General features: G+C 37.0%; 43 protein-coding genes and 1 tRNA gene (1 of these 44 running past the window's edge). 11 read left to right on the top strand and 33 right to left on the bottom strand.

Annotated features, from left to right (window positions below; translation table 11 throughout):
• The 6 genes from ACY9Z2_RS16210 to ACY9Z2_RS16185 form a co-directional block, all read right to left on the bottom strand.
• Window positions 1-707 carry the 5' portion of an anti-sigma factor domain-containing protein gene (locus ACY9Z2_RS16210; RefSeq protein WP_463610708.1) on the bottom strand. Its footprint begins 427 nt before the window's first position, so the window shows 707 of its 1,134 coding nt (coding positions 1-707); the start codon lies at window positions 705-707; the stop codon falls past the left edge of the window.
• Window positions 704-1,432 (bottom strand): RNA polymerase sigma factor SigI, encoded by a 729-nt coding sequence (gene sigI / locus ACY9Z2_RS16205; RefSeq protein ID WP_463610707.1) that lies wholly within the window; start codon window positions 1,430-1,432, stop codon window positions 704-706. Before sigI ends, ACY9Z2_RS16210 begins: the two co-directional genes overlap by 4 nt.
• A 297-nt stretch (window positions 1,433-1,729) precedes the next feature.
• A complete protein-coding gene (locus ACY9Z2_RS16200; protein ID WP_463610706.1) occupies window positions 1,730-2,449 on the bottom strand; it encodes a PRC-barrel domain-containing protein in 720 nt (239 codons plus the stop codon).
• A gap of 67 nt (window positions 2,450-2,516) precedes the next feature.
• Window positions 2,517-3,341, bottom strand: coding sequence for a S1 family peptidase (locus ACY9Z2_RS16195; protein ID WP_463610705.1), 825 nt, complete (start codon window positions 3,339-3,341; stop codon window positions 2,517-2,519).
• Window positions 3,342-4,044: 703 nt separating this feature from the next.
• Entirely contained in the window at window positions 4,045-6,075 is a 2,031-nt protein-coding gene (locus tag ACY9Z2_RS16190) for an ABC transporter ATP-binding protein (protein WP_463610704.1), read from the bottom strand.
• Window positions 6,075-7,823, bottom strand: a complete 1,749-nt coding sequence (locus ACY9Z2_RS16185) for an ABC transporter ATP-binding protein (protein WP_463610703.1) — start codon at window positions 7,821-7,823, stop codon at window positions 6,075-6,077. The genes ACY9Z2_RS16190 and ACY9Z2_RS16185 overlap by 1 nt, the downstream gene beginning before the upstream one ends.
• Before the next feature lie 1,137 nt (window positions 7,824-8,960).
• Here ACY9Z2_RS16185 and ACY9Z2_RS16180 point away from each other — a divergent pair.
• Window positions 8,961-9,932, top strand: a complete 972-nt coding sequence (locus ACY9Z2_RS16180) for a methyl-accepting chemotaxis protein (protein ID WP_463610702.1) — start codon at window positions 8,961-8,963, stop codon at window positions 9,930-9,932.
• Between the two features lie 140 nt (window positions 9,933-10,072).
• On the opposite strand, the gene ACY9Z2_RS16175 is transcribed toward ACY9Z2_RS16180, so the two are convergent.
• Window positions 10,073-10,309 (bottom strand): hypothetical protein, encoded by a 237-nt coding sequence (locus ACY9Z2_RS16175; protein WP_463610701.1) that lies wholly within the window; start codon window positions 10,307-10,309, stop codon window positions 10,073-10,075.
• A gap of 164 nt (window positions 10,310-10,473) precedes the next feature.
• Here ACY9Z2_RS16175 and ACY9Z2_RS16170 point away from each other — a divergent pair, with 164 nt between their 5' ends.
• The 4 genes from ACY9Z2_RS16170 to ACY9Z2_RS16155 all read left to right on the top strand — a co-directional run bounded on the left by ACY9Z2_RS16170 (window position 10,474) and on the right by ACY9Z2_RS16155 (window position 15,873).
• Window positions 10,474-11,571, top strand: coding sequence for a TDT family transporter (locus tag ACY9Z2_RS16170; protein WP_463610700.1), 1,098 nt, complete (start codon window positions 10,474-10,476; stop codon window positions 11,569-11,571).
• Between the two features lie 530 nt (window positions 11,572-12,101).
• A complete protein-coding gene (locus tag ACY9Z2_RS16165; protein WP_463610699.1) occupies window positions 12,102-13,607 on the top strand; it encodes a spore germination protein in 1,506 nt (501 codons plus the stop codon).
• 8 nt (window positions 13,608-13,615) lie between these two features.
• Window positions 13,616-14,731: a GerAB/ArcD/ProY family transporter gene (locus ACY9Z2_RS16160; RefSeq protein ID WP_463610698.1), complete on the top strand. Its 1,116-nt coding sequence runs from the start codon at window positions 13,616-13,618 to the stop codon at window positions 14,729-14,731.
• The gene (locus tag ACY9Z2_RS16155; protein ID WP_463610697.1) at window positions 14,728-15,873 is read left to right on the top strand and encodes a Ger(x)C family spore germination protein; all 1,146 of its coding nucleotides are present in this window, start codon (window positions 14,728-14,730) and stop codon (window positions 15,871-15,873) included. Before ACY9Z2_RS16160 ends, ACY9Z2_RS16155 begins: the two co-directional genes overlap by 4 nt.
• Before the next feature lie 177 nt (window positions 15,874-16,050).
• Here the strand turns inward: ACY9Z2_RS16155 and ACY9Z2_RS16150 are convergent, their stop codons facing one another.
• The 4 genes from ACY9Z2_RS16150 to ACY9Z2_RS16135 all read right to left on the bottom strand — a co-directional run bounded on the left by ACY9Z2_RS16150 (window position 16,051) and on the right by ACY9Z2_RS16135 (window position 20,134).
• Window positions 16,051-16,875, bottom strand: a complete 825-nt coding sequence (locus ACY9Z2_RS16150; protein WP_463610696.1) for an aldo/keto reductase — start codon at window positions 16,873-16,875, stop codon at window positions 16,051-16,053.
• 94 nt (window positions 16,876-16,969) lie between these two features.
• Entirely contained in the window at window positions 16,970-18,178 is a 1,209-nt protein-coding gene (locus ACY9Z2_RS16145) for a quaternary amine ABC transporter ATP-binding protein (RefSeq protein WP_463610695.1), read from the bottom strand.
• Complete coding sequence (locus ACY9Z2_RS16140) at window positions 18,175-19,035, bottom strand: ABC transporter permease (protein ID WP_463610694.1); 861 nt, start codon at window positions 19,033-19,035, stop codon at window positions 18,175-18,177. Before ACY9Z2_RS16140 ends, ACY9Z2_RS16145 begins: the two co-directional genes overlap by 4 nt.
• Window positions 19,036-19,138: 103 nt before the next feature.
• A complete protein-coding gene (locus ACY9Z2_RS16135; protein WP_463610693.1) occupies window positions 19,139-20,134 on the bottom strand; it encodes an ABC transporter substrate-binding protein in 996 nt (331 codons plus the stop codon).
• 541 nt (window positions 20,135-20,675) lie between these two features.
• Here ACY9Z2_RS16135 and ACY9Z2_RS16130 point away from each other — a divergent pair.
• Together ACY9Z2_RS16130 and ACY9Z2_RS16125 are read left to right on the top strand one after the other, a co-directional pair.
• On the top strand, window positions 20,676-21,107 hold the full coding sequence (locus ACY9Z2_RS16130) for a MarR family winged helix-turn-helix transcriptional regulator (protein ID WP_463610692.1): 432 nt from the start codon (window positions 20,676-20,678) through the stop codon (window positions 21,105-21,107).
• 14 nt (window positions 21,108-21,121) lie between these two features.
• Window positions 21,122-24,271, top strand: coding sequence for an MMPL family transporter (locus tag ACY9Z2_RS16125; RefSeq protein WP_463610691.1), 3,150 nt, complete (start codon window positions 21,122-21,124; stop codon window positions 24,269-24,271).
• Between the two features lie 391 nt (window positions 24,272-24,662).
• Here ACY9Z2_RS16125 and murG read toward each other — a convergent pair whose 3' ends face one another.
• A complete protein-coding gene (gene murG, locus ACY9Z2_RS16120) occupies window positions 24,663-25,733 on the bottom strand; it encodes an undecaprenyldiphospho-muramoylpentapeptide beta-N-acetylglucosaminyltransferase (protein WP_463610690.1) in 1,071 nt (356 codons plus the stop codon).
• 100 nt (window positions 25,734-25,833) lie between these two features.
• Here murG and ACY9Z2_RS16115 point away from each other — a divergent pair, with 100 nt between their 5' ends.
• Window positions 25,834-27,192 (top strand): MATE family efflux transporter, encoded by a 1,359-nt coding sequence (locus ACY9Z2_RS16115; protein ID WP_463610689.1) that lies wholly within the window; start codon window positions 25,834-25,836, stop codon window positions 27,190-27,192.
• A 27-nt stretch (window positions 27,193-27,219) separates the two neighbouring features.
• Here ACY9Z2_RS16115 and ACY9Z2_RS16110 read toward each other — a convergent pair whose 3' ends face one another.
• The 14 genes from ACY9Z2_RS16110 to ACY9Z2_RS16045 all read right to left on the bottom strand — a co-directional run bounded on the left by ACY9Z2_RS16110 (window position 27,220) and on the right by ACY9Z2_RS16045 (window position 44,107).
• Window positions 27,220-28,638 (bottom strand): aldehyde dehydrogenase family protein, encoded by a 1,419-nt coding sequence (locus ACY9Z2_RS16110; RefSeq protein WP_463610688.1) that lies wholly within the window; start codon window positions 28,636-28,638, stop codon window positions 27,220-27,222.
• Window positions 28,639-28,746: 108 nt separating this feature from the next.
• On the bottom strand, window positions 28,747-29,220 hold the full coding sequence (locus ACY9Z2_RS16105) for a hypothetical protein (protein ID WP_463610687.1): 474 nt from the start codon (window positions 29,218-29,220) through the stop codon (window positions 28,747-28,749).
• A 274-nt stretch (window positions 29,221-29,494) separates the two neighbouring features.
• Window positions 29,495-30,922 carry an aldehyde dehydrogenase family protein gene (locus ACY9Z2_RS16100; RefSeq protein ID WP_463610686.1) on the bottom strand — a complete coding sequence of 476 codons (1,428 nt, stop codon included), beginning with the start codon at window positions 30,920-30,922 and terminating at the stop codon, window positions 29,495-29,497.
• A 112-nt stretch (window positions 30,923-31,034) separates the two neighbouring features.
• On the bottom strand, window positions 31,035-32,234 hold the full coding sequence (locus tag ACY9Z2_RS16095) for a NupC/NupG family nucleoside CNT transporter (protein ID WP_463610685.1): 1,200 nt from the start codon (window positions 32,232-32,234) through the stop codon (window positions 31,035-31,037).
• Between the two features lie 347 nt (window positions 32,235-32,581).
• Entirely contained in the window at window positions 32,582-33,877 is a 1,296-nt protein-coding gene (locus ACY9Z2_RS16090) for an NCS2 family permease (RefSeq protein WP_463610684.1), read from the bottom strand.
• A gap of 223 nt (window positions 33,878-34,100) precedes the next feature.
• Window positions 34,101-35,381, bottom strand: coding sequence for a 2-oxoglutarate dehydrogenase complex dihydrolipoyllysine-residue succinyltransferase (odhB, locus tag ACY9Z2_RS16085; protein WP_463610683.1), 1,281 nt, complete (start codon window positions 35,379-35,381; stop codon window positions 34,101-34,103).
• Complete coding sequence (locus ACY9Z2_RS16080; RefSeq protein WP_463610682.1) at window positions 35,368-38,229, bottom strand: 2-oxoglutarate dehydrogenase E1 component; 2,862 nt, start codon at window positions 38,227-38,229, stop codon at window positions 35,368-35,370. Before ACY9Z2_RS16080 ends, odhB begins: the two co-directional genes overlap by 14 nt.
• Window positions 38,230-38,676: 447 nt before the next feature.
• Window positions 38,677-39,150 carry a tRNA (uridine(34)/cytosine(34)/5-carboxymethylaminomethyluridine(34)-2'-O)-methyltransferase TrmL gene (gene trmL, locus ACY9Z2_RS16075; protein ID WP_463610681.1) on the bottom strand — a complete coding sequence of 158 codons (474 nt, stop codon included), beginning with the start codon at window positions 39,148-39,150 and terminating at the stop codon, window positions 38,677-38,679.
• Window positions 39,151-39,192: 42 nt separating this feature from the next.
• Window positions 39,193-40,038 carry an amidase domain-containing protein gene (locus ACY9Z2_RS16070; protein ID WP_463610680.1) on the bottom strand — a complete coding sequence of 282 codons (846 nt, stop codon included), beginning with the start codon at window positions 40,036-40,038 and terminating at the stop codon, window positions 39,193-39,195.
• Window positions 40,039-40,082: 44 nt separating this feature from the next.
• The gene (locus ACY9Z2_RS16065) at window positions 40,083-40,370 is read right to left on the bottom strand and encodes a DUF5316 family protein (protein ID WP_463610679.1); all 288 of its coding nucleotides are present in this window, start codon (window positions 40,368-40,370) and stop codon (window positions 40,083-40,085) included.
• 50 nt (window positions 40,371-40,420) lie between these two features.
• Entirely contained in the window at window positions 40,421-40,951 is a 531-nt protein-coding gene (locus ACY9Z2_RS16060; RefSeq protein WP_463610678.1) for a methylated-DNA--[protein]-cysteine S-methyltransferase, read from the bottom strand.
• A gap of 23 nt (window positions 40,952-40,974) precedes the next feature.
• Window positions 40,975-42,114: a tRNA epoxyqueuosine(34) reductase QueG gene (queG, locus tag ACY9Z2_RS16055; protein ID WP_463610677.1), complete on the bottom strand. Its 1,140-nt coding sequence runs from the start codon at window positions 42,112-42,114 to the stop codon at window positions 40,975-40,977.
• A 25-nt stretch (window positions 42,115-42,139) separates the two neighbouring features.
• Window positions 42,140-43,846: an ABC-ATPase domain-containing protein gene (locus tag ACY9Z2_RS16050; protein WP_463610676.1), complete on the bottom strand. Its 1,707-nt coding sequence runs from the start codon at window positions 43,844-43,846 to the stop codon at window positions 42,140-42,142.
• 187 nt (window positions 43,847-44,033) lie between these two features.
• Window positions 44,034-44,107 (bottom strand) — tRNA-Gly (locus ACY9Z2_RS16045).
• Between the two features lie 207 nt (window positions 44,108-44,314).
• Here ACY9Z2_RS16045 and dat point away from each other — a divergent pair.
• A complete protein-coding gene (gene dat, locus ACY9Z2_RS16040; RefSeq protein ID WP_463610675.1) occupies window positions 44,315-45,187 on the top strand; it encodes a D-amino-acid transaminase in 873 nt (290 codons plus the stop codon).
• A gap of 127 nt (window positions 45,188-45,314) precedes the next feature.
• Window positions 45,315-47,315 (top strand): S9 family peptidase, encoded by a 2,001-nt coding sequence (locus tag ACY9Z2_RS16035; protein WP_463610674.1) that lies wholly within the window; start codon window positions 45,315-45,317, stop codon window positions 47,313-47,315.
• Between the two features lie 368 nt (window positions 47,316-47,683).
• On the opposite strand, the gene ACY9Z2_RS16030 is transcribed toward ACY9Z2_RS16035, so the two are convergent.
• From ACY9Z2_RS16030 to ACY9Z2_RS16000, 7 genes are all read right to left on the bottom strand, one after another.
• On the bottom strand, window positions 47,684-48,640 hold the full coding sequence (locus ACY9Z2_RS16030; protein WP_463610673.1) for an alpha/beta hydrolase: 957 nt from the start codon (window positions 48,638-48,640) through the stop codon (window positions 47,684-47,686).
• Window positions 48,641-49,043: 403 nt separating this feature from the next.
• On the bottom strand, window positions 49,044-49,532 hold the full coding sequence (locus ACY9Z2_RS16025) for a DinB family protein (protein ID WP_463610672.1): 489 nt from the start codon (window positions 49,530-49,532) through the stop codon (window positions 49,044-49,046).
• A 379-nt stretch (window positions 49,533-49,911) separates the two neighbouring features.
• Window positions 49,912-51,024, bottom strand: coding sequence for an ABC transporter permease (locus tag ACY9Z2_RS16020; protein WP_463610671.1), 1,113 nt, complete (start codon window positions 51,022-51,024; stop codon window positions 49,912-49,914).
• The gene (locus tag ACY9Z2_RS16015) at window positions 51,021-52,289 is read right to left on the bottom strand and encodes an ABC transporter permease (protein ID WP_463610670.1); all 1,269 of its coding nucleotides are present in this window, start codon (window positions 52,287-52,289) and stop codon (window positions 51,021-51,023) included. Before ACY9Z2_RS16015 ends, ACY9Z2_RS16020 begins: the two co-directional genes overlap by 4 nt.
• Window positions 52,290-52,299: 10 nt before the next feature.
• Window positions 52,300-53,232, bottom strand: a complete 933-nt coding sequence (locus ACY9Z2_RS16010; protein ID WP_463610669.1) for an ABC transporter ATP-binding protein — start codon at window positions 53,230-53,232, stop codon at window positions 52,300-52,302.
• A 164-nt stretch (window positions 53,233-53,396) separates the two neighbouring features.
• On the bottom strand, window positions 53,397-54,035 hold the full coding sequence (locus ACY9Z2_RS16005) for a response regulator transcription factor (protein ID WP_463610668.1): 639 nt from the start codon (window positions 54,033-54,035) through the stop codon (window positions 53,397-53,399).
• Between the two features lie 3 nt (window positions 54,036-54,038).
• A complete protein-coding gene (locus ACY9Z2_RS16000; protein WP_463610667.1) occupies window positions 54,039-55,067 on the bottom strand; it encodes a sensor histidine kinase in 1,029 nt (342 codons plus the stop codon).
• 154 nt (window positions 55,068-55,221) lie between these two features.
• Here ACY9Z2_RS16000 and ACY9Z2_RS15995 point away from each other — a divergent pair, with 154 nt between their 5' ends.
• Window positions 55,222-56,322: an SDR family oxidoreductase gene (locus tag ACY9Z2_RS15995; protein WP_463610666.1), complete on the top strand. Its 1,101-nt coding sequence runs from the start codon at window positions 55,222-55,224 to the stop codon at window positions 56,320-56,322.
• Window positions 56,323-57,671 lie beyond the last annotated feature (1,349 nt).

Here is a 57,671-nt window from a genome sequence, read left to right as displayed (position 1 = left end):
TCATCATTAACCCGAGTTTGCGTAATAGATAGCTTATTATTAGAAGTTGCACTATTCATGGAGCTAGCCATTACCTTATTCATGGAAATGTCATTCTTCATTGCACGTTCTCGTACTTCTTCTGGAACTTGAAAAGTAGCAATTTCCCACGATGAATTATTTGTTAAAAAATAGTTATCAACAGTATCAAGAACGGAAATATCCTGATTCGACACATAGCTTACCCCGACAAGAATATTTTTGCCATTTTTTATCAAGCCAAGCTCATCACTTTTCATCATGATTAATTCAATTACCTGTTCTATTTTTTTATCATGGTAATTAGATAATTGCTTAATTAATCGTTCAGCATCGGCATTTAATGGAGAAATAGAAACTACTCGAAGTTCTTCATCAATTTCCATTTCAAGACTAGGATTAATATCAACATTAACGTATGCATATGTTTTGTCTTGTCCACCTAAAAAGAAAAATGGAAGTGCAAACAACATAATCATACAAGCAATAGCTATGTAACGATTCGTCATGCTACTGCCTTTTTTGTTCTGAAAAAATATCAATCCACCTTTATTTGTTGCTAAAACCTCATATGAAACTTCGGCACCAACATCTGCGTTTTTCACAGGCTTTACTTTTTGAAATTTGCCATCCTGTGTCATAACGATCGAATATTTTCGATGCTTTTCCATTATGATCCCTTTACTCACTGAGCCACCCCTTTAAGATAATCCTTCAAATACAGATAATCTTCACTTAACACAATAAATATCGCTAATATATATTTCCGGTTTCGTTCTAACGTTTTTTTGCTAACATCCACTCTTTTTACTAAATCCTTAATGGGAAGCTTCTTCTTCAGATGCACATATTCTCTCAATGCTTGATCCTCGTATAAGATTTTAGCAGTACGAATGGCTGACTCACGTGCATCTCTATGTTTTGGAGACACCTCCGTAAGTTCAGATAAGGTCAATTTATAATCCTTTAGCTTCACTTTGAAATCAGCAATTTCCTCTCTACGATACCATGCTTCTTGCTCTTCTTGGTAAATCTCATTCACTGCAACAATTTCAGCTGGGTTTTCCATTTTTTCCTCATCAAAGCTCTCATCTAATGAGGTAGTTGTCGGAGATTTTTGTACAAATCGAATATAATCAATAACCTTCCGCTTCACGACCAATTTTGCAAATGATAGAAAAGAACTGCCTTTTTCCGATGAATAGGTTTGAATGGCTTCATTAAACGCAAATAGCCCCACACTAAATTCATCATCTCGCTTTGGATCAATATAACGTTTACAAACCTCTGAAACACACTTAGCAATATATGGTTGATACATCTTTAAAAGATAATTTTGTACTTCTTGGTTCCCTTCTTTGGCTGAGGCAATCATTTCTTCAAGGGAATTTTCTTTTAAGGACTGGTTAATCAACCTATAACACCTCCAGCCATTATAAAATTCGTCATTTTCTTATTTTTTTTGGGTGTAGCTTTTTTATATTTCACATTCCATTTTATCGTCAGATTCATTAATTTATTAGTCATGATGAAACCACCATCTTTATTTATTTAAGAATTTTTTTCTATTTCAATATGACTAATCTTAACCTATACAAGCCCTAGATACTATCACAGCCTATTTACAGTTATATTAAAAATCGATTACTATGGACAAAAAAGCGCCTATGTCGATAAAATTCGACATAGGCGCTTGACTTCTCACAATTCATTATAAACTAGCTAATGCATCCTCTTTTGTTTCATAATCTGTTTGGGTTTCCAAATAGTCAGCTTTCAGATCCACATATAAATCTTTATCTGGCCATTCAACAGAGGTGATGTGGCTTGTATCAATGAGATAATATTTTTCAGCTGGTATTTTCACAACCTTGACTACAAGGTAATTAATCTTCCAGTTCTCATCATCAAAAACTAGATCTGTTATTTCTCCCATTTTACCATCGTGACCATGTACTTTGATACCAATAGTATCTTCCTCATTCAGCAACACATAATTTTTGTTTTCATTCATTTCTGCTTCATTACGTTTAGCTTTATTTTCTTGATCCTGTGTTGGAATTTTCGGAACAAAAGGACGATCAACAGCGCCCCAAAGGTTTTCTCCGCGCCAGTAACGGTTCCAACCATAGTATTCAGTTAGACTTTCTTCATTCGCTTTAGAAATCTCAGCGTCCGCAGGAATGGTTGGACTACGTTTGATTGTGTCCTTATCATGGTCAACTTCAACTCGCTCATCACGTTCATTTACCCCTGTGAATGAAGCCGGAGATAAATACACATTTCTTGAAGGTAACCATTTATGTGTATCTACTTGTGCATATCGAATTGCCCAACTATGATCGTCAAAATAAAGATCTTTTACCTTACCCATTTCTCCATCTGTAGCATGAATATTATATGATTTCAATGTTGATGTTAAATATCGCATTAAAATCCTCCTTTAACTGTTATAAAGATAAATACCCAACATTTAGCTTTATCAAACAATTAGGAGACTATTTTTGTTTGTGTAAGGAAAAATAATATTCTATCGGAATGTACAAGCCAACTTTTCCATGTTTGTCAGTATCAAGTGTTGCAAACACAACACCAATTACCTTTCCAGAAGAATTGATTACTGGACTACCACTGTTCCCATGATAAATTGGTGCATCTATCATCATGACTGGCTTATCCCAATCAGGAAGCATTGTCTTTTTAATTATTGTTCCTTTATTTGCAATACCATGAAATTGTAATGGGTTACCAATAAAATAAATTTTTTCACCTTGGTTTACAGTAGTGTTTTGAGCTAATTCGAGTGAGGGGTAATCCTCGCCTTCTGTTTCTAATACAGCTAAATCAACCGCTGGATAAGTCGCAACTACTTTAGCGTTATGCAATCCTTCTTCGGGAAATGCTACTGTAACATTTTTTTCACCACTAATGACATGCTCATTCGTGATAATCGTTCCACCATTATTAATGGAAAAACCCGTTCCGTTTGAATTACCAGCTTCAATGACGACAACTGCTTTTTTGTAGGTACTAATATCGTCCTGCATGGACAATTTGGACGACGTGATTAAAAACTCAATTGCAGGAATCGATATTATTTTAGGAAAAAAAGCAAAAACATTAAACACCATCATAATTGCAATTAGCCAAAATGCCCACTTTGGAAATGGGCGTTTTGGCTTCTTATTTTCTCTATTTTCTTGAGCACGTTGAAGTGCATTCTTGCGTTCTTCTTCAACTAATTCATACAATTCCTCATCATCGATTTCCTCGTATAAATCGTCGTCGATAACATCATGGTTGTTATTACTATCTCTATCCATAGCACACCTCATTAGAAAAGCGCAAACGCCCGTTTAGAAGCGGACGCATAAGCAAGGGACCGTAGAACGCATGGGTTTAAGGAAGTTCGACTAAAACCGCCACATCCTCGAAAAAGAAAATCACTTTTTCTTCGTGCGATGTATTTCAAGGAGCTTTCCTTGTCCTGTGGCAACATCGAACTACCCCACGTCCTGTGGAGCAGAAGTGTCCATTGCTTATGACGGCAGCTTCTGGGCGATGTAGCTAGACATAAATTTTTTTATACATTTATCTCATTTGGCTTATCGCCAAGCTTTAATGGGACAGCCTTAGTTGCCCTTATACTGATATCCATAAAACGTATACTTTCCTATCAGTATAAGAAAAAACGGAATTGTCATTCGATGTAAACAACTGGAATAACATGGCTTGAACTACTCAGTAGCGGACACAGAATCTCTTATTTTTACTTTTCAGACGTGTTTTAATGGTTAAAAGGACACACGATGCGTTATTTAGTAAAAAAATAGTTATTTCATCCCGTTTCCATTTAAATAAGAGATCCTCTGTCCGCGAATAGACGCGTATGGACCAATTTTGCACAAATAACGCATCGTGTGTCCGGTTATTTCAACCCCTAGAAACCCTGCGTATGCTCTTTTTCGGTAAAGCTCACGTGCTCTTTAGTTATCAACAACAAACACACCTATTATAGCAGCTAATCTATACTGCTTTTTTGGTATTACCTTGTTGCATTTGATACATTTGATAATACATACCCTTAACATGTATCAACTGATCATGATTTCCTTGTTCTTTTATCATACCATGATCAAGGACAAAAATTGTATCTGCTTGCTGAATGGTTGATAAACGATGGGCAATGACTAGTGTTGTACGACCTTTCTTCAGCACTTCAAGTGCGCGTTGAATCACCGCCTCTGTTTCCGTATCTACATTGGCAGTTGCCTCGTCTAGAATTAAAATTGCTGGATCAAACGCTAACGCACGTGCAAATGACAGTAATTGTCTTTCACCAAGTGAAAAAGTACTTCCACCCTCTGTTACTGGATCATCATACTTCTTCGGTAGTTTTTCGATAAATCGATCTGCCCCAACAGCTTTTAATGCTTGAATTGCCTGTTCACGAGTAATAGTCGGATCATCCATTGTAATATTTGATAGGATTGTTCCTGAAAAAAGAAATGGATCCTGAAGAACAATACCCATATGACTACGTACTTGTTGACGAGACCATTCACTTGTATTATTACCGTCTATCGTAATTGTACCTTTTTGTGGATCATAAAAGCGAAATAGTAGATTCATAATCGAACTTTTACCAGATCCAGTATGACCGACAAATGCTGCTGTTTGACCCGGCTCGATTGTAAAAGAGATATTGTTTAATACATAATCCTTGTCGTTATAAGCAAAAGATACATCATTAAATTTTACTCTTCCACGGTATCTATCTACGGGATCCGTCACAACATGTTCTCCATCCTGATCCATCAGTTCAAATACCCGATTACCTGCTACTCTCGCTTGCTCAATAAGTGGTAGCTGGTGAACAATATCGGTAACAGGCTCAAATAACCGGTTTAAGTAATCCACAAATGCATACAACATACCAATAGAAATTACTGCTGTTACATCGAAAGATTGAATCCCGAAGTACCAGATAAATCCAACGAATGCAATATTACGAATGACTGTTACTAAATTATACGAAGTAAGTGCACTAAGCTTCACTAATTTACGTTGATAAACGTAATTTCGGTCATTTAATTTTTCAAAATCCTTTTTCGTTTTCTTTTCATGTCGAAATGCTTGAATAATTGGCATTCCTTGAATAGCCTCACTTATATTTCCGTTTATTTCACTAATGGTATTACGAATAACCGTGTTATATTTGGTACCAAAATGTTTGTATACTTTCATCCATCCAACAATTAATGGAACAATGAGTAAACATATGAGCGCCAATGTTGGATCAAGTATGAATAATGCAACAAAAATACCAGCCATATATATGACACTTGTTACAACGATGGAAAGTACACGTTCATACAAATCACGAATCGCCTCTGTATCATTTGTAATTCGTGCGACTATCTTTCCAGCAGGTTGATCAACGTAATAATTAATAGGTATTCGCTGTGTATGCTGAAAGATATCATTTCGCATTCTCTTTACAATCTGATTAGATGCTTTTTGTAATAAAAATGTTTTAAAGAACTGAAAGAATGCCGCGATTAGTAATAAAAACATATATAAGCCTAGTAAAAAAATTATTGGACCTTTTTCAGGCTGAAAGAACGGATATATTTCTGAAAAAGATAGCTTCTCACCAGTGAATGATTGTTTACCTTCACTCGTCTCCACTACAATTTTATTTTCCGCTATCATTCGTTTACCGTTTAGAGGTACGTCCTCGTTTACTAAATAGTAACTTCTTTCTATTTGTAGAATCGTAACTAGTTCAATCGGTTCATCCTTATTGGTAAGGCGATCAGACCGCTTGTAATATTCTTCATTGTGTTCAATTGTATAGTCGTCATTATTCTGTTCAACTTGATGCCAATTTCCTTCAACACCAAGAATATGTTCATCAATAATCCTTTTTGCTATTAATGGACCTGCTAACTCTAGTGCAACAGCAATAATTAAGCATATTAAACCTATGATAATTCCTTTTTTATACAATAACGCATAGCGCATTAATCGTTTTTCGGTTGACATTTTTTCCATTAGGAACGCACCTCCTCTTCTTCTAGCTGCTGTTGCGTATACTGGTCTTTGTACCAACCGTCCCGCGCAACTAATTCATTATGTGTTCCCTGTTCAATAATTTTTCCCTCTTCCAAAACAATAATATGATCTGCATGCGTCACTGCCGAAAGCCGATGGGCAGCGATAAACGTTGTTTTGTTTTTTCTTTCTTCGCGTAAGTGCTCGATAATTTTTGACTCTGTTTTTCCATCCACTGCAGATAATGAATCGTCTAAAATTAAAATTTCTGGATTTTTGATAAATGCACGAGCTAATGCAACACGTTGTTTTTGTCCTCCAGATAACGTTACTCCACTTTCTCCAACTTGGGTGTCAAGACCCTCTGGTAACTGCTTCATATCGTTCAAAAAGTAAGCTAATTCCATCACTCGATAAATTTCCTCGTCCGTTGCATCTCCTTTTCCAAATTGGATGTTTTCTCGAATTGTCTTAGAAAACATCATCTGATCCTGTGGAACATACCCAATCCACGATCGAATTTCATCCAACTTGATATCATTCAAATCCGTTCCAGAGATACTTATTTTCCCTTGAACTCCAGGATACTGGCGCAACAATAGCTTAAATAACGTTGTTTTACCTGCGCCTGTTTTTCCAACTATCCCAATTGTTTGCCCACGCTTTAGATGAAGATAGACATCATCCAATCGTTTCACATCGGTATCAGGATAAGTGAAGGAAATATGGTCGAATTCAACCGTATCAAGTCTAGAAATCGATTTTGGTTGTTCCACATTTTTCACATCAGCTTCGTAGTCTAATGTTTCGTTAACTCTGTCCAGTGATGCATTACCACGTTGCATAATATTAATTAATTCACCTACCGCAAACATCGGCCAGATCAGCATTCCTAAATAAACGTTGAACGTAACAAGGTCACCTAACGTAATATTGTTTTCAAATACTAATAGAGCTCCATATCCAAGTCCTATCGTATACGACAATCCAACTAGGATTTTCATCGTTGGTTCAAATAAGGCATCAATTTTAGCTACTTCAATATTTTTTTGGTATACATCCTCCGTCATTTGTGCAAAACGTTTTTCGTCTTGCCTTTCCTGAACAAATGCTCGGATAACACGGACACCGCGAATCGATTCTAATACTTCATTGTTCATATCGCCAAAAGCCGTTTGTGCTTCCATGAACCGTTTATGAATCGTACCACCGTATTTATTCATAACTACCGCCATAATTGGTAATGGAATAAGTGCTGCCAACGTAAGCGGCCAACTAATCGTAAATCCCATTACTGCTATGATCATAATCATAAAAATGCTTGAGTCCACTAATGTTAATACTCCAAATCCTGCAGTTTGCTGAATAGAACGTAAATCATTGGTGCTTCGGGCCATTAAATCACCCGTTCTATACTTTCCAAAAAACGTTGGAGTCATATTCAGAAAATGATCCATTAATCTACTTCTGGTCAAACGCTCAAGCTTTGCAGCACCACTAAAAAGCGTATAATCCCATAAAAATGATATTAAATAATGCACAACAATTAATACAAGATAACCTACAATAACCGATAGTAAGAGTTTCATTGTTAACGTTTCGAATTGTATGTGGTCGATAGCATAGCCGACTAATTTTGGTGGAATTAGTCCAATGGCGCTCGCTATGATCAGTGCTATAATTGCAAATACATAACTTTTCCAATACCGTTTAAAAAACCAATCTAATTTCTTAAAAACTTGAAACATAGTACTCACCTTCTTTTTCTCTATGGTTATTTTCTAAAAGATTATTGTTATGTAACAAAATCCGTAAACTGTGAACTGAACGTGGTTACCAAGCACTACCCGGTAACGGACACTGAAGCCCTTATTTTTACTTTTCGAGCATGTTTTATGGGTTAAGCGGACTCAGGATGCCTTATTTAGGTGAAAACAGGTTGAAATCAAGCTATTTTCACTAAATAAGGTCTCCTGTGTCCGCGAACAAGCCCATTTACTTCAATTTTGCTCGAATAAGGTATCTGTAGTCCACTTATTTCCATTCCGCTTTCATTAATAAGTTTTTCTCAGTATCAGTAAACTGCGAACTAATTAGGGGGTAGCGACTATCGGACTGAGGATTCCTTATTTATTTTTTTACCTTTATATTGAGAGTTAACGGACACACGATGCCTTATTCAGCTAAAAAACATGATTTTCAACTGTTTTTTCCCAAATAAGGAATACTGAGTCCGATAACCACCGCATTTACCCTTATTTTTCACAAATAAGGGATCGTGTGTCCGCTAGCTGACATCTTGCACGCAATCATTCCAGTACGCTCGAAAATGTTCTTCACTATCCTTGCGCAGCGGAAATCAACGTTGCACTTACCAAAAGGCAAAACGTAAATTTTCACTAGTTCACAATTTCCTTCAACTATTCATTAATAAAATAACAAAACTTATGAAAACAACCTTCTCTTTATTCCATATGCCTATTAATCAAATCGCCCCTAACTGATGACCTATTATAAAATAAAAAAAACATACGCCGATGACGTATGTTTTCATAAGTTAATGAAAGACCTGCAATTCTCCCATCAAATATAAAAAAGGCCACAGCTAGGTGTGACCTTCTACGAGAGTAAAGTATAAGAAACATTATGTATACCTATGCTTTCCCGCTTAGAAGGTCACTAATTATTATGAAATTTGCTTTGTTTAATTGAATTACTTTTTTCATCTTAATGACCTCCTTCCGATTCGATTCCCAATAATTATAGTATTTTGAAAAATATTAGTCAATACATTTTTATTTTATTTTTAAATTTTCTTTAAAAAATGGGCGATTGAGCCGAAAGTAATAATATATGTTGTGTTGAAAGTTAGAGGGGGAAATAATGTGTTAGTCAAAAAGAAAGATAATCGTAAAAGTTTACAGCAACAATTAGATCAAGCAAATGCAGAAATTGTAAAGCTTAACCAGGAGAAAGATAAAATTTATAAAGAAAATAAAGCATTCTTATCACAGTTTGAAAAGGATTTGTTACATACAATTGATCAACACGAGCATGTTAACTCACAGCACCATGATTTAGAAGATTTAGTAGTATTAATAAAGCAACGTTTTGAAGAAATTCAATCATTAGGACAAGCTTCAAGTGAACACTCTAAACGACTGTTGGAAAAGGGAAACGGGCTTGTGCAATCATCTGATTCATTAGCGAAACAATCGGAAGAATATCAAGAAATTATGACAAAAAACAAGCATCTTATGGATAATCTAGAATCACAGATGACAAAAACTTCCGGAAGTATGAAGGAGCTTGGTGAACACTCGAATACAATTAAAGAGATTGTTCAAGTTATCAGCGAAATTGCTAACCAAACCAATCTATTAGCATTGAATGCATCGATTGAAGCAGCGCGTGCTGGCGAGCACGGAAAAGGATTTGCAGTGGTTGCTGCTGAAGTACGAAAACTTGCTGAAAATACTGCTGAAAGTACACATCATATCGATGAGGTAACGACAACCATACAACATAAAATACAAGAAGCTGAACAAGACACATATGAAAATCAAAAAACGGTACAAGCTTCAGCCGATATAAACAATAAAACGGTAAACATGCTAAAAGAAATGGCTTCAATTGTTCAAACTGTTAAGTCAAATACACAAGATGTATTAGATAATATGAACAATCAAAATGAGTTAACCGTTGAGATGGTGAGCTATATAGATGAAACCAATGAATCATTTGAAACAATCAAACAAGCTCTATTTCAACATATAGAAGATGCAACAATAGTAGATAAGCAACTAGCATCTGGTATAGAGGGAATACAAGGGCTAGCACCCGTTAACAAAGCGTAATAAGAAAACCTATCGCCACGCGTTAAAGGCGAATGCATTCGCTGCACCTAAACTCATAAATTCCTATAAGTGAAATTAAGAAGAGAATCGCCGAAACTGGCGATTCTCTTTTTAATCTATGGTTGTTTTTTCTTCTGATGTTAGTTTACTTGACTGCCAATTTTATTTTTGTCACTCAAACCGAGTTCCACCATTTTTTCAACCTTATCATGAGGCACTTCGGTTTCTTGGGAAATTTTCTCGATTGAGACATGTGGATGTTTAATGACAAAACTCTGTACTCGGTTACTTTCTAATAAACACGTCGTGCACATTGTGAAAGGACTGGATTCCATCGGTTGTTGACACAAACGGCAATGCCGCACAAATTCTCCCATTTCCTCACCCCTTATGCCTTTATTAATATTCATCATACAACTTTTGCCAAATTTCAACAATATAATTTATACAATATTTCGAAAAATGGTTCTTTGGACATAGCTTCCACTATTACTTTATATCTACTGTGCAAAGGTTCAACTTTTATCTCAACAGTGATATAATGCAATATGTTGATTTCTTAGATACGAACGGAAGTGTAATAATGAAAAAGCGTACCTACAAAAAAATTGAACCCGCGTCCGGTGCGATTATTATGGCAAGTGGAATATTTTTAATTGGCACAGTAAATGCTTTTCCTATGCTTGATATACAATTCGGTAAGTACTTAGCTTTTATGGTACTTATTACATGGTTTTTTATATATAAATCGTTATCCATTCAATTTTTTCACAAAGAATTTTTAATTCCTTTTATTAAGCACCCTGTCAATTCATTTACAATAGGTACTTGGATTGCTGGTGTATCCGTATTATGTAATGTCTTTATTAAATATTTTCCAGAGATTATTTTAATTACCCAAGCAATGGCAGTTCTTAACACATTTTTGTGGTTATTCTTCTTAATAACATGCTTTTATAATTTTCGTCAGTTATTCACTAACTATCAAAAATATCCAGTTCACGGGGTTGTTTTATTATCAACTGTCGGAACTCAATCTATCATTCTTTTGTTGAATAATGTGTTTTTTCAATTTCCAACATTTTTTTCCGAAGCAATCATCATTTTAGGCTTTATGTTCTATTTAGCTGGAATTGTATTAATCGGAAACCGTTATTTGAGACAAAAGAATTGGTCCTTGGCTACAGATTGGTCGAATACAAACTGTATTATTCACGGTGCACTATCGATTACAGGTTTAGCCATTGTTACCACAAACACATTCACCCCATCGTTTATAGCTGTCTTTTGGATTGTTGTCTTCCTATTATTAATTGCCATAGAAATAATCGAAATTATTCGTGCTATTAAACGAATTCGGAATTTCGGTTGGAACAAAGGGTTATTTGACTACCACGTTAGCCAATGGTCTCGTAATTTTACGTTTGGCATGTTTTACACGTTTTCTTTAGTCATGCACTTTAATCCGTTTTATTCCATTCCAGGATTACTTTATTCATTTCAGGAAAGCTTTATGGTCTTTTGGGCTTGGGTTGTCTTAAGTGCGCTAGTTATTCAAATTGGAATCTTTATTAAATCTCGTATTGAAACATATAATTATGCAAAAAAGAAAGATCTATCCCACTATAACGCAAGCTAGGGTAAATACTTGATGGTACCTGCAAAGCACTACAGAAAAATCTGTAGTGCTTTTTTTAATAGCAATTTTTTAACACTATATCCGTAGACTAAAAATTCAGAACGAATGGTACACTGCTTGGGATCGGACTGAGGATGCCTTATTCACCTTTTTTGCCATTATTTTGAGGGTTAACGGACACACGATGCCTTATTCAGCTAAAAAACATGATTTTCAACTGTTTTTATCCAAATAAGGAATCCTGAGTCCTATAACAACCGCATTTACCCTTATTTTTCACAAATAAGGGATCGTGTGTCCGCAAGCTGACATCCTGCAGTGCAATCTTTCCAGTACCCTCGAAACTGTTACTTCGCTAGCCTTGCCAGCAGCGGTTATCAACGTTGCTGTTACATAAGCATGAATTATCACTAGTTCGCATTTTCCTCAATTACGATAAAGTAAAGTGAAATCAATTTAATGAACTACTTTTTAATAAATTTTTCCGTTTTTCGCATACTACACTTATATGTTTTTCATGGGAGGTTCATATGCGAAAAAATCGGTATACAAAGAAAGATTCCTCCATTTTCCCGATAAAAGTCGATAAACTTCAGGAAATACTAGAGGGTAAATTTGAGAATAATCCAGATTTGATATTCTCTACCTACACTCATCAAGGTAAAAAAATAGCTTTATTCTTTATTGCTTATCAGATTCAATCTGATAAATTAGAAAAGTTCATTATACAACCCTTACTAAGTAGTGAAAAAGCGTGGACAAAAGATGCAATGCTGAATGATATTCCATTAAGCACTGGATCGTCAAAAAATAAATTAGAAGAAATTTTGGAGAAACTTTTAATTGGAGAAGTATTTATCTACGTCGAAGATGAGGACGGAGTAGTTTCTTTTTTACTTTCGAAAAAAGAAAAGCGACAAATAGCTCAGGCGGAAACGGAATCAGTTGTACTTGGGCCAAAGGCAGCTTTTACGGAATCCATGGTAACAAATCTAAATCTAGTTAGGTGGCTCATTCGTTCACCAGATTTGGTGTTGGAGAGAATTCATATCGGTAGCGTTGCACCAAAAGAAGTCAGATTGATATATATGAAGTCAATAGCGAATGAGTCAGATGTAAATACGATGCGTCAACGAATAAAGGAATTAGATGTTGACACAATCATTGACAGTACTGTTTTAATGCAACATGTAGAAGATTCGCAACTAACGATTTTTCCACAATATTATTCAACAGAATTACCTGATCGATTTAGCTATACGGTTACAAGTGGAAAAATTGGTGTTTTAGTCGAAGGGAGTCCAACTGGTTTCATTGCACCATCTTCCATTTTTAGTTTTTTCGAATCAACTGAGGACATTTATAGTCGTTGGAACAGCGGTACTTTCTTACGGATGTTACGTTTCGTAGCAATGATTATTTCCGTACTATTAACTCCGTTATATGTTGCCGCCGTTACGTATCATTACGAGTTAATTCCAACCCCCGAGTTAATTACGCTCGGACAGTCTAGAGCCGCAGTCCCCTTTCCACCTTTACTGGAAGCATTAATATTAGAGTTTATGATTGAGTTACTACGAGAGGCTGGTGCTCGGTTGCCGACTAAAGTTGGTCAAACCATGGGTATTGTTGGTGGTATTGTAATTGGTCAGGCAGCAGTTCAAGCAGGTTTGACGAGTAGTATACTAATCATCGTTATTGGGATTAGTGCACTTGCATCCTTTACTTCCCCTAGTTATGCAATGGGTACAACCATTCGTGTCATCCGTTTTCCAATGATTATTTTAGCTGGCCTTTACGGGATTGTCGGCATTATGTTTGGCGTATGCTTTTTAATTATCCATTTATTAAAGCTTACTTCACTCGGGCGCCCTTACTTAACTCCTTTATATCCATTTAAGTGGAGAGACTTTAATAAAGTGATTTTTCGTTTACCTTTCAACTTACAAGCAAAACGCGCAGTATTATTGAATCCAAAAAGTAAATCGAGATATAAAAAGAAGGAGTCAAGGAAAAAGAAAGACATCGATGAGTAGGTGAAACTATGAATATTAATGTAAAAGTAAAGAGCAACATGAAAATACGTGCGTTTTACCTCTTCTTCATCATTACGTCTATCCAAACAGGAACTGGAATAATGGGTGCGCCACGGTATATCTACTTAGAGGCAGGTCGTGATGCATGGCTTTCGATAATAATAGCTTTAGCCTACATGTTATTCGTCGTGATGAGCATGTATTTTATTCTGAAACAATATGAAAGTGCAGATATATTAGGTATTCAAGTCGACGTGTTTGGGATTTGGATTGGCAAGATTTTAGGAACAATCTTTCTCCTCCATTTGTTGGTGAGTCTGTTATCCATACTCATTACTTATATTGAAGTGGTGCAGATTTTCTTATTTCCTACATTTCCAACATGGGTGTTAGCTATACTTTTCCTAAGCCTTATCATTTATAGTGTTCTAGGTGGTATTCGGATCGTAGTAGGTGTTGCTTTTACGTTTTTTATTTTTACAGAGTTAATTATGTTTTTATTAATAGCGCCTGCGATGCGTATCGATATAACACATCTTTTACCTGCTTTTCAAACTCCGATCGTTGAGTTGTTAAAAGGTGCTAAAGCAACTTCATTTAGTTTTCTAGGTTTTGAAATACTATTGTTGTTATACCCGTTTATCCAAAATAAACAGAGTATTAAATGGCCAATTAGTTTAGGAGTAACTAGATCCGCTTTAGCACTATTGGTCGTAACGATAATCGCAATCGGCTATTATAGTCCACGCCAATTGGAATCTCTAGAATGGTCGGTTCTTGGATTGTTTAAAATTATCTCTTTTTCATTTTTAGAACGGTTTGATTATATTGTTATAACAGTTTGGATGATGGTAATTTTACCAAACATGATCCTCCTCATGTGGGGAATTACATATGGCATGAAACGACTATATAAAATCCAACAAAAAAAGACACTTTATATTACTGCTATTTTATTGTTTATAACTAGCAGTTTTTTAGAAAAAACAAGGGCAATAATAGAATTAACATCACTATTTGCTAATCTAGGATTTTGGCTCATTTACGTCTATCCTTTTGCATTACTTCCCATTGTTTTAATAAAGAAAAAATGGCGCAAACAAAAAGGTGAGATTAAATCATGAAACGATTACTCGTATTCTTCGTTACAGGTATGATTGTCTTTTTAAACGGATGTTTACCATCTAAAGAAATCGAGAGCCTCGGGATCATTAATACCCGTGGCGTCGATTTAACCGATGATGAAAAAGTAAAAACGACATTGGTTTACTTTCAATTCGATTCCGAATCTACCGACATAACGAGAATTGTCTCAGGTGTAGGCGAAACAATTAAAGGTGCACGAGCAAATGCAAACTTTAAAACCAATTTCGAATTAACAGCAGGACAAATTAGATTAGAAATTTATGGACTAGAGACTGCTAAGAAAGGGATATTACCTTATATAGATACATTAATAAGGGACGCCAAGGTAGCTGATACGATGTTATTAGCAGTGAGCAAAAATAAGGCCGAAGAGATGATAACAATGGGTCAAAAGGATACAGAAAGAAGTGTTGGTCATTACTTATATCGTTTAATTGAACAAAGTATAAATGATGATATAATACCTCGTACAAATTTACAGGACTTTATTCATGCTTATTACGATGCTGGAAAAGACCCTACGTTACCGATGATAACAATTGCTGAGCGACAACCAAAGTTGTATGCAATGGCATTATTCCAAGGGGATAAATATGTTGGTCAGGTAACGAATGAGCAAGCATTTTTGATCAATATGCTAGAAAAAACAGTACAAACGACATTACTAGAACTAAAATTGCCACTCAAACCCTTCCAGAAATACTTGGAAAAAAAATCCGATAAAGATAGCGAGGACCAGGATGAAACCTTTAGTATTTTACTAGGCGTCTTAAAAGGACATGGTCGCACAAAAGCAATTAACAACTCAAACCTAACATTTAAGACAACAGTTAATCTCGAACTAAGACTACAAGAGCTATCGAAAGAGATTAAACTTCAAAATCCAAAGGTAATAGACCTGTTAGAAAAAGAAATTGAAAAAAACTTAAAAGAACAGTATTCCGAGCTTTTAAAAAAGACACAAGAACTAAATGCGGATCCATTTGGATATGGAAATGTATATAGGTTGAATAAAAAGAGCGGTGAACTGAAAGTTAAAGAATGGCGAGATAAATTTCCAAAAATCGATGTAACATTTGATATTAATGCTAAAATAATGCGCCATGGTACGATACAATAGCAAATGAAAAAACGCTTCGGAAATACACTTCGGGCGCCATAAGGTGACTGGGATTCTCCTCATGCAGGAGAATGAAAAATTCCCTTAGAAACAATCCCGCGAAGAAAAAATGCTTTTCTTTTTCAATAAGGCTACGTATATTTTCGAAGCTAAATTAGCTGTCCCACCTATTACATCTCACTTCCTTGTAATCGAATTAGGATGTGAACCAATTCGAAGATCTTCATCCATCCTATTTAGTTCTTTCAAATGGTCTGCTGAAAGTTGAAAGTCAAATACATCACTATTTTCTTTTTGTCTAGACAACTTAGTAGACTTTGGAATTACGATAAAATCATTTTCCAAATGCCAACGAATGATTAATTGCGCGACAGATTTTTGATAGTTGGATGCAATCTTTATAAGTGCCGGGTCATCTAAGTATTTCGCTCGCCCTAGGGGTGACCAGGATTCAAGAGCAATATTATGTTCACGACAATAATTAACCGTCTCCCTCTGCTGCAATTTTGGATGTAATTCAATCTGATCCACCACAGGTGTTTCTATCGCGGTTTTCGAAAGCTCTTTCAAATGATGATCAAGAAAGTTACTAACGCCAATTGCTCTTACCTGTTTCTTCTGGTAAATTTCCTCCAACGCCTTCCATGTTTCAGGATAAATCTCAGGTACTGGCCAATGAATTAGATATAAGTCTAGGTAGTTCAATCCTAATTTTTCCATACTAATTTCAAATGCTTTTAGCGCATTCGTATAACCATGATCGTCGTTCCACACTTTACTGGTAACAAATATTTCATCTCGAGCTATTCCAGAATTACGAATCGCTCTACCAACTCCTTCTTCATTACCATAAAAGCTTGCTGTATCTATATGACGATACCCGATTTCCAACGCTTGAGAAACTGTATCATATACTTGTTCTTGAGGAACTTTATAAACACCTAGACCTAATCGAGGTATTGATACTCCATTTGAGAGCTGTTTAGTACTTGAAAAATCCATCTTAACCACCCTTTCTTCTGACACTTATTTTATCTGTTACCTTTATAAACTGCAAAAAAAAAACTGACTACGTTATATAGTCAGTTTTTTAACATCATCCGTGATATTCTATGCTCTCATTTACTTCATCTGACACAAGACCAGAGAGTACATGAACCCGGAGAATAAAGCCGATTAACTTGTCTTCACTATTCACTACCGCCAACGGAAATTTAGATTCCAATGTTTTAGGAATTAAATCACTGACATACTCATCTTTCGGTACTACCGTAATGTCCGTTCGCAACACATCTAATAGTTCTCGCTTTTCTTTAATACCTTTTATAGCATCGTCAATTGTAACTATACCTTTTACATGGCGCCCGCGGTCGACAACAAACACACTGGATATATTATTTTCTTCCATTTCCTTCACCGCTACATTTAAGCCATCTTTCGTGGAAACAAGCGCATTCGGTTTAATCATAACATGTTCAGCCTGAAAAACTTTCGAACGATCAATATCCTTTATAAAGTCTGATATATAATCATCAGCTGGTTGTTCTATTATTTCTTCAGGTGTACCAATTTGTACAACTTTTCCATCTTTCATTACTGCTACACGGTCTCCTAGCTTAAAAGCTTCATTTACATCATGTGTAATAAAAACAATCGTCTTCTGTAAGCGGTCCTGAATATCCAACAATTCTAATTGCATTTCCCTTCTAATAAGTGGATCTAGTGCACTAAAAGGTTCATCCATCAAGAGAATATCCGGATCATTTGCAAGTGCACGTGCTAATCCCACACGCTGTTGCATTCCACCTGACAACTGCTCTGGGTATTTTTCTTCCCACCCTTTTAATCCTACAATTTCTAGGTTTTTCCTTGCAATATTTGCTCGTTCTTCTTTACTAATTTTCCTTACTTCAAGTCCATATTCTACATTTGCCTGAACGGTTCTGTGATTAAAAAGACCAAAATGTTGGAATACCATAGCAATCTTTTCCTGACGAATCTTCTTCAATTGAGCACCACTGTATCGCGCTATATCTTTTCCATCGATAAAAATGGATCCATCTGTTGGTTTATTTAATAAATTAAAGCAACGAATTAAGGTAGATTTACCACTTCCCGACAACCCCATAATAACAAAAATCTCACCTTGATTAATTTCCATTGATGCATTGTATACGCCCACAGTATGCCCAGTTTCAGCAAGAATCTCATCCTTTTTCATACCCTTTTTAATAAGTGGGACAATTGCTTTCGGTTTTGAACCGAATATTTTGGATACATTTTCAAGCTTTATTTTACTAGTCATTCATTAATCCTCCTATGCTTCTGGAGTTTTTCCGCAAAACCACCTATAACACGGTCAATAATAATTGCTAAAAATACAATACTAATACCTGCCTCAAAACCTAGTGAAATATCGATACGATTAATTGAAACAAGTACTTGTTCCCCTAATCCTTGTGCACCTACCATAGATGCAATTACCACCATTGCAAGTGCCATCATCGTCGTTTGATTTACACCAGCCATAATTGTTGGTAATGCTTGTGGTAATTGGATTTTACTTAGCATTTGCCATTTCGATGAACCAAACGATTGTGCTGATTCGATAACTTCTTTATCCACACCACGAATGGCAAGTTCTGTTAAACGAATGACAGGAGGAACTGCATAAATTAATGTTGCAAATATCGCTGATACATTACCTAATCCAAAAAAGAATATTGCTGGGATTAAGTAAACAAAGCTTGGCATAGTCTGCATCGCGTCTAATATAGGTCGCATGATAATTGAAAACCATTTGCTAAATGCCATCCAGATTCCAAGTGGTATACCGATTCCCAATGAAATGATAACAGCGGTTAAAACTACCGCAATAGTTGTCATCATATCTTCCCATAAACCAAAAGTACCTATTAAAAAGATAAATGCTCCAAAAATTAACCCTGACCAAATTGATTTAAAATACCATCCTAACAATACTATTATTAGGATGAACGACCACCATGGCAGCCAAATTAATAACTCTTCAATTGCATTAATGATTCCGGATGAGAAAACATAAATGAAATCGAAAAACGCTTCAAACGAACTATTTAAATAGTCTACAAACTCTTCAACATAATCCCCTAGCTTCAATGTAATACCTGGAAATGTTCCCATAAGGTAGACTGTGATTAACAGTCTGCTCACCTCTCTTTATTTAAGATAGAATGGCAGCCGACCCAGAAAGCCAACTGCCAGTAATTTCAATCGGAAATCTTTTTTATTTCAGAGTTTCCTTCACCTTTTTAGCAACGTCTTCGGATACCCAACTAGTCCAAATATCTTCATGTTGCTTCATCCACCAAATTGCTGCTTCCTCAGGTGATGCTTTATTATCATCCATGTATTTCAATGCTTCTTCCGTTAAAGTAGCACTTGTTTCATAATTGCTTAAGAAATCTACGACCTCAGGTGCCTGTTCAGGCATATCTTTGTGTACTGCTACTACCACATCATTCGGTGGAAACTCTGTACCCTTTGTCTTTTCAAAAACTTCCTTATCATACTCTGGTTCTTGCAATAATGTTAGATCATATTTAGCCGTTACAGCAGTTGGTGACCAATAATAACCTACCCACGGCTCTCCTGCCTTGATTGCATCTGTTAATGAAGCAACAATTGCAGCGTCAGATCCCGGTTTAAAGTTTACAAAAGTCTCATTCAAACCATACGTTTCCATCTTTTGCGTGATTGCTTTTTCCACCGCCCAACCACTTGGCGCGTTAATTAAACGACCTTTGTCAGGTTCAGCAGGATCAGCGAATAACTTTGGATACTTTTTCAAATCTTCTACTGTTTTCAGATCTGGAGCCATAGGTTCGATTCCTCGTTCTTTGTCCCCTTCAATTACATATGTAGGAACATATAAACCTTGCACGTTATCATCAAAGTTCACAGAAACCTTCTTGATGTCACCCGCATCAATTGCCTCGTTATATACTTCTTTGATATTATCTGTCCATACTTCCATATAAACGTTTATATCGCCTTCCCTTAGCCCTTGGAAAGTTGCTGCTGTCGAACCTGGTGTTACCTCTGTTTCATAGCCATAGCCCTCTTCAATTATTTTTTGTGCAATGCTGTTATGAACACGAATACTATCCCATCCAGCGTCAGCAAAAACAATTTTTTCTAATTCCCCATCTGCTTGGGAACCGCTACATGCTGAAAGTACTAGTAATATCGCAGCTGAAAATAACATAATAACCTTTTTCATTTTACATACCCCTTTTCATCAATAATTAGTAATAAAAAATTGCCAATAACACGAATAATGGAAAAACTAAAATGAAACGTCGCCCACATTTCACGTTTCAAAATTGGTAATTGAAAAATACTTGATTGTTATAAAAGATAGTGACGATACAATCGAGGAAACAGATGGAATTTTCGGGTGGATACATTTCTCAAACAACACTATTAATCATATAGGAATAATTTTCTACATTCAAATTGCTTAGTTATTGATATATTGCGATAGGAGAGGTTGAATTGTTCAATACGATGACTTAGCTTCATATTCTTCCAACATTGCGCATATTACTCAAAAATGCGACATTTTACTCGCACAATGTTTTAATGTGCAGAAATATCCTCTATAAACTGTACCCGTCGTTTTAATTATTCAAACCTAAATTTGACCATTTTGTGACATACATAATTTATAGTTGTACTTCCATACTAACCTTGTTACGATAAAATAGTTCACTTATTAAACTATTCATCAATTGAACTATTATATAGTTGGAGGTGTCAACATGGATATTTATGTACTTATTAGTCGGTATCAAACCGCTATGAATACTATCTACCGTGGAGTCAACAGCATTTTAAAAGAAAAAATACATTCGGATATTACAACAGATCAATTTTCTACTCTACAATATATCCGAAATAATAATAACTGTACCAGCACAGAAATCGCCCATGCTTTTGGAGTTGGAAAAAGCGCAGTTACTGCACAAATAAACCGCTTATTTGATAAGGAATTAATCGAGCGAAACCGTGACCAAGCTGACAGAAGAAATGTCTATTTGGATGTTACTCCTAAAGGTTCGGAATTAGTTGAGTTTACGGAGAAAGAGGTTTACGCCGTAATTGAAGATCAGCTCTCTCATTTTGATAAGGAAGAAATTACGATGTTCATTCAATCACTTGAGAAATTAGCAAGTGTTATGGAGAAGCAATAAGGAGGAGTTCATCCATGAAGCAAATAATTCGTTTTCGCTGGCTAATTGCAATTTTGTGGGTAGTTGCAGCAGCTGCTTTATTCATATTTTCACCAAACTTACAGGAACTTGTACGTGAAAAAGGACAAATTTCAGTTCCAGAAAATTACCCATCACAAGAAGCAGGAAAACTTATTGATCAAATGTCATCTGGTAATGGGGAAAATATGACAAGTGCCGTTCTTGTGTTCCACGATGATAATGGTCTTGATAAATCGGAAAAACAAGAAGTTTCTAGGGCAATTGAACAACTTAAAGAGAATAATGAAAAACTAGGTATTTCCAATATTCTCGCATTCACTGAAGACCCTAAAATCGCTGAGCAAACAGTTTCAAAAGATGGAACGACTATATTAGTTCCGTTTGAGCTTTCGCTTGCTAATCAGGAAATTAGTGATTCAAGGGAAAAAATAATTGATGTCGTTGAAAATATTGAAGTTAACCACCATTTAACTGGTGAACAATATATACAGCTAGACATAACCAAAAATTCAGAAGAAGGCTTAAAGCGTACGGAATTTATCACAGTTGGGTTAATTTTAATTATCCTATTTATCGTCTTTAAATCCTTTGTAGCACCGTTCATCCCTTTATTAACAGTTGGAATTAGTTATCTGGCTGCACAAGGGGTTGTTTCGATTCTTGCTAACTCTGTTGGATTCCCATTATCCACGTTCACGCAAATTTTTATGGTGGCCGTTATGTTTGGAATTGGAACCGACTACTGTATTTTGTTAATTAGTAGATTTAAAGAGGAAATTGCACATCATGATTCGATTAAAGATGCCGTTGTGACTACGTACAAATCAGCTGGTAAAACCATCTTTTTTGCAGGTTTAGCGGTATTAGTAGGGTTTTCAACAATCGGTCTCTCAACTTTCTCTCTTTACCAATCAGCAGTTGCTGTTGCAGTTGGCGTCGCTGTAGTATTAATTGCTTTGGCAACATTAGTTCCTTTTTTCCTTGTTGTACTAGGTAAAAAACTGTTTTGGCCATTTGATAAAAATGTTTCACATAAGGAAAGCAAACTATGGAAATCAGCAGGATTGTTTGCATGGGCACGACCTATTCTTTCATTAGCAATCGTTGCAGCAATTACATTACCATTCTTAATTACGTATGATGGAGATAAGTCATATAATTCATTACAAGAAATCGGAGACGAATATGGATCTGTTAAGGCATTTAATTGGATTGCTGACAGCTTCGGTCCAGGTCAAACAATGCCTACCACCGTCGTATTAGAAACCGATGAACCAATAGATACTGTTGAAGAATATCAAGATATCGCAACAGTATCACAGGAAATTGCACAGTTGGAAGGTGTCGATCAAGTAAGAAGTGCTACTAGACCGGCAGGCGAAATAATTGAAGACTTCTTAATAAAAAGTCAAACTGGTCAATTAGCTGGTGGAATCGGAGACAGTGTTGAAGGAATTAAAACGATTCAAGAAGGTTTAGCAAAAGCTGCTAAGGAGCTTGAAGGTGCAACACCACAACTTGAGGAAGCACAAAATGGTGTCGATCAATTAATGGAAGGCACACAAGCAGCTAAAAATGGTATCGGTGATATTGGTGACGCACTTGCTAAAATACAAAATGGTATTCAATCTGGTGCCCAAGGTGCAGGCGAAATAAAAAATAACCTGCAAACCATTAAAGCTAATTTAGATCAGACCATCGCTAGTAACCGACAATTGTTGAACGGTTATCAGCAGCTAGCTAGTGGTTTAGAAGGATTTGGTTCATCAAGTACTGATTTGAGTCAATTGAATATGTTAATTGATACATTAGAAGGTGCGAAAGATAATATTACCAAAGCCAAAAATATTGCTGTTCAATCAAACCCTGAACTGGGTGAAGAAAACAGCAATTACATGCAGCTTTACAATGGTTCTATCCAGCAAATAAATGGAACAATTGATGGAATTAAGCAACTGCAAGCACAACTCGAAAAACTAGGTGGCGCACAAACACAGATCCAAAACAAAGTAATCGCACCACTCAACGAATTAAACGCTGGATTTAGTAAAACAATTGCAGGTCAAGAAAAGCTTTCACAAGGAATTGGTAAACTAATTGATGGAATCAGCCAATTGCAGGCAGGCTTAAATCAAGCAGCAAACGGTCAAGGCAAAGTAATCAACAACATTCCTAACCTACAAAACGGCCTAGCACAAATATATGGTGGTCAAAAAGAACTGAAATCTGCGTTTGCGGATATGCAAGATCAACTAAGCCAACTATCTAATGGATTAGGAAAAAGTGCTGACGGATTACAAAAAATATACAATGGATTGTCAGAGGTTGAACAATATCTTGGAGATTTTAATGCAGAGGGTAAAAACCCGGCTGTAGTTATTCCAGAACAGGCACTTGAAAATGAAGCATTTATGGAAGGTACAAAACCTTATATTTCAGAAGACAAGACTATTACAAAATTTGACGTCGTTTTAAAAGCAAACCCATACTCTTCTGAAGCAATCGAGATGGTTGATAAAATTGAGGATACTGTAAACGATGCAAAGGATGGCACAGTATTCGAAAACAGTGATCCAAAATTAGGTGGAATAAGTAGTACAAATAATGACCTACAAAATATCTCGAATGAAGATTATTCAAGAACAGTAACGCTAATGATTATCGGTTTATTCATTGTTCTTGTAATCATGTTACGGTCCCTGATTATTCCGATTTATTTAATAGGTTCATTAGTCTTAACCTACTTCACATCTCTTGGGGTTACAGAAGTTATTTTTGTTAACATCTTAGGATATGACGGATTATCATGGGCAATCCCGTTCTTCGGTTTTGTTATGTTGATGGCACTTGGAATTGACTATAGTATATTCTTAATGGATCGATTTAAAGAGTATCAGGAAATTTCGATCAAGGATGCATTAATCAATTCAATGAAGAACATGGGGACAGTTATTATTTCTGCAGCAGTTATCCTAGGTGGAACTTTTGGTGCTATGCTTCCATCAGGTGTATTATCACTACTACAAATTGCGACAGTTGTTTTAACAGGATTATTCCTATACGCCTTAGTAATGCTGCCATTATTTGTACCAGTAATGGTAAGGATGTTTGGTAAATTGAACTTCTGGCCGTTCAGAAGATAACTACAAAAAACCTTCCTCACAATTGTTGAGGAAGGTTTTTTTATATAACTTCTAGCAATCATTACAGCGATATCCAGAAATATTATTTACAATTTTACTATTAGTGAATTTGAAATCAGCGGACACCAGATACCTTATTCATCCAAAATCGGGTGAAATGCTTCTGTTCGCGGACACACGATTCCTTATTTGCCTAAAAACAGGTTGAAATCACTCTTTTTTATTGAATAAGGCATCCTGTGTCCTCTTACTATCTAAAAACACGCCGAAAAGTAAAAATAAGGGATCCTGTGTCCGCTACTTAGCATTTACAGACACTATCTATATCTAAGTTGCAATCTTGAATATTGTACAAATTGCAGTAACCAACTTTATGATTCCGTTATCACCATTATTTACTATTTTCTTTAATAATTTCAATAACTCGTTCTTTTGCTTTTTCACTTTGATAGGTTTCCATGTTTGTCTTCATAATTAATTCATGTTCTTTTAACTGAAGTAATTCTTTTACAAGTGAATCTTCTGTTAATGTTTCTTCTTCCATTACACGTGCATAACGTTTTTCTGCAAAAGACTTGGCATTTATGATTTGATCTCCCCTACTTGAACCTTTTGATAAAGGGATTAAAAGCATGGGAATCCGTAATGATAAAAATTCAAATATTGCATTGGACCCTGCACGGGAAAGAATAAAATCAGTCGCTGCGAAAAGATCTTTTAATTCTTCCGTTACGTATTCGAACTGAATGTAGCCTTGGCGGTTATATTCGGATTCTGTCTTACCAATTCCACATATGTGGATAATTTGAAATTCCGGTAATAATTTATCTAGACTAGCTCTTACACTACCGTTAATTTTCTCCGAACCCCCACTTCCACCCATGATAAGTAGAACGGGTTTATTTTTTGTAAATCCGCACATTGCTAATCCTTTTTGTTTGCTACCTTGAAAAAGTTCATCACGTACGACAGCACCCACATATTCAGCCTTTTCCTTAGGCAAATAATCCATCGTTTCAGGGAATGTTGCCAAAACCTTCTTTGCAAAAGGAATCGCAATTTTATTGGCAAGCCCAGGAGTAAAGTCAGATTCATGAATAACAGCCGGAACCCGGCGAAGCTTTGATGCTAACATAACTGGAACGGAAACAAATCCACCTTTTGAAAAAACAATAGATGGTTTTGTTTTTCCAATTACTCGCCAAGCCTGCAATGTTCCTTTTAAAACTTTGAAAGGATCCTTAAGGTTTTCTTTAGACATATATCGGCGAAGTTTTCCTGTGGAGATCGGATGATACGTTACTCCGTCTAATTCCTCAATCAACTTGCGTTCAATTCCATCTTTTGATCCAATATAATTTATTTCCCATCCTTCTCTCTGAAAGATTGGAATAACTGCCAAATTTACTATGACGTGTCCCGCTGTGCCGCCACCTGTAAACAGAATACTCTTTTTATTCATTACTTGAACGTCCCTTCTTTCGCACTACGAAATAAAACGGTATAATTGCTCTTAATACTTCTCTATACTAGTAGAAATTGATAAAAAAAGGAAGAGCTTTATGTATGAAACAACAACGATAAAGGAAAAGCTAAAGCTTTTTACCATTATTTTAATTCCTATTCTCATCACTCAGGTAAGTATGTATCTAATGAACTTTTTTGATACAGTGATGTCAGGTCAAGCTGGAGCGAATGATTTAGCTGGCGTTGCGATAGGTTCAAGTCTCTGGGTACCGATCTTTACTGGAATTAACGGCGTTTTACTTGCGGTTACACCAATTATTGCCCATTTAGTTGGTGCGCATGCAAACGATAAATTAGCAAGTAAAGTCCAGCAAGCAGTATATTTATCTATCGTACTTGCAATTATTGTTGTGATTGTCGGTGCTTTTTTGTTAGAACCAATTTTAGGTACGATGGATTTGGAACCAGAGGTAAGAAGAATTGCTAAACTATATATTATTTGGTTAGTTACAGGAATTGTACCATTGTTTATTTTTAATACATTACGGTGTTTTATTGATGCACTAGGTCAAACAAGAATTTCGATGATTATTATTTTAATCTCCTTACCTATCAATATATTCTTTAACTGGGTATTTATTTTCGGTAAATTTGGTGTACCAGCCTATGGTGGTATCGGTGCTGGTATTGCAACTGCAATAACCTATTGGGTAGTCTGTATTATAGCGTTCGGAATTCTTTATAAAATCCATCCGTTCCGTCAGTACAATCTATTTTCTAATTGGGTTAAGCCATCCCTAGTTGATTGGTGGGAACAGTTGAAAATTGGTATTCCGATTGGTTTTTCCATTTTTTTCGAAACAAGTATTTTCTCAGCGGTAACCTTGCTAATGAGCATATATAGTACGTATACAATTGCAGCACACCAGGCAGCGATTAATTTCGCCTCCTTATTGTACATGATCCCTTTAAGTGTAGGTATGGCCTTAACGATTGCGATTGGATTTGAAATTGGTGGGAAACGAATGCATGAAGCAAAAACATATGGTCTTATCGGGATGAGTAGCGGATTATTTATCGCGTTATTTGCAGGATTCGTACTTTATGTTTTTAATGATTTTGTAGCAAACCTTTACTCAGACAATACGGAAGTAGTTGAACTTACCAAGCAATTCATCTACTACGCAATCTTTTTCCAACTAGCAGATGCTTTTGCTGCACCAATTCAAGGTGCATTACGTGGATACAAAGATGTAAATGTAACACTAATTACTTCTTTTGTATCTTACTGGGTAATTGGTTTACCAAGTGGATGGCTCCTTGCAACATACACCCCGCTTGAACCGTTTGGTTATTGGGTAGGAATAATTATTGGATTAACCTGTGGTGCTGTAGCATTACTATGGAGATTGCTTTATTTACAGAAAAAATTCCAAAGAAAACAACGGGCTTAACGTGAAAGCCCGTTGTTTTTTAATGAATTATAATCCTAAAATCGCTTTCGTTTCGAGGTATTCCTCAATACCATAATCTCCCCATTCACGTCCGATACCAGACTGTTTATAGCCTCCGAACGGTGCTGTGAAATCAGGCGCAGCGTTGTTAACCATAATCCGTCCAGCTTGGATGCTATGAGCTACTTTGCTAAGTGTTTCATGATCATTACCAATTACGTAACCTGCCAATCCGTAAACTGTATCGTTTGCAATTTCAATTGCCTCGTCAACAGTTTCATAAGAAATGATTGACATTACTGGTCCAAAAATTTCTTCTTGCGCAATAACCATACTATTTTTCACGTCTGTAAATATAGTCGGACGAGCATAGTATCCTTTCTCAATGCCTTCAGGTTTACCAGTTCCGCCCGCAATTAAGTTCGCTCCTTCATCAATACCTTTTTCAATGTAGGATTGTACGCGATCCCACTGTTTTTTCGAAATTAGCGGCCCAACAAATGATTTTTCACGTGGGTCACCAACAGGGAATTTTGAAAGTACGTTTAAAACTGCTTCTTCAAACTCTTTTTTAATAGAAACAGGAACAATAATACGTGTTGCTGCAGTACACACTTGACCTGTATTCATTGCAATATGATTAACAGCTGCTTTTGCTGCTTTTTCAATATCTGCATCCTCTAATACAATAAGTGGAGATTTACCACCCAGTTCAAGTGCAACATTCTTAATTGTCTCCGAAGCATTCGTCATGATTTTTTGTCCAGTTCCTACCGAACCAGTAAAGGAAACAAAGTCAATATCTGGATGTGAGCTAATGCCATCTCCTATTACATCACCTGTACCGTTTACAAGGTTGAATACTCCTTTTGGCACACCAACTTCATCAAAAATTTCCGCCAAAATAATAGCAGCATATGGTGTTTCTTCAGATGGTTTCAATACAACTGGACTTCCCGCTGCAAAAGCACTCGCAATTTTTGTTGTAGTTTGGTTCATTGGAAAATTCCATGGAGTAATAAGCCCACTAACCCCAACAGTCTCTTTTGCAACCTTATGTCCACCACGGTCTTCTATAAACGAAAAATCAGTAAGCGCTTTCGCGGCTTCGGAAAAATGTTGATATCCCATGTTGTAGTGAACTTTCTCAGAAATCTTAACTGGTGAACCAAGCTCGTTTGTAATCGTTTCGACAATGTCGTCTTTTCGCTTTTCATATTCAGCAGCAATTTTTTCTAGCATTTCAATTCGTTCTTCTTTTGTTGTTTTTGAAAAAGTAGGAAATGCTGCTTTAGCTGCCGCAACAGCTTTATCCAAGTCTTCTCTTGTACCGAGACTAATTTTACCAATTACTTCTTCTGTCGCTGGGTTGATAACATCCATTGTTTCAGTTCCAGTTGATTCTACCCATTCCCCGTTAATGTAATGCTTCAATTCGTTACGCATGTAGAATGTCTCCTTTATTTAAAATATTCTATATTTACTATATCTTACTACTATTTTTTTGTCCATAAAGTATGTTTCCTTTATCGCTTTAAGTAAAACATGTAAAACTTATTCTACTAATTCTTTTAAAATGGTTAAGATTTCTTTTAGTTCCGCATTTTTTCCTGATTGATCAAGCGTAAACCATGATATTCCAGGTATTAACAAAACAAAACATATGACTACTATCCCAATCGTCCATGCTGGAAAAGATGCAAAGTCCTTTATCATCACACCTAAAACTAATGAAATTACCGCAGTGAAAACACCTATTATAAAAGGTGAAGGAGAATGTATATTGTTTATATCATCTAAATACGCAATGACAGCATTGACTTTAACACTTAGCAGCTTTTGCTCCTTACTAGAAAGCTTACGCAAACATTTATCTAAAATTGGTAGGTTACGATAGAATGATAAGCTATATTTTTTATTTTTAGAGTTTGTGCCCGTTAAATAGTTCTGTAGCATAGTTAGAAACTCTTCAATTTCGGATTCCTTTACTATCCGATACATTTCCTTACTTATCTCACTAGTATGCATGATAGACAACCCCATAATAGAATGTTCTTAGTCTATTCTATTAGAGTTGAAATAAGATAATACCATTCTATTTATAACTACGAAAATTTACCTATTAGAAATGCGCAAGCGCCCGATTAGAAGCAGACGCATAAGCAAGGGACCTTAGAACGCATGGGTTTAGCGTTCTATGTGTCCATTGCTTATGACGGCAGCTTCTGGGCGCTGGAGCTAGACAGCTTTTCGTTTCTACTCTTCTATTAAAATAGAGCGGAATTCCGCCCTACTTCCATACCTATTCTTCTAGATTAACTACAATCAATCGTTCTTCGGTCATCTCTTCAATAGAATACCTTGGCCCTTCTTTTCCCCAGCCACTATCCTTTACACCACCGTACGGCATTAAGTCCACACGGTATTGCGAAGAATCATTGATCATCATGCCTCCGACTTCAACTCGTTTTGCTACGTAAAACGCCGTATCAAGACTTTTCGTAAAAATTCCGCCTTGTAAACCATATGGTGACTCATTCACATCTTCAATACACGTATCAATGTTCGAATACGGTATTGTACAAAGCACTGGTGCAAAAATCTCATCACAGACTACACGCATGTCTTTTTTGACATCAGTCACGACCGTTGGATAGTATAGTGCTCCCTCTCTTTTCCCGCCTGTAATTACTTTCGCTCCGTTTTCTACTGCTTCATTTACCCAAGATTCTGCACGTTTCGCTTCATCTTCTGAAATCATTGGTCCAACATCGGTTGCACTGTCATTTGGATCACCGATATTTAATTTTTTCATAGCTGTAAGAAGCTTTTGTTGAAAGTTTTCTTGGATCGATTCATGCACATAAACGCGCTGGACGGAAATACACACTTGTCCTGCAAAGGCAAAGCTTTTTTGCGCGACATTTGCTGCAGCTTTCTCGATATCGGCTTCTTTGTCCACAATAACAGGCGAGTTATTTCCTAATTCCAGAATTAATTTGTTTAACCCCGTATTTTGCTTTAATTTCAAACCAACTTCTGCACTTCCGGTGAAGGTATAAACGGATATACGTTTATCTTGTTGCATTTGTTTTCCTATCACAGATCCAGAACCAACCACTACATTCAATAGTCCTGCTGGTAATCCTGCTTCTTCAAAAAGACGAGCTAATCTAAGTGCAGTTGTCGGTGTAGCACTGGCTGGTTTTAATACTACTGCATTACCCGCTGCAAGCGCTGGACCTATTTTATGTGCCACAAGATTCAATGGAAAATTAAACGGGCTAATTGCCCCGACTACTCCAACTGGCACACGAATAGTAAACGCCATTCGGTTTTCGGAACCTGGAGCTGCTTCAACAGGCACACCATGACCACTGATTCGTTTCGCCTCTTCAGCAGACAGTTCAAATGTTTGTGTTGCACGATCGACTTCAGTTTTTGCTTGTTTTAATGGTTTTCCAGCTTCCATCACAATTGATTTCGCAAATTCGTCTTTGTTCTCCTGAAGTAATTCGGAAACGCGCTTTAAAATCTTATATCGATCATAAGCACCTAATTGATCCGATTTATACGCGTTTTCAGCACTTTCAATTGCCTGGTCTACTTCATTTTCACCAGCTTTTGAAACTTTTGCGTATGATTGTTGTGTATATTTATTTAATACGTCTACTTTTTCATCCGTAGAAACCCACTTACCATCTATAAAAAGATCAAATTGCTCACTCACACTATCGCTCTCCTTCAAGTTAGTCTAATATGTATGTATCCCGAAGGCATGATAATTAAACTTAAAAGGCGGTGTTTGACACTTTAAAAAAGTGTCAAACACCGCCTTCTCTTTAATATAAGAACAATCCAACTATAGTTGCAGAGAGTATTGATGCTAGTGTTGCACCAATTAACAACTTCATACCAAATCCTGAAACTTGAATTGCTTTCTTGTTATCAATTGCTTGTACTGTACCCGCAATAATACCTATGGAAGAAAAGTTTGCGAAGCTTGTTAGGAATACCGTTACGATTCCAATTGTTTCTTTCGACATGCTACCTAGGACTTTTTGAAATTCAAGCATGGCAACAAATTCATTTGTAACAATTTTCGTACCCATAATTCCACCTGCGCGAATCACCTCGTCTGGAGCAATTCCCATTAACAATCCAATTGGTGCCAATACATAACCTAGTATCTCTTGTAAAGTAAATCCAGTAAATGATATTGCCCAATTGACAAGCTCTAATGAGGCAATAAATGCAACAAGCATTGCTGCTACAATCAAGGCAATTTTACCACCATCTAGTGCACCATTTCCCATTGCTTCAAAAATGCTTTTATCATTGGAAACATCTCTAATGTCCACATGATCTTCCTCTTTAGGAACCTTTACCGGTGCAATGATAGAAGCGACCATCAAGGCACTGAACATGTTTAATGGCAGTGCTATTAAAATATACTGTTCAGGTAAAATTTGCAAATACGCTCCCACAATGGATGCAGATACTGATCCCATTGCAGATGCACTTACGATATAAAGTCGATTTTTATCCAAATGATGAAACTGGGATTTGATCGCCAATAATGCCTCTGATTGACCGAAAAAGATACTATTTACAGCATTGAAGGACTCAACTTTTGGCAATCCCGTTAATTTCGAAATAAAGCTACCAACGTATTTAATGATTGTCGGAAGAATTTTCAAATACGTTAGTACGGATAAGATTGTAGCGAAGAAAATAATAAGAAGTAATACATTAAAGAAGAACACACTTCCGCCCTCTTCTACCGCCACTCCTCCTAGGATAAAGTTGACACCCGTATTACCAAACTCAATTAACTTATTAAAAACCGCAGAAATACCATTAATAATGGCTTGTCCGATACTCGTATTGAACATAAATGCCGTTATCAGTAGCTGGGCTGCCAGCATGATTACAATAGCTAGATAATTAATGTTTTTTCTATCATTCGACATTAAAAATGCTATTCCAAGTACCACAACGATTGCTAAAACACCAAGGAAAATATCTAAGAGTAAACCCAAGGATGTAGCCTCCCTTTATTCAATAATCTATTATTGTAAATGCTTACAATTTGTTTTGCCATTAGTGATTGTAACAGGTTGTCAGACGTCATGCAAGTTAAAGTGTTTTCCAATTTTTCACGTTACTTAGTAGTACCCTTTTTAGAAAGTTTTAATTACGCAAAAAAGACTTCAACAATTTATGATTGCTGAAGTCTTTTTAATGATGCTTAGAAACCTTTATGAACATGGTACATTTCGAGCGCAAAATAGCTTGCACGTTTATGCAACTTTCTATGTTTCACTGAGCTGTTGCCATCATTTCCCTTTGTCTAACTACGGCTCCTCGTTGCCTACGCTTTTCTATCTTAATGAGCTGGGAAGAAAATCATTTGCAGGACGAAAATAATCCCAAACAAATATAAGATCCAGTGAACGTCTTTCCCTCTTCCGCTAATTAACTTTAATAAAGGATATGTTATGAATCCTATTGAGATTCCTGTTGCTATACTTGATGTTAAAGGCATTGTTAAGATAATCGCGAATGCTGGGAACGCTTCATCAAATGACTTCCAATTAATACGGGCTAATCCTTCCATCATGAAACTTCCCACAATAATTAATACGGGTGCTGTCATCGCTGGCAATCCTGCTATTGCAGCAATAATTGGTGACAAGAAAATAGAAACAATAAATAATATAGCGACTACAAGTGATGTTAATCCTGTTCGTCCACCTGCTGTTACACCCGAAGTAGATTCAATATATGCAGATGATGGACTTGTTCCAAACATGGAACCTACCGTAGTTGCTGTTGCATCTGCAAGTAATGCCGACTTAGCACGAGGTAATTTTCCATCTTTTATAAATCCAGCTTGTTCTGCTACTCCTATCATCGTCCCTGTCGTATCAAAAATGGTTACAAGTAAAAATGCAAATACAATTGTGTATAGACCATTTGCAAATACTCCACCAATATCCATATCGAAAAATACTGGCATTGGTGGTGCTGAAAAAGGAGAACCTGAAAATTCTAATTGCCCCGTAAAGAAGCCAATTATACCAGTAATCAGCATTCCGATAAATAATGCACCTTTAACATTTCTCGCAATTAACATTAGTGTTATGAACAAACCAGCCAACGTTAATAATGTCACTGGTTGATGTAAATCACCAAATCCAACCATATTTGCCTCGTTTGGCACAACAATACCAGACATTTTTAGTCCAAGAAAAGCAATAAACAACCCAATACCAGACGTAATTCCAAACTTTAAAGATGGCGGAATTGCTTCAATTAACGTTTCACGGAGTTTCGTAAGACTTAGTAATATAAAAATGACACCAGCTATAAATACTGTTCCTAAGACAACTTGATAAGAAAATCCTTGGGAAGCAACTACACTTGTAAAATAAGCGTTCATTCCCATCCCAGGAGCGATTGCGATTGGATAATTAGAGAAGAACGCCATAATTAATGTACCTACTACGGCAGAAATTATAGTTGCCATAAATACCTGATCAAACGGGATTCCAGCTGCTGAAAGAATAGCTGGATTGACCACTACTATGTATACCATTGTAAGAAATGTCGTAAATCCTGCGACTACTTCAGTTCGGATATTTGTATTATTTTGTTTTAGTTTAAAAAAACTATTCATCATTACACCTTTCTTTCCGAATAATATAACCAACATATACTATAATATTCGTGTTTAGCGTTATTTGCAATAGATTTGCAATAGAAACCTGAAAGAAACTAGCTTAAATGTATTTTAGACAAAATCCTTGATAGCGATTTTTCTTACAGGGTCTACCATATATTATATTTTCCAACAAAAAACCTGCCATACTCAATATGAGCATAGCAGGTTTGGTTAGTTTTTCTTATCCTTCTAACAATAAGTCATATGGATCTTCAAGTAGTTGCTTGATTCGTACTAGGAATTGTACTGCTTCTTTTCCATCAACAATTCGGTGATCATATGATAATGCTAGGTACATCATTGGACGAACTTCGATAGAATCGTCTGGCATTACCATTGCACGCTTAACGATGTTATGCATACCTAGAATACCAACTTGTGGTGCGTTTAAGATTGGTGTAGATAGCATAGAACCGAATGTTCCACCATTTGTAATAGTGAACGTTCCACCTTGTAGGTCGTTCATTTGCAATTCTTTATTTTTCGCTTTTTTACCTAGATTTCCAATCTCACGTTCTACACCGGCAAAGTCTAGACGGTCTGCATCACGAACAACAGGTACTACTAAACCATCATCTGTTGATACTGCGATTCCAATATCATAGAATTTTTTCAATACAAGCTCATTGCCTTGGATTTCCGCATTCAATAGTGGGAATTCCTTAAGAGCTGCTACAGCGGCTTTTGTAAAGAATGACATAAACCCTAGTTTCACGTCGTGTTTTTTCATAAAGTTTTCTTTACGTTCACTACGAAGCTTCATAACTGCTGTTAAGTCAACTTCATTAAAGGTAGTTAACATTGCAGCTTCGTGTTGTACTTCAACTAAACGCTTAGCAATTGTTTGACGACGACGAGACATTTTAACTCGTTCTACTGGCTTATCAAATTCCGTTTTCTCAGAAGACTTCGCTTGCTCTTTCTTAGCTGGCTTTTCTTCTTGCTTTTCGTTTCCGCCTTTTGCAGCGGCATCAACATCCTCTGGACGAATACGACCAAGTGGATCACGTGCACTTACTGAACTTAAATCAATGCCTAATTCACGCGCACGTTTTCTAGCTGCTGGTGAAGCAATAACGTCTTGTTTACTATCATCAGCTTTTTCTTCTTGCTTTTCTTCTTTTTTCGGAGATTCTTTAGGCTCTTCTTTAGAAGATTCCTCTTCCTTCTCTTCTTTTGGCTCTTCTTTCGGTGCTTCTTCCCCAGAAGCATCACCGCCAGCTTCCCCATTTTCATCAACCTTAGCAATAACGTCGCCTACCTCTACGTCATCGCCTTCCTCACTAATAATTTCTACGATTACACCCGCAAAATCTGAGTTAACTTCAACATTTACTTTATCCGTTTCAAGTTCAACAACAGGGTCACCTTTTTCAATCTTATCGCCCTTTTTGACTAGCCATTCGGCAATTGTTCCTTCTGTAATCGATTCTGCAAGTTCTGGAATTTTAATTTCTTTCACTGGAATCTCCTCCTTCTAACGGTTGAATCGCTTTTTGTACAAGCTGGTTTTGCTCTGTTTTATGGACATTTGGAATACCAACTGCTGGTGATGAACGTCTCGGACGACCAACGTAACGTAATGTTTGACCTTCCTGAAGTAGATCCCTTAGAAAATCATCAACGAAGTCCCAAGCACCCATATTTTTCGGCTCTTCTTGAACCCAAACTATTTCTTCTAAGTTTGGCAATTGCTTTAACTCATTCTCTAAATCCTTTTTAGGAAATGGGTAAATTTGTTCTAAACGCATTGCACGAAGCCAATCAAAATTCTCCTCAGAGTTTTCAATAGCTTCTTCTATATCTACCATGACTTTACCACTACCAATTAGCAAGCGTTTCGCATTTTTCTTGCTAACCTTTAAATTAGGCTGTTGACGTAATGGCTGGAATTTTCCTTCAGTAAATTCCTTCGCCTCAGATGCAACCCGTTGATTACGTAGCAAACTCTTTGGTGTCATAAGAATTAATGGTCTTGCTTCTTCGCGCCCACGCATTGCAGCTTGCCTACGAATTAAATGGAAGAACTGTGCTGATGACGTAACATTTGCGACGATCCAGTTATTTTCCGCTCCCATTTGTAGGAAACGCTCCAATCGAGCACTTGAGTGTTCTGGTCCTTGCCCTTCGTAGCCATGAGGAAGCAACATAATCATATTTGATTTTTCGCCCCATTTAGCTCGACTTGCAGAAATAAATTGGTCAAAAATGACTTGCCCGGCGTTTGCAAAGTCACCAAATTGCGCTTCCCAAAGTACTAACGTATTTGGAGATTGAACGCTATAACCATATTCGAATCCTAGTGCCCCAGCTTCTGATAAAGGACTATTTCGAACATCAAACGATGCATTTACATCTAGACCATGCATTGGACTGTACTTTTCATTCGTCTTAATATCATGTAAAACAACATGACGATGTGCGAATGTACCACGCTCAGAGTCCTGACCTGTAAGGCGAATCGGGATTCCATCCTTCAGGATAGATGCATAGGCTAACGCTTCACCTGCACCCCAGTCGGCCTTATTTCCTTCTTCTAAAACATTCTCACGTCGTTTCAATATCTTTTCTAGCTTTTTAAATCCAGTAAAGCCTTCAGGACGATTTAACAAATCCTTATTCAACGTCTTCAGTGTATCTAATGATACTGCTGTTTCAAACTGATCAAGCCCGTTTGCTAAAGCCTTTGGCATACTTTGTACTTCTGCAGAACCAGTTTCATTTTCCTTCATGCTTTCATAAATTTTACGTAAGCTATCTTCAACCTGACTAGTTATTTTCTTAAAACCATCCTCATTCAGTGTTCCTTTATCCTGTAGGACCTTCGCAAAAACATTTGCTACTGTTGGATGGTTATCAATGTCTTGATAAAGAAGTGGTTGCGTTGTTCTCGGTTCATCCATTTCATTATGCCCATAACGACGGTATCCGACTAAGTCAATCAGGAAATCTTTATGGAATTTTTGACGATATTCATACGCAATTCTAATTGCTGAAATACACGCAATTGGATCATCTGCATTGACGTGAATAATCGGAATTTCATATCCCTTTGCTAAGTCACTAGCATATCGTGTTGAACGTCCATCTTCTTGGTTCGTCGTATAACCCACCAAGTTGTTTGCAATAATGTGAAGCGATCCGCCTGTTTGGTATCCTGGTAACCCACTTAAGTTAAGTGTTTCAGCTACTACACCTTCGCCGATAAATGCTGCGTCACCATGGATAAGTACTGGGATAGCTTTTCGCATATCTTGTTTTGAATATCCTGCTGCTGAACGATCATCCTGTGCTGCACGAGCAAAGCCTTCCACAACAGGATTAACGAATTCTAGATGCGATGGATTATGCGCTAACGTAATTCGTGTAGTTGTTTCATCTCCATCTTTTACATCTTTTGTTGCACCAAAATGATATTTTACATCACCAGTCCAACCATAGTTAATACCTGTTGAACCTTCCGATGGAATCAATTCTTTATCTGGTGAATGATGGAATTCAGAAAAAATCTTATCGTAAGGTTTTCCTAGAACATGCGCAAGAACACTTAATCGTCCGCGATGCGCCATTCCCATCATAATATGTTCTATTTTATCGTTTGTCGCATATTTAACAATTCTGTCTAACATTGGAACCATTGATTCTAAGCCTTCAATTGAAAAACGCTTCTGGCCGACAAATGTTTTTTGTAAAAAGCTTTCAAAACCTTCTACATGTGCTAGGCGTTCAAGCAGTTGTGTCTTCTCATCGTCAGAAAGTGACAAACGAGCATTTCCAGCCTCAATTAGCTCCATTAACCATTTACGTTCTTCATCATTGTTAACATGGTCAAACTCGTACGTAATTGTTCCAGAATAGTATTTTTTTAATTCCTTCACAACATCATAGCCATTTTCAACGCCAGTTGGGGCGTTTTCCCATAACCATGTTGCAGGAATGTTTTTCAGATCATTTTCCTCTAATCCATACGATTTTGGATTAACTAATTCAGTTTCGCGTTCTTTTGTGAGTCCAACTGGATATATATCTGCTTCCAAATGACCATAACGACGAATAGCCTCAACAAGTTTCATAGCTGAGGTTAATTTCTTTACATCATTTATAGAAGTAGAAGTTGTTGCGGATTGAGTAGCAGCATTGCTTGAATCTATCCACTTAGGGGCTCCATGCTGTTCAAAAACTGCTTTCAAAGATGGATCGACTGAATCAGGATCCTCCTTGAACAAGTCATATTGCTCTTCCACATACCCTATGTTTGGACCATAAAATTTTTCCCAGAATCTTTCATGAGATTCTTCATTCTGTGCCACGTCTTATACCCCCATTAGAGTTAACTTTCTCCGTTCAGTAACGGTTTTTCACATACAATAATCATTATAGAACTGTCATACAACTTCATCAACTAATATACCCTATTTTATGCACATAGACAATACAGATGGTGGACTCTTCGACAATTTCCGATAAAATTTTATCAACCACGTCTACATAACTTGTGACAATTCGGCTAAAATTATATACCAATGGTTCACAATTTGAAATGATTAAGCTATAATGAAGACACTAATAGTGAAAAAAAGTGGTTACATATAGAATTAAAGGAGGCCACAAGCATGACTACAGACTTAGCTTTATTATTGGGAGTATGTGTAGTATTCATTGTTTCCATGTTTACTGCAGGTCATGATGCTAAACCAGGAGTATCGAAAAAAAATCAATAATAAAAAAAGCCGTCAATTTCTACATGACGGCTTTTTTTATACCAACTTCGGAAATCCTCGTTGTCTAAGTGCTTCATATAAAATAATGGCAGCAGTATTGGATAAGTTTAATGAACGCACCTGATCATTCATATGGATACGTAGGCATTTTTCCTCTTTTCCTTCTAGCAGTTCTTTAGGAATACCGTCCGTTTCTCTCCCGAATACAAAGAACAAGTCTTCGTCCGTATTACTATAATCATAATCTGTATAATGCTTTGTTCCAAAGTTTTCAATATAATAATAGTTACCTTCAGGATATGTACTATATAATTCTTCTATAGACGCATACTCGCGAATATCTACGTTTTTCCAATAATCCAGACCTGCACGACGTAACATTTTGTCATCTGTCGAAAAACCTAATGGATGAATTAAGTGCAAGGTAGTGTCTGTAGCTAAGCAGGTCCTGGCGATATTACCCGTATTAGCAGGGATTTCTGGTTGAAATAATACGACATGTAGACTCACTGTTCATTCTCCTTCATTGTTATTACCTAAAACATTATACCATCACTCACCAATACGGAAAAACTTATACGCAATATTTGGGGTCCATGCAGTCGAATCTTCATATGACCAATAACGATTTCTACTATTTGAGGTATGGGCATTTACTAAAGGCTCACCGTTAGCGTCTTTTGCGACAACGATTGTATTATGATTCCACCTGCCATCCCCTTCAAAATCATAGCAAATAACGTCACCCGGAATTAAATCAGAAGCTTTTTCCATTTCTTTGCCTTTCAAACCTGTTGTCGATCCACTTAAATACCATCTAAGCGAATGAGCTACTGCCCAACTAAAGCTCCAATTGGCATCGGTATACCACCAACCTTCACTACGATTCGGTGCCCCTCGCATTGGTGCATCGCCTGCATATAAGCATTGAGATACATAATTCGTACAATCTACATCAAACTTTCGATACGCAGGATTATAACTATTCCACCAACGATTTGCATACTTTACAGCAGACAATCGATCATAATTGAATCGACTATCCGCAGGGCTACGATCCATCTTTTCTGCGTTTATATTTTCCTCTCTTTGTTTCATACTAACAGGAAGCTCCCGATGATTTTTAATCGCTTGATTTTCGAGTTGAAATTGATATGGAATACATTGTTCCTCGAGATAAAAGTTTTCCCCCTGTTTCATTAGCATTTTTAAGTGCATAACATAATGAAACTGTTGATTGTTTCGATAGCTCACTTTTTCATAAATGTGACCTTCCCCTTGGACTCGAACAATTGATACATTTCTTTTCTTACAGAGATTTTTTTTCTTTGACCACCAGCTTTCTTCGTTTTCTTCATTCTGTAAACACTTTTCCCAGTAATCTATTAATTTGTCCATAAAAATAACCCCTCTCCATTATTAGTTTATGGAGAAGAGCTTGCCTATATTGCTAAAAGAATAACACCGACAATAAAAAGTGGTATGCCAATAATCGCTGAAATAAATAAAATACGATGATTTGTTTTCCGGTCTTCCTTCGATTCAATAGCTAAATTCAATCGCATTTGGTCCGCCTCGGCAAAATTATTACTAACCAACCCACCAATGCCAATGAACAAAAGGGCAATAGCCAGTGCTATCGTACCAACAATCTGTGTGTAAGCGGTAAAATAGCCAAATAAAAATAATATAGCAGCAAAACTGATACTGTAAGCAACTAGTTTTTTCATTTAATGCCCCCAATCAAAATGTTCTACTATTCTATATTACGGCTATCCACTTAAAATGTTTCAACGTATTGGTTTTCATGTGCTAATAAAAATTCCTTTTTGTCCAAACCTCCATTATACCCTACCATTTGTCCGTCTGCTCCAATCACGCGATGACATGGCACTATAATAGAAAAAGGATTTTTATTAACTGCACCACCAACAGCTCGAACTGCTTTTGGATTTCCAATTGCTACAGCAATATCTTTATACGATTTCGTTTCGCCATAAGGAATGAAATCGAACAACGCTTGCCAAACGCTAGTTTGAAAAGGAGTACCATGAAATTCAAAGTTTAATGAAAATACACTAACTTCCCCATTAAAATATGCCTGTAATTCCTCTTTGGCATGTTTTAACATCTCTGGTGATTGAACATATGCTGTGTCTCCAAAATAACGACTAACCCATTTCCTCATTTGGTCACTTTTTTCGTCCATATTCCCATATTCAATCCGAACCAATTTCGCACCGTTACTAATTAAAGATAAAATACCTATTGGTGAATCCATTTCATCATAATAGAGCTTAACCATACTCATGCTTTCGCTTCCCTTCCATTTAACTAGATACCTGTCGACTGAAAATCAAGACCCTTTTTCATTTCAAAACGAACTTGTTCGTCTTCTTCGATAGCAAGCGCCTGTTTAATAGCCGAAAACGCTTTATCTGTTCCAATTTTGCCGAGAGACCATGCTGCCGTTCCACGAATAACTGGACGGGGATCATTTTTCATAACTTCAATCATTTCGTCTACAGCTGTTTTATCCTTATAATGAGCAAGACCGATGAGTGCATTTCGCTGTAACGGCTTTTTACCACGCCATGAACCAGAAATATGACCGTATGTTTCCTTGAAGTCGCGGTTCGACATTCGTAGCATTGGCTGCAATTTAGGTTTTACTACTTCTGGATCGGGCTCCGTTTCGGGATGGATATGAAAGTCAATTCCCTTATTTTTCGGACAAACAATCTGACATGTGTCACATCCATAGACTCGATTTCCAATTTTGGTTCGAAATTCATCTGGCAGGTAATCTTTCGTTTGTGTAAGAAACGCGATACAGCGCTGTGCATTAAGCTGACCTCCTTGGACAATTGCGCCAGTTGGGCATGCGTCGATACACTTTGTACACTCCCCACAACTATCTTCTACGGGAGAATCCGGAACAAATGGTATGTTGGTAATTAACTCTCCTAAATAGACGAATGAACCAAACTCAGGCGTAATAATCGATGTATTCTTTCCACTAAACCCAATACCAGCACGCTCAGCAACTGCACGATCCGATAATTCGCCAGTATCTACCATTACTTTATCGTTCGCTTGCGGTACGTTCTCTTTAATAAATGCAGAAAGTTTAGCTAATCGGTCTCGCAATATATCATGATAATCAATTCCCCAGGATGCTCGACAGAAAATACCTCGACGTTCTTCTTTCGTACTCTTTGGTGCATTTTTCATACGAGATGGGTAAGCAACCGCTATCGAAATGATCGATTGTGCCTCTGGCAGTAAACGTTCTGGTTCTGTTCTTTCTTCGATTGAACCTTTTTCAAACCCGGAAGCATATGTTAGTTCCTGCTGGCGCTTTAGCCTTTCTTTCAGTTCACCAAATACATCAGCAGAGGCAAAACCAATTTTATCTATTCCAATCTGTTTACTGTAATCGATGATTTCTTGTTTTAATGTTTCATGGTTCATGGTTGTTGCCTCCTCACTCTGGCTACTATGCTTGTTTAACCCGTAGTGTTCGCATCCGATTTAGAACTGCAGCAATTTCAAACGTACGTGGCCGAGCTAGATCGCCTGGGTGTTGGTTTGGATGAGCGGTAAATGACGCCAAGCCTTTATCGTCCATTTGGTTGTTAATTCTGGCTACTAACGCTGCAATCGTAGATGAGTTTTCCAACTCGTTTGTTTTATCCAAATACTGAATAACCTCAGCTATCATTCTTGTTTGAGATGGATCAATTAGCTGTTCTGTCTGAGCAAATGATATATCCGTTTTACCCATAAGAATCTTGTCTAATCCTTTAGCTTGAACCTTGGCTCGTTTACCTTTTCTCGTTTGGATGCTTTCCTGTAACATTTGCCTATTCGTTATTTTTCCAAATCCTTCGATAGTTAGACCTTCCCGTGCTGATGGATATTTTCTAGCAATATCTTTTACTTGGGTCGTCACGTTCTTTGGAATATATTCTTCCATCATTATAACATCATCAGCAACATCAAAATAGTCGCCAGAACCACCCATTACGATAACAGTCGATACAGAAAATTGATCATGCAACAATTTAACTTTATCAATAAAAGGTGTAATTGGTTCTAACTCATTTTTTACCAAAAGCTGCATTCGACGGTCTCGAATCATAAAATTAGTTGCACTGGTATCTTCATCAATTAGTAGGGTCGTAGCTCCAATTTCTAAAGCTTCCATTACATTAGCAGCCTGAGAGGTGCTACCACTTGCATTCTCCGTTGTGAAAAAGTGTGTATCTTGTTCGTGTGGTAGATTGTTTATAAACGGGGAGATGTCGACACCTGTTATTTTCCGTCCATCCTCTGCGCGAATTTTCACAGCTTGGCGGTCAGTTAAAACATACTCACGACCATCGCCTGTTGTATGATTATATACACCACGCTCGACAGCTTCTAATATAGTACTTTTACCATGATAACCACCACCGACAATCAGTGTTATCCCCTGTTTTATGGCCATTCCTTTGATTGGGCTTTCTTGATGTGGAATTTTTATAGAAACTTCATTCTCTACTGGACTGGTAAATGGGATAGCCTGATTTAATGGCTGATCACTAACACCACTCTTTCTTGGCAATATGGCATCGTTTGCTATAAATGCAACCCAATTATTCCGTTTCATTTCATCACGAATTGCCTGTTGCTGATCGGAAAGTTCGATCGATTGAACAATCTCTTGATCAGTAAGTGTAAAAACGGATTTATCGACAATTGTAGGAAGTACATGTTTGAACAACTTGATTGCCTCTCTACCATTTATACGACGTCCATTAGCGGGCAATCCAACGGAAAAACATAGCGTAATAGCTTGGGACGAAACAGTGATCGCAGTTCGCTCTATAATTTCCTGCTGTGGATTATCGAATTGAATCAATCCACTTTTTCCCGATCCTTTGATATTAGTAGTTTGTCGGAAAACAGCCCTTCCTACCGAACGAGCAAAACAATCTTCCGTTGCAATTTTACGATGATAATTTGCTATCCATTCCTTGTTTATGTTTCGTTTATCAGTGGGCACCACTACACGTATCTTGGATGGAGTAGCAAATGGATCGCCTTGTACATAATCTATAAGTAAATCAAAATTAGTAAAATTATAATGACCTTGTAAACTTTTATATGCTTTATAACCTTTTCCATCAATTGATTGTAAGCTTTGAATTAGTTTATCCATAGTCCACATCCTTTTTATAAGCATAATGGGCAAAAAATGATAGTTCAAGTGGCATGCTGTTATCATCTTTAAATACCTCGAAGTTTAACCATATACCACCAAAAACTGAACTTTAGAAGAAAGCCAATGAAAAAAACGCAACGCTTCGTAGATTATTCTAACGAAACACTGCGTTAAGACATATGTATGGAGCGGGTGAAGGGAATCGAACCCTCATCATCAGCTTGGAAGGCTGAGGTTTTACCACTAAACTACACCCGCATGTTATGTAGTGCAAATGAAACAGTTTTTATCGTCAAAATTCGACGTTTTTTAATAGCACGTTTTTTATTATAGCAAGTTTATTTCTATCAATCAAGGAAAAATTTTAAGAAATTAAGAATTAAAAGGATAGACCGGGAAAAACACCCATTTACAACATATTCGGTTAGCGATAAGATAGACGTATGTTTACGGGGAGGCGAAAAAATGTCTGTTTATCCAATCATTTTGTCACAGACAAAATTTACACATCGAGATAATTTGAATTACCCTTTTGAAGAACGCGCCATGCAATTTGGTGATGGCATTTATGAAGTAGTTCGTATTTATAATGGTAATTATTATTTAATCGACGAACATATCGATCGGTTATTTCGTTCAGCAGAAGCTGTGAAAATCACACTTCCTTTTACGAAAAATGAGCTAAATACACTGTTACATGATTTACTAGAAAAAAATTCGATCACAACGGATGCAAAGTTATATTTACAGGCATCCCGCGGCTCAGCACCGCGTGATCACATTTTCCCTATAAATGTTGAAGCAAATATTTACGGTTACATTCAAGATCAAGCCAGGAATACAGCTGCTCTACAAAGCGGGGTTAAAGCCATCACGGAACGGGATATACGCTGGGAGTATTGCTATATCAAAAGTCTAAATCTATTACCTAATGTTTTGGCAAAACAAACTGCAAGTGAACAAGGTGCATATGAAGCAATAATGCATAAAGATGGTACTGTTACAGAATGTAGCTCGTCAAATGTGTATATGGTGAAAGATGGAATAATTTACACATACCCAGCTACGAAGAGGATTTTGCACGGATGCGTACGCATGCGCGTCGAACAGTTTGCCAAAGAAATGAACATCCCTTTCAATGAGGACGGTTTTACTGTAGAAGACATCAGCCTTGCTGATGAAATGTTTTTATCTAGTAGCACATCAGAAGTACTTCCAATCGTTACCGTGGATGATACACAAATTGGCGACGGCAAGCCAGGTTCAATTACGAAAAAACTACAACAAGCATATGAGCAAGATGCAAAGATTACTAATAGAATAAAGCAAACTTCATAATAGCTAGAAATCCCCTTTCACAGAGGGGATTTTTTATATGGTGAAAATTAACTTTTCTATTTGATTCGTAATCCGAAATAGTTTAGACTAGATGAAACTTTCTACTAACAAAGGGGGAATTTTCTACATGGTATCATACAAGCGTGCATTAACAGTTGAAGATTTAACAAAACTAGAAGTTTTTAGTGATCCACAATATACACCTGATGGTCAAGCCTATTCATTTGTATCCACAACAATTAACCAAGATCAAAACTATCAATCACAACTCTTTATACAGAATCTAAAAGACAAAAGGCTAAAGCAGTGGACATTTGATGGTGGAAAAGCATCTCATCCACGCTTTTCACCTGATGGAAGTCTACTAGTATTTCAATCAACACGAAGCGGTCAACCTCAACTCTGGCTTGCCAGAACAGATGGTGGTGAGGCTCAACAGATTACCTATTTTAAAAATGGTGCAACAAATCCGGAGTGGTCAAAAGACGGACGTTCCATCCTGTTCAGCGCAGATCTGGAGCAAGGAGCTGATGTCACTAACCAGCATGAACAATCGAAAAGTGAACGAGAAGAAGATGAGAAAGTTGCAGCACAAAAACCAATCGTGATCAATCGATTAAAGTACAAAGCTGATGGCAGTGGCTTTCGAACTGAAAAACGTACGCACATCGTTCAGTATAATCTAGAAAACAAATCCTTCACCCAGCTTACTAGTGGTGATAGAGACCACAATTTCCAAGATATTTCACCTGATGGAGAAGTAGTTCTTTTTTCAGCTAATCTTGACGAAGACGAAGATTACTCCCTAATCGAAGACCTTTTTACACTAAATCTATCAACCAAAGAGATAGCAAAGCTGACAAGTGGAAAAGGCTCTTATAACAGCGCAACATTTTCACCAAATGGAGATAAAATCGCTTTCTTCGGGCATGAATATGCATATAAAAGCGCAACACAGAATCAAGTGATTGTAGTTGATATCGCAACTAACAAAACATTATCACTTAGTAAATCTATCGACATGCAAGCAGGTAATGCGATGATTGGTGATACACTGATGGGTGAATCAACTACTGGCCCCGTTTGGTCTAAAAATGGCGAAAAACTTTATTTCATCGCAAGTGATTATGGGGCGACAGGGCTTTATCAGCTAGATTTAACTGGTGAAATTAGTACTCTATATAAAGATAATAATCATGTATTTGGATTTTCCTATCATGCTGACAATGATAGTTTCATTATAGGCATTAGCACACCAACAAATCCATGTAACTTTTATCAACTACAAGATGGGAAATTAACTCGACTAACTAACGCAAATACAAAAATGCTAGATGAAGTATCGTTTGTAGAGCCAGAGACAATAACGGTAGAGGCTGAGGATGGCTGGGAAATTCAAGGTTGGCTACTCCATCCATATGATTTCAAAGAAGATAAAAAATATCCATTGATTCTTGAAATCCACGGAGGCCCCCACGCGATGTATGGACAGACTTATTTCCATGAGCTTCAATTACTTGCTGCCAAAGGATATGCTGTATTATACATGAATCCACGAGGCAGCCATGGTTATGGTCAAGACTTCGTCAATGCCTGCCGAGAGGATTATGGCAATAAGGATTATATGGATCTAATGAGCGCAGTAGATTATGCACTAGAAAAGTATCCATTTATTGATGAAAATCGACTCGGTGTAACGGGTGGAAGTTATGGAGGATTTATGACTAATTGGATTGTTAGTCATACAAATCGCTTTAAAGCTGCTGTAACCCAACGCTCAATTTCAAATTGGCTTAGCTTTTATGGAGTAAGTGATATTGGTTACTTTTTCACAGATTGGGAATTAGGACACAACTTGTTAGACAACCCGGAAAAATTATGGAACTTTTCCCCATTAAAATATGCAGAAAAAGTGGAAACACCATTGTTAATTATTCATGGCGAACAAGATTTACGTTGCCCTATTGAACAAGCAGAACAATTATTTGTAACACTCAAGCACCTGAAAAAAGAAGTTCAATTCGTTCGATTTCCTGGTGCAAGTCATGAATTAAGTCGAAGTGGAGAACCACATATGCGTTTAGCACGTCTAAACCATATTTGTGACTGGTTTAAAAAATATTTATAAGTATATAAGATGTCTCATGCGGACTTAGGATCCCTTATTTTCATTAAATGTATCAATTTTATAGGTTAAGTGGACACAGGATGCCTTATTTAGGTAAAAACAAGATGAGATTACTACTTTTTTACTGTATAAGGTATCCTGTGTCCGCCAACATACGCATTCAACCTATTTTTGTACAAATAAAGGCTCTGGTGTCCGCTTACCACCATTTGTTCTCTAGAAGCCATTTCCAAGCGACAAAGAAGACACTAAGAAATTTCGGATTAGAAAAGCTCGGCATTCGCCTCGTCCTTAATAGCGAATGCCGAATTTTCCTATAAGATCTACCATAACTTGTTATAAAAAATAAGCAACCCGTAACAGGTTGCTTATTCTACATATTTATTCAAAAATGTCTTTAACTTATCTGTGTAAGCTCCTTTTTCAACCACGAAGCCTTCTCCATGTCCGGCATTGTCAATCGTCATTATTTCTGCTGGACTATTCGTATTTTCATAGAGTACATGCACCATTTCTGTTGGCACAAATGTATCGGCATTTCCGTGATAATAAAGAATTGGAATGTCTGTTTTTTTAACCTGCTTCAATGCTGAAGCCTCTTCAAATCCATATCCTGCTCTAATATTTGTAACCATACTCGTACTTGTTAAGAACGGGAATTTTGGTAAATGATACATCCGCTTCATTTGGTAAGCAAATAAATCTTCCACACTAGTATAAGCACTATCGGAAACGATTGCCTTCACATTGTCAGGTATATCCTCACCACTTGTCATTAATACAGTCGCAGCACCCATGGATACACCATGCAATACAATCTTCGAATCTTCTCCAAGTTTATCGACTACCTGGTCAATCCATTTAACATAGTCCAAACGGTCATGCCAACCAAATCCTATATAATCGCCTTCACTCATACCATGACCTCTGGCATCAGGCATTAATAGATTATATCCAAGTTTCTCATAGTAATACTGTCCATATAGCCCCATGTCAAGCCCATCACCTAAGTACCCATGGGCCAATATTACAGTTTTGTTAGTTGGTTCCTCAGCTGGTAAAAAATAGCCGTTTAACTTTAGATTATCAAATGAAGTTATTTCCCACCGTTGAAAATCTTGTTGATCCAACCAGTCATACCAATCACCTTGGGTGAAGACTTTCATCGCTTCGGCAGACACTTCTAAATCATCATTGCCCTGTAGAAAATCCTTTGTATTTCGTTCAATTGCTAGATTGTAAAAATAAAAACTAGCAACTATATTTATGATTACTAGAATACTAAGTATTCCTATTAATAGTTTTAGCCACTTTTTCTTTTTCACAAAGATCCCCCTTCTTCATGATGCTACTATTTATTATACAGGAAAAAGCGCCTTATTTCTGCCATTCGGGGCTGGTATTTCTTGACACCAAAAGAGGTTGGGTCAAAAGTAATTTTATCAAATAAAGTCTGAATTTTTGTATAAATTGGCGTAAAAAACCGCCCCGGAAATATACTTCGCTTTCCGCGGGTGGCTGGTGAGCCTCCTCGTGCTGCGCACTCCGGGGTCTCACCGATACCATTCCTCCCGCAGGACAAGGAAAGCTTCCCTGAAAAAGCATCGCACGCAGAAAAAGCGATTTTCTTTTTCAAGGAGTCTACGTATATTTCCGGAGCTAATGTAGTTCATTGGTCATCATTTCAATTGATAATACTAATTATATCCCAACCTTCTTATTCTTTCACTATAAGCCTAACTTTTCCTTAACTTCCTTAATTTGTAGTACATGCCGTTTTTCATGATAGCCTACAAATGGGATCCACTGTTTTAAACTCATAGGACCGAAAACCGGGTGGTCAAAACCTTTAGTTTCTAACAAGTTTTCGTCTGCTGTTTCAGCAACATTTACTAATCCTTGATGGGTAGCAGTTAACTTTAGCTTTAATTCTTCTAACGTAGCAAATTCTTCATTTGGTGTAGCGAAATCCGGAGCAGTGACCTTCGTACCGCGGTTAGTTGACGCTTCAATTGGTTTTGGATCTGCGTGAACGTCTTCACCATTTTTTAATTGGTCGATGATTGTTTTAGTAATCGCACCCTCCATCAAGAATAAGTGCTCCATAACCTGCTTAATTGACCATTGATCTTCGGCAGGCTTTTTATTCAATTCTTCATCAGATAAGCCATCTACTTCTTTATATAAATCCGCTCGCGCCTCTTCATTAATGTGCATGTAATCTCTCCTTATCAATGAGCTACCCCCATTTTATCAATCTAATACGTTAAGATAAAGTGAAACTTCATTCAGTGGGGTTCTTTCCCAACTGAATGTTAGTTGAACAGAATCGGACCTTTACGGGCAGTTGAATCCCTTCTTATGTTTTCCTAATTTCTGTGTAATCTTGAAGAAGGGGTTTTACTGCACGTTAAGGCGGGATAAAGTGAAACTTCATTCAGTGAAGTACTTTCCCACTGAATGTTAGTTGAACAGAATCGGACCATTACGAGCAGTTGAACCCCTTCTTATGTTTTCCTAATTTCTGCGTAATCTTGAAGAAGGGGTTTTACTGCACGTTAAGGCGGGGTAAAATAAAACCAATCATTTGAAGAGCTTAAACATGTCTTTTTTCCATTAAATGAATTCCTACACCGATCATCACCACACCCATCAGGAGCAAAATACTAATGGGATATAGCATTTCACTAAGGGAATGTCCATAAACGGCCACACCGTTTAACGCCTTCATACCATACGTAATGGGATCGAAATTTGCTAATGCTAACATGAATTTAGATTCAACAACTTCAAGTGGCCAATATGCCCCTCCAATCATTGCCATGCTGACTGCAATAATAGGAATAACTGCATTAAATTGTTGAACTGTTTTTACAAGACCTGTAATAAGGATTGATAGTGCTACAATCGCAAATACATACGGAATCAAAAGAATGAGTGCTTCTATGAAATTACCATTGAAGTCGACTCCTATCATGTATCGAAAGACAAGAAATACAATAGCAACCTGCATATAACCCGCTATAAAACTATAGATCAAGTTCGCTACATACATCTCCCATTTTTTTACCGGCGATAAGATAACACGATCCCATACGCCATCCTGCTTTTCTATTAATATACCTAAAACGTTATAGGCAATCGTGTATATGACAAAGAATAACGTAAATCCAAACAATGAATGTAACGTATTATCAAGAATTACCGCGTCTGTACCACGGAAGCTCTGGGTTTGTATCGTAAAGGAAGGACGATCAAATGCTTGTTGCAATTCTTTCGTTACTTCCTTCTTTTCATCTGCAGAGACTGCTCCTGTTGCAGCAAAAATTTGCTCATATTGTTGCTGCTTCATATAAGCTTCCTGAACCGCTCCTCGAACCATATTCACATTTGGGGATTCTATCCCTACAAGCATTTCAAAACTTTCTTTCCTCAAAATTAAACCGTATTCCGATTTTCCATTTGAAACACGCTGTCTCAATTCTTCATATGACATCGTCTGAAAATGATATAAGTCTGATACCTTAAGCTCATCCCAAATTACTGATTTCTTTATATCATTGTCCGCGATGCTTACTGGTACAGTTATGACGTTACTTGATGCTCCTCCAATAATAAATGCAAAGCCAATTGACATTAGCGTTGTCATAATAAATGTCCATGGGCTTCTGATAAACAACTTTAGCTTAGCTAATAAAATTCCAATCACAACGTATACCCCCTTTTAGGGAAACTGAAGCCAGCAATCACAACTAGCGAGATAGCAAAAACGGCTAAGAAGAGTAGTTGATCCAAAACTGCACTAATGCTATCTCCCTGCAATAAAGACAAATAAGCAGTCATCCCTGCACCATTCGGAGTTAAATTTCCAATAAATTGTATAACGCTTGAAAAATCCCCAATTGGAAAGAAGCTTCCTCCTAAAAAGGCGATAATTGATACAATAATGGAAGAAAAATAATTCGTAACCTGTTCCGAATTAATACGATAACTTATCGCAGTAAGTAGTACCGCCAACCCTCCAACTGCTATTGCTAACCCAAAGGTAACAACGATGAACCCAGCTATGTTTGGCCATGCGACACCAAAGAAAGCCCAGGAAATCCCATAAACAATTAATAAATGCAGAAATCCGAATAGCACACCAGAAATAAAAACCCCCATAAAATATGTCCATCGTGAGATATTAGCTAAGATCACGCGATTAAACACGTGAATTTTTTTCTCTTGAAAAGCAAAAGAACCAATCATCGATGCAACAAATAACACATTCATTACTGCCATTCCAACTGTATAATAATTTTGAGCGGTAACTGGCTTCTTTTGATTAATAGAAGTAAGATTACCACTTATAGCCTCTGCATTGATTTGAATTGAGTCGGTTGAAAAATTATGTGACCTTGCAAAACGCATCATCGTTAATCCTTTTTGAAACTCTGACAGAACTTCCGTTACAATCATGGAGCCAATCTGTTTACCATCATTCTTAAACACATTTATTTTTCCAGGTTCACCTTTGCCCAGTACACTATTTCGAAGTGTATTGTAGGTAAAGTTTTCTGGAATTTCTATAACAGCTGCAAATGAATTGTCATTCAATACAGCTTGTTTGCTCGCAGGATCGAATGCTTTTACGTCCACAATTTTTTCTAGTTCACTACTTTTGAACACATCATTTTTTAACATTTCAACAAAACCAAATTGTTGTACATTCGCTTGAATTGCCTTTTTTGCCTCTTGTGGTAACGAGCTGGATTCAACATCCTGCATAAAACGTTTTACTTGTAGTTGTTCATCCTCATGTTCAATCCATGCAACCTTCGCGTTTAGTGAAACAGACCCTCCATTCATCATTTCACCTAGCGAGGCACCTAAAATTGCAATCAGGATAATCGGTAATCCAATTAGCAATAGTAACAATTGAGGATTCCGCAAAAAAATTAATCCCTGTTTTTTAATTATGGAAAATATCATGTAGATCCCCCTAATCCCGAAGTGCTCGCCCAGTTAAATGTAGAAACACATCCTCCAAAGTTGGATTTTGAATATCGACTGACTGTAACTCGATAGCCGCTTCCTCTGCAAACTTTAATAACGTTCTGAAGATATTCACTTCTGTTGGAACAATAACTGAAACTGCTTTTTCTTTAACTGTAATACGATTAATTGTCGGTTCAGCATGTAGTGCATTTAGAAATGTTTCGTTTAACCGATCTGCTTTAATTATAATTGTTTTCTCAGATGAAAGAATACGCTTAATCTCTTCCTTTGTACCTGAAGCAATTAGATTACCTTTATCCATGATATAGATGCGATCACAAAGAAACTCAACTTCTTCCATATAGTGACTTGTGTATAAAATCGTCATCTGTTTTTCTTCATTTAGCCGTTTAACTGTTTCCAGAATATAATTTCGGGACTGTGGATCTATTCCAACTGTCGGCTCATCCATAATTAGAAATTCTGGATTATGCAATAACGCAACGCCAATATTTAAACGTCGTTTCATCCCACCGGAAAACTTTTTCGCAACGTCCTTTCTTCGGTCTGCTAAGCCAATTAAATCAAGCACTTCATTAATCCTTTTCTTAAGATCATCACCAGATAATCTGTATATCCTTCCGAAAAACTGTAAATTCTCTTCAGCTGTTAAATCGGGATATATTGCTATTTCCTGTGGCACCATGCCGATCACTTTTCGTAAAGGAGCTGGGCTTTTGATTATACTATTGTTATTAAAACGCACATCCCCATTGGTCGGTTCTATAAGCGAAGAAAGCATTGAAATTGCGGTTGATTTACCTGCACCATTTGGTCCGAGCAATCCAATAATTTCTCCTTTTTCAATAAACATATTGACATTTTTTACAGCGTAAAACTGTTTGAACTTCTTTGATATATTCACCAACTCGAGCATTACCATCGCCTCCTACAGTTTATAGCTTACGATTAAAGCTGCACGTAGCACACTGTCTCGAGTCACAACATTAATCAAATGAACATGACTTAAGTCATAATAGAAAAACTTCCCAACAATTGAGAAGTTTTTCCCGGGTGAACGGACAGTTAACCAGCTTCACTTCACTTACCAGTTAAATCATGTGTTACCGCGTAGATTGCTAATTGTGTTCGGTCACGTAATTCTGTTTTATGTAAAATTTGCGTTAGATGATTTTTTACCGTTCCTATTGATAAATATAAGCTCGCAGCAATTTCTTTATTTGTCATTCCCTGACCCACAAGTTTTACAATCGAGAGCTCGCGTTGGGACAGATTATATGTTACCGCTTGAGTTCTATTCTGTTGTAATAGGCGAGGCATAACCTTTGCCGCTACCTCGTCATGAATCGTTAGACCACCATTCATACAACTATGTACAGCTTCAATGAGCTTCGTTGATTCAGAGGTTTTTAATAGAAAACCATTTGCCCCCTCTTTTAATGCTTGTAACGCATATTCATCATCGTTAAAAGTGGTCAAAATAAGTATTTTGATAGCTGGCCATTGCTTTTTAATTTTCCTAGTTGCTTCAATACCATTCATTACTGGCATCCGTATATCCATCATGACAAAATCAATTACATGCTTTTCTAAGATTTGCAACGCCTGTTCTCCATTTTCCGCTTCATGTGTAACAGCAATTGCTTCATCCTGCTCCAAAATAACTTTTAATCCCTGTCGAACAATCATTTGGTCTTCGACTAACAACACTCGCAACATGACTTAACCCTCCTTTACTGGAATCGTACCACTAACAACAAATTTACGTTCCGTTTGATAGATATGAAGTTTTCCATTCACTCTGTTCATTCTATCCCGCATAGACTTTAAACCAAATCCTAACTCATAATCCCTCGCTTCATATTGGCTATTCAAAATTTCAAATGAAATATCACCACTCGCTGATTTCCCAAGAATAATATGAACTTCTCTTGCCTGGGCATGACGCATTGCATTTGTTAACGCTTCCTGGATTACTCGATATAATACAACACTCTTCTCGTTCGATAATCCTGCCGACAAAACGCCTTGTTTTACTGTAAATTGAACGAGTATATGACTCTCTGATTCTAATTTTCGTATTAAATGGACAACTGTAGCAAGTCCTTCATTTTCATCCGCTTGGAGAGCCTTAACTGCATCACGCGTTTCTTCTAAGCTCTCAGATGCCATCAGCCGCAAATCTTGGTAATCAACAGATGGATTTTGTATGGACAACATTTCTACTTTCATAATGAGTGCTGTTAAACGATGACCAACTGAATCATGAATGTCACGTGCAATTTTTGTCCGTTCTTCATTCCGAGCAGCTTCTTCTACCCTTAAATTAAGGCGCTTTAACTGACGGTATTCGCTACTTAAAGTTTCGTAAATCCTTTTCTGTTCTTCACGCTCTACTACCAGACGATTCACATGTAATATTAAAAAATAGAATAATAAGCTTAGTAAAGTAACGTTAAACATGCTAGTAAAATCGCCATAGTTTAGTAAGATCAATAAAACGAAATTTATTGTAGCGTAGATCACCATTTGTTTTTCATTTAATTTGTACGCGGCAATTATAGAAAGAAATAACAGTAATAATATCGTAAACATGCTGGTTGAATGTAAAATAAATAATTGGTGAAACCAAATAATAAAACTCATTCCTAAATATAGAAGCAACACTCTTTTACCAATTGATACGAAGAAAAACAGTCCGAACACGCAGGTAAATAAGAGTATGCTATACGGAATACGTTCTCTTTCCACCGAAGTTGTCACCATGGAAAATATTAATAGTGAAAACATGCTAAATCGGAGCCAAAAAACCTTCACGATTTTATCCCACTTTCTAAATACTGGAATTTGTAGTAGTTAATCAATTATAATAATACCAAATAGTTTTACAATTAGGGGGAGTTACATGAAAAATACGTATTTTATGACAGGATATCCGGGATTTCTTGCATCACATTTAATACGCCAGTTGTTTGATGATCACCAACAATCGATTGAACACATTTATTTACTCGTGTTACCTTCTCAAAAAAAGAAAGCAATGGAAGAATTAGAAAGTTTAACACAAAAACACTCCATTCCAACTAACCTTCTCACCATAGTAGTTGGTGACATAACCAAACCAGACCTCGCACTCGAACAAGATTCGAATCAAAGATTACAAAAGTCGGTTACACACGTATTTCATTTAGCTGCCATTTATGATTTAGCAGTTCCTGAAGATATCGCTTTCGATGTCAATGTAAATGGAACAAAAAATATAAACGAGTGGGTTAGCAAACTTGATGAACTTATTCGTTATATCTATTTTAGTACTGCTTATATTTCCGGAACTAGGGAGGGCAAAATATACGAACACGAATTATCTGAAGGGCAAACGTTTAAAAATCACTATGAGAAAACCAAATATGAAGCAGAATTACTTGTAAATGAACGCATGAATTCAATACCTACGACGATTATTCGCCCAGGTATTGTGAAAGGAAACTCTGAAACAGGAGAAACGATCAAATTTGATGGTATCTATTTCATGCTTAATTTTTTGGAAAACCTGCGTTTTTCACCAATGATGTTGTATTTAGGTAATGGCGATCCTGAGGGGAATTTTGTACCGTCTGACTATGTACTGAAGGCAGTAAGTTATCTTTCTCACGCTTCTGTTGGAGAGGGTAAAACGTACCATTTAACTGACCCCAAACCTTACAAGATGAAAGAATTACATAAAATGCTCTCAGAGCAGTACTTGGGGAAAACGCCGAAAGGTCAGGCTCCTCTATCTTTAGCAAAACAGGCGCTTACTTTTCCTTTTTTACGCAAATTTTTACAGGTTGAGCGAGAAGCCTTAGACTACTTTGAGTACAAATCATCCTATGATTGTTCCCATACGATAGCGGACTTAGAGGAGTCAGGGGTAACTTGTCCAGATATGAAAGACACAATTACTCCCATGATTCGTTTTTATCGTAAGTACAAACATGATTCAACGAAACATATAGAAATCCGGTAGTTTTATTTTCGTAATAGTTAATGCTCTTTAACCTTCGTATTTGAAGTAAATTGCGAAGTAGTGAAAATTTATGCTTGTGTAACAGCAACGTTGATTTCAGCTGCGGGCAAGGCTAGTGAAGTAACATTTTCGAGCGTACTGGAAAGATTGCATGCAGGATGTCAGCTAGCGGACACACGATTCCTTATTTGTGAAAAATAAGGGTAAATGCGGTTGTTATCGGACTCAGGATTCCTTATTTGGGTAAAAACAGTTGAAAATCATGTTTTTTAGCTGAATAAGGCATCGTGTGTCCGTTAACCTTCAAAATAAAGGTAAAAATGGTAAATAGGGCATCCTCAGTCCGATACCAATCAGTGTTCTTGGCGTACTATTAGATCAGAATTTTTAGTTTACAGTTGACGTATATTGCGAACTAATGAAAATTCATGATCAGTGTTCCATAGCCGTTCCGAAAATACACTTTGCTTTCCGCGGGCTCGCGATGAGCCTCCTCGTGAGAAAATCACTCACTGCGGGGTCTCATCGTCTTCGCTTTTTCCGCAGGAGTCAAAGTGTATTTTCTCCACTGGAGTTGTGTTCAATAACTATTATTTCTTTTATAGGACGCTTAAAAACATTAATTATCTGCTATTTTGGCAGTTGATCTTCGCTGTGGGCAGTCGACTCCTTGAAAAAGAAGGTCACTTTTTCTGCGTGCGATGTTGTTTCAGGGAAGTATTCCTTGTCCTGCGGGATTAATAGGCATAGGTGAGACCCCGGAGTGCGTTAAGTAAGGAAGGCCGACTAAAACCGTCCTTTGCGGACAACGTCGGCATACCCCTTGCCGGGGCAAGGAGGCTCACCAGCCGCCCTAAGGTGCGCGACTGCCCGCAGCGGAAATCAACGTTGCTGTTACAATAGACATGAATTTCCTTTAGTTCGCAGTTTACGGATATTGTTACCAAACAACAATCTATTAGAAAACAGTCAATCAAAATCACCTTGTGTATAGATGAAAGTATCCTTAGTACGCTTTCAGTTACCCAAGAAGTACCATTCACATGAGAACTTCGAACCATTTTTTAACAATTACCACATTTCTTACTATTTATATTGTATAATGATGTGGACAGGTAGTATGGGTGAACTTCGACTAAGGCGATTGACGGCTTAAACCCCTAAAAGAAAGGGGATGAGCTTGTGATACCGATTGACAAGGTTCTTGAGTTGATGCTTATGTTTTCGACACTTGTATTGTTGATTGTGAACAGCAAAGAAAAAAAGTAATCACCCCGTTGCTAACTGGATCATTACTTTTTTCAATCCCGACATAAAGTCGTATCGCCTCGCGGATACCTGTCCTGGGG

The organism is Virgibacillus sp. GM2-2 (assembly GCF_055329585.1).
This window is presented reverse-complemented; position numbering and strand designations above follow the sequence as displayed.

Excerpts from the sequence above, each read along its gene's own strand:
- ACY9Z2_RS16200 (WP_463610706.1), bottom strand. The coding sequence starts at position 2,449 with ATGCGATATTTAACATCAACATTGAAATCATATAATATTCATGCTACA.
- ACY9Z2_RS16195 (WP_463610705.1), bottom strand. The coding sequence starts at position 3,341 with ATGGATAGAGATAGTAATAACAACCATGATGTTATCGACGACGATTTA.
- ACY9Z2_RS16190 (WP_463610704.1), bottom strand. The coding sequence starts at position 6,075 with ATGGAAAAAATGTCAACCGAAAAACGATTAATGCGCTATGCGTTATTG.
- ACY9Z2_RS16185 (WP_463610703.1), bottom strand. The coding sequence starts at position 7,823 with ATGTTTCAAGTTTTTAAGAAATTAGATTGGTTTTTTAAACGGTATTGG.
- ACY9Z2_RS16175 (WP_463610701.1), bottom strand. The coding sequence starts at position 10,309 with ATGGGAGAATTTGTGCGGCATTGCCGTTTGTGTCAACAACCGATGGAA.
- ACY9Z2_RS16170 (WP_463610700.1), top strand. The coding sequence starts at position 10,474 with ATGCAATATGTTGATTTCTTAGATACGAACGGAAGTGTAATAATGAAA.
- ACY9Z2_RS16165 (WP_463610699.1), top strand. The coding sequence starts at position 12,102 with ATGCGAAAAAATCGGTATACAAAGAAAGATTCCTCCATTTTCCCGATA.
- ACY9Z2_RS16160 (WP_463610698.1), top strand. The coding sequence starts at position 13,616 with ATGAATATTAATGTAAAAGTAAAGAGCAACATGAAAATACGTGCGTTT.
- ACY9Z2_RS16155 (WP_463610697.1), top strand. The coding sequence starts at position 14,728 with ATGAAACGATTACTCGTATTCTTCGTTACAGGTATGATTGTCTTTTTA.
- ACY9Z2_RS16150 (WP_463610696.1), bottom strand. The coding sequence starts at position 16,875 with ATGGATTTTTCAAGTACTAAACAGCTCTCAAATGGAGTATCAATACCT.
- ACY9Z2_RS16145 (WP_463610695.1), bottom strand. The coding sequence starts at position 18,178 with ATGACTAGTAAAATAAAGCTTGAAAATGTATCCAAAATATTCGGTTCA.
- ACY9Z2_RS16140 (WP_463610694.1), bottom strand. The coding sequence starts at position 19,035 with ATGGGAACATTTCCAGGTATTACATTGAAGCTAGGGGATTATGTTGAA.
- ACY9Z2_RS16135 (WP_463610693.1), bottom strand. The coding sequence starts at position 20,134 with ATGAAAAAGGTTATTATGTTATTTTCAGCTGCGATATTACTAGTACTT.
- ACY9Z2_RS16130 (WP_463610692.1), top strand. The coding sequence starts at position 20,676 with ATGGATATTTATGTACTTATTAGTCGGTATCAAACCGCTATGAATACT.
- ACY9Z2_RS16125 (WP_463610691.1), top strand. The coding sequence starts at position 21,122 with ATGAAGCAAATAATTCGTTTTCGCTGGCTAATTGCAATTTTGTGGGTA.
- murG (WP_463610690.1), bottom strand. The coding sequence starts at position 25,733 with ATGAATAAAAAGAGTATTCTGTTTACAGGTGGCGGCACAGCGGGACAC.
- ACY9Z2_RS16115 (WP_463610689.1), top strand. The coding sequence starts at position 25,834 with ATGTATGAAACAACAACGATAAAGGAAAAGCTAAAGCTTTTTACCATT.
- ACY9Z2_RS16110 (WP_463610688.1), bottom strand. The coding sequence starts at position 28,638 with ATGCGTAACGAATTGAAGCATTACATTAACGGGGAATGGGTAGAATCA.
- ACY9Z2_RS16105 (WP_463610687.1), bottom strand. The coding sequence starts at position 29,220 with ATGCATACTAGTGAGATAAGTAAGGAAATGTATCGGATAGTAAAGGAA.
- ACY9Z2_RS16090 (WP_463610684.1), bottom strand. The coding sequence starts at position 33,877 with ATGATGAATAGTTTTTTTAAACTAAAACAAAATAATACAAATATCCGA.
- ACY9Z2_RS16070 (WP_463610680.1), bottom strand. The coding sequence starts at position 40,038 with ATGGACAAATTAATAGATTACTGGGAAAAGTGTTTACAGAATGAAGAA.
- ACY9Z2_RS16065 (WP_463610679.1), bottom strand. The coding sequence starts at position 40,370 with ATGAAAAAACTAGTTGCTTACAGTATCAGTTTTGCTGCTATATTATTT.
- ACY9Z2_RS16060 (WP_463610678.1), bottom strand. The coding sequence starts at position 40,951 with ATGAGTATGGTTAAGCTCTATTATGATGAAATGGATTCACCAATAGGT.
- queG (WP_463610677.1), bottom strand. The coding sequence starts at position 42,114 with ATGAACCATGAAACATTAAAACAAGAAATCATCGATTACAGTAAACAG.
- ACY9Z2_RS16050 (WP_463610676.1), bottom strand. The coding sequence starts at position 43,846 with ATGGATAAACTAATTCAAAGCTTACAATCAATTGATGGAAAAGGTTAT.
- dat (WP_463610675.1), top strand. The coding sequence starts at position 44,315 with ATGTCTGTTTATCCAATCATTTTGTCACAGACAAAATTTACACATCGA.
- ACY9Z2_RS16035 (WP_463610674.1), top strand. The coding sequence starts at position 45,315 with ATGGTATCATACAAGCGTGCATTAACAGTTGAAGATTTAACAAAACTA.
- ACY9Z2_RS16025 (WP_463610672.1), bottom strand. The coding sequence starts at position 49,532 with ATGCACATTAATGAAGAGGCGCGAGCGGATTTATATAAAGAAGTAGAT.
- ACY9Z2_RS16015 (WP_463610670.1), bottom strand. The coding sequence starts at position 52,289 with ATGATATTTTCCATAATTAAAAAACAGGGATTAATTTTTTTGCGGAAT.
- ACY9Z2_RS16010 (WP_463610669.1), bottom strand. The coding sequence starts at position 53,232 with ATGCTCGAGTTGGTGAATATATCAAAGAAGTTCAAACAGTTTTACGCT.
- ACY9Z2_RS16005 (WP_463610668.1), bottom strand. The coding sequence starts at position 54,035 with ATGTTGCGAGTGTTGTTAGTCGAAGACCAAATGATTGTTCGACAGGGA.
- ACY9Z2_RS15995 (WP_463610666.1), top strand. The coding sequence starts at position 55,222 with ATGAAAAATACGTATTTTATGACAGGATATCCGGGATTTCTTGCATCA.